The following is a 56736-nucleotide window of genomic DNA, read 5'->3' as shown; positions in this document are numbered from 1 at the left end:
GCGTTGGCGCACAGAACGTGGCCAAGGTTTCCGCGCCGCCGACCTGGTGGCGTTCGGCGCCGTCGTGGTGGCCGGTGCGCATGCTGTGGCAGCATCACGAGATCAGCTCGCAGGATTTCCGCACGCGTTTCGAGCAGGAGCGCATGCGTGAGCGCCAGCAGCAGGGCGACAACTTCGACCCGCGCGCGTTCGAGAGCACCGAGAACAAGATGGCCGTGCTCGACCAGCTGATCGACGAGCAGGTCGTGCGCCTGGTCGGTGAGCAGGCCGGCGTGGTGATCGGCGACGGTGCGGTGCGCGAGTACATCGCGACCATGCCGGCGTTCCTCGATTCGAACGGCAAGTTCAACGAGAACAACTATCGCCTGGCGCTGGCCGGCAGCAACCCGCCGCGTACGCCGACCCAGTTCCAGGAACTGGTGCGTGAGAGCCTGCAGCAGTCGGTGATCCCGTCGGGCCTGCAGAGCTCCGGCTTCGTCACCCAGGCCGAGACCGAGCGCCTGTTGAAGCTGCTGGGTGAAACCCGCGACGTCGAGCTGGCCGCGTTGCCGCCCGTGCCGGCCGATACCGCGCCGGTCACCGATGAGCAGATCAAGAAGTGGTACGACAGCCACGGCAAGGATTTCCGCCAGGCCGAGAGCGTGTCGCTGGAGTACGTCGAGATCAACGGCGCGAACCTGCCGGCACCGACCGCGGCCGATGAAGCGACCCTGCGCAAGCGCTATGAAGACGAGAAGGCGAAGTTCACCTCGCCGGAGCAGCGCCAGGCCTCACACATCCTGATCACCGGTGATGGCGCCGAAGCCAAGGCGAACAAGATTGCTGCCGAAGCCAAGGCCGCCGGTGCCGATTTCGGAGCGCTGGCCAAGGCCAATTCGGAAGATCCGGGCTCCAAGGACCAGGGCGGTGACCTGGGCTGGGTCGAGCGCGGTGCGATGGTGAAGCCGTTCGAGGACGCACTGTTTGCGGCCAAGGCCGGTGACGTGATCGGCCCGGTGAAAACCGAGTTCGGCTACCACATCATCAAGGTGGCCGCTGTGCGCGGTGGCCAGGGCAAGTCGTTCGAGGAAGTGCGTGACACGCTGGCCGCCGAGCAGCTGAAGGCGGACGGTGAGCGTGGCTTCAACGAGCTGGCCGGTCACCTGGTCGATGCCATCAACAAGAGCCCGAGCGACCTGGCCGCTGCGGCCAAGGAAGTGAACCTGCCGCTGCAGACGCTGGGCCCGATCACCCGCGCGACCGCCAGTGGCATTGCCGCTGACCCGGCGGTGCTGCGTGCAGCGTTCTCCGACGTGCTGGTGCAGGACGGTACCGCCAGCGACCCGATCGCCCTGGGTGGCGCGACCAACCACAGCGTGGTCATCCGCGTGGCTGCGCACACTCCGGAACAGGCGCTGCCGCTGGACAAGGCCCGTGAGCAGGTGATCGCCGCGATCCGTGCTGACCGCCAGCGCCAGGCCAGCGACAAGGCCGCCGATGCCATTCTGGCCAAGCTGAAGGCGGGCGCCACCCTGCAGTCGCTGGCTGCCAGCGAGAAGCTGCAGCTGAGCCCGATGCCGGGCCTGCCGCGCAGCCAGCCGGTGCCGACCCCGGAAATCAACCGCGCGATCTTCAGTGCGCCAGTGCCGGCCGAAGGCAAGCCGAGCTATGGCAAGGTCGACGTCAATGGCCACGCGCTGCTGTTCGCGGTGAACAAGGTCAATCCGGGCGACATCAAGGAAGTGACTGCAGAGCAGCAGAAGCAGCTGAAGGAACAGCTGAGCCAGATCGACGGCATGGCCGCGGCCAAGGCCTACATCGAGGCGATGCGCAAGAAGTTCGTGGTCCAGACCACCGAAGCGAACCTGTAAGCCTCGCCGGCAGCAGGTACGAAAAGGCCCGGCAATGCCGGGCCTTTTTTGTGCCTTCGCCTTGCTTGTGGCGCGCTTGAGCTTTGGTAGTGGTCGAGCTTGCTCGACCGCCTTTTGTAGCGTCGAGCCATGCTCGACTGCGTCTGCTGGGCGCAGGCATGAAAAAGCCGAGCATGGGCTCGGCTCTACAGGAAACAGGGCAGGGCGCGGTGGTGCCGCGCCTGACTCAGTCTTCGACGCGCAGCACGGCGCCCGGCTTCAGCACGCTGCTGCCGCTCAGGCCGTTCAGCGACAGCAGGGCCTTGACCGGCATGCCGTAGCGGCGGGCAATGGTCCAGGCCGACTCGCCATCACGCACGGTGTGGCGGCGGCTGCGCGGACGATCAGCAATCGCGGCGACGGTCTTGGCGACCTGCGGCGTTGGCGTGGCGGCGGCAGCCGGTGCGGCGCTGGCGACCAGCGCAGTGGCTGCTTCCGCGACAGTCGCATTGGCGGCCGAGACCGGTGCCAGCACGCGGGTGGTGCCCGACGAGGCGCGACCCCCCCCAGCCAGGGCAGGGTTCAGGCGGGCGATCCTGGCCGGGTCCAGGGCGCGCTGTGCGGCCCACTGCTGGACGCTGGTGCCAGCCGGCAGGGTGTGGTCCTTCAGCACCGGCACGGTGCGGTCCAGCGAGGCCATCACGCCCGGCTGGTCTTCCACGTCTTCCAGCACGCAGGCCAGGGCATGCAGCTTCTCGACGTAGGCGTAGGTGACCGGCGACAGGCCGGGCAGCGCCGACGGCTTGGCGTTCTGCGCATTCATGCCGGCCTTGCGCAGCGACTGCAGCACGCGGTACTCACCAGCGTTGTAGGCCATGGTGGCCAGGCGCCAGTCGCCGCCGAACATCCCGTGCAGGGTCTTCAGGTAGCGCACTGCAGCCTGGGTCGAATCGACCGCCGACAGGCGGCCGTCGTAGCCGTTGGCCATGGGCACGCGGTGGTTGCGCGCGGTGGTGGCGATGAACTGCCACAGGCCGGTCGGGCCGCTGCCGTTGCGGGCGTTGGGCCGATAGCCGCTTTCCACGAACGGAATCAGTGCGAATTCGGTAGGCAGGTTGGCCTTGCGCAGCTCTTCGACCACGTAGCCGAACAGCACCAGCGCATCGTCATCCTGGTTGGCCAGGCGCGACGGGGCGTGGGCGAACTGCTTCTGCCAGCGCGGGCTGGTGGCGTCGGCGTTGCAGGTAGGCTCGGCCAGGCCGTCGCGGAAGCTGGAGAAGATCTCCTGGCCATTGCGGACCGACGCGGCCGGCAACGCGGCCGGATCCAGCGGCAGGGCCGCGGCGGCGGTCAGGTTCTGGCTGATGCCGGCGCCCAGCGACTGGGCACCGGCGGTTCCGGCCAGCCCCAGGACCAGGCCCAGGGCCAGCGGCAGACTTCGGCGCATCATGCGCGGAAGCCGTCTTTCCAGTGCCGGAGGCCGGCCATGACGTCGACGTCGTCAACGACGTCGCGGCCCAGGTGCGCCGACACTGCCGCGCGGATCGGCGCAGTGTGCACACGCAGGAACGGATTGCAGTCGAATTCGTTGGCCAGGGTTACCGGCAGGGTGGAACGGTCATCGCGGCGCATGGCCAAAGCCTCCTCTTGGCGCTGCCACAAGGCAGCGTTGGCGGGGTCGACATGCCGCGCGAAGACGGCATTTGACACGGTGTACTCATGGGCGCAACAAAGCAGCAGTTGCGCGGGCAAGGTACCCAGCTTGCGCATCGATGCCAGAAGCTGGGACGGCGTACCTTCGAACAGGCGTCCACAGCCCAGGCTGAACAACGAATCTCCGCTGAAAAGATGTTCAGCAGTGTGAAACGCGATGTGGCTGCGGGTATGCCCGGGCACGGATAGTACGTGGAACGTCCGGCCCAGTGCCTGAACGCGTTCACCTTCGCCGACCCGCTCGGTTGCCGTGGGGATGCGCTCTTCGACCGGCGCGATGACCCGTACACCGGGAAAACGTGCCTGCAGCGCGGGCACGCCACCGATGTGGTCATCGTGGTGGTGGGTGAGCAGGATCGTGTCCACGCGCAGGCCCTGATCGGCCAGCGCAAGCACCGGCGCGGCATCGCCGGGATCGACGACCACGGCGGCGCCAGCGTCGTCGATCAACGTCCAGATGTAGTTGTCCGCAAATGCGGGCAGGGCAGTCAGTCGCATAGAATTGGACCATGCCCGCGCTGCAGAGCACCCGTCAAGCGAGCCAGACCCCGTGGTTCGACAGTGAACCGGCGGAGTCCTTGCGCGTGCTGGAGCGGCAGTTGCTGCTGCCGCAGCTGTCGGTGCTGCCGACGCAGCCCTGGCTGTGGATCGCGCCGAGTGCTGCCTGGCTGGACGATGCGCAGCTGGGCGGGCGTGGCCTTCGCCTGTTCCGGCAGGGGCAGGGCTATGCCGGTGACACCCGCTGTGCGCTGCCGCTGCCGCTGGCGAACGAGAGCGTCAACGCGGTCGTGCTGCAGCATGTCACCACGGGTGATGCCGACCAGCTGCTGGACGAGTGCGAACGCGTACTGATGCCGGGTGGCCACCTGTGGCTGAGCAGCCTCAACCCGTTCAGCCCTTACCGCACGCACTGGCGCCAGCACGGACTGGTGGTGCGCACGCCACAGCGGATCCGCCTGCTGCTCGGCCGCCACGGGCTGGAGTGCGACGATATGCGTTACCTCGGCCCGCTCTGGCGCGGCGCCGGCAGCCGCCGCCCGGGCGGTTGGGCGCCGCTGCGTGCGGCCTGCCTGTTCCATGCTGAAAAGCGCACGCTGGCCCTGCCCGGGCCGAAACCGTTGCCGGTGCGTTGGCACGGCACCGTTGCTACCTGATCTGGAGTTGTATTGAAAACCATCGAAATCCACACCGACGGTTCCTGCCTTGGCAATCCCGGCCCCGGCGGCTGGGCTGCGCTGCTGCGCTACAAGGGCCACGAACGTGAACTGAGCGGCGGCGAAGCGCACACCACCAACAACCGGATGGAGCTGATGGCGGCCATTTCCGGGCTGGAGACGCTCACCGAGCCGTGCAACATCGTGCTCTATACCGATTCGCAGTATGTGCGGCAGGGCCTGACGCAGTGGATGCCCGGCTGGATCCGCAAGAACTGGAAGACCGCCGGCGGCGACCCGGTGAAGAACCGCGAACTGTGGGAGCGCCTGCATGCCGCGACGCTGCGGCACCAGATCGACTGGCGCTGGGTGAAGGGCCACTCCGGTGACCCGGACAACGAGCGGGTGGATACCCTGGCGCGCAACGCAGCCATCCAGATCCGCGACTCGAGCCCGGTAAACTGAGCCCATGCGTCAGATCATCCTCGATACCGAAACCACCGGCCTGGAATGGAAGAAGGGCAACCGCATCGTTGAAATCGGCTGCGTGGAGCTGTTCAAGCGCCGCCCGACCGGCAACAACTACCACCAGTACATCAAGCCGGACTGCGAGTTCGAACAGGGCGCGCAGGAAGTCACCGGCCTGACCCTGGAGTTCCTGGCTGACAAGCCGGACTTCGCGCAGATCGCCGATGAGTTCCTGGCGTTCATCGATGGCGCCGAGCTGATCATCCACAACGCGGCATTCGACCTCGGCTTCCTCGACAACGAGCTGTCGCTGCTGGGCCCGCAGTACGGGAAGATCACTGACCGCTGCACGGTGATCGATACCCTGGTGATGGCGCGCGAGCGCTTCCCGGGCCAGCGCAATTCGCTGGATGCGCTGTGCAAGCGGCTGGGTGTGGACAACTCGCACCGTGCACTGCATGGCGGCCTGCTTGATGCGCAGATCCTGGGCGACGTCTATATCGCGCTGACCTCGGGCCAGGAGGAAATCGGCTTCGGTCTGGGCGATGACGATGGCGGTGGCGCCGGTGCGGCGCTGCAGGCCTTCGATACCAGCAAGCTGCTGCCGCGCCCGCGCGTGGTGGCGACGCCGTCGGAGCTGGAAGCGCATACCGCGCGGCTGGAGCGGCTGCGCAAGAAGGCCGGCCACGCATTGTGGGATGGCCCGAAGGCGGAAGAAGCCGCCAGCGCGTAATACACCGGGGTAGTGCCGGCCGCTGGCCGGCATCTGCGTGATACGCGGGTTCCCGGTGAGCCGGCCAGCGGCCGGCACTGCCGCATCCACGCATGGCGTGGATCTACGGGTTAATGGCAGCGCACCAGGATCACGCTGATGTTGTCGCGGCCACCGCCGTCGAGCGCGGCGGCGACAAGGGTGTCCACGCATTCCTGCGCGCTTGCATCCTCGAACGCCAGGGTGCGGGCGATGCCGCGGTCGTCCACTTCCTCGGTCAGGCCGTCACTGCACAGCAGCAGCTGCATGCCGGGGCGCAGTTCACCGCTGGTGGTGGCCACGTTCAGGTGTGCCGGATCGGTCACGCCCAGCGCCTGGGTGACCACGTTGCGATGCGGATGCGCGCGTGCCTGCTCGGCAGTCAGGTTGCCCTGCGCGACCAGCTCCTGCACCACGCTGTGGTCCTGGCTGAGCTGGGCCAGCTGGCCGTCACGCCACAGATAGGCACGGCTGTCGCCGACCCATGCCACTTCATAGCGATTGCCCTGCACGCGTGCGGCGACCACGGTGGTGCCCATCGGCAGGGTGTCGTTGCGCCGCCGCGAGGCGCGGATGATCTCTTCGTCGGCGGTACGGATGGCGTGGGCCAGCGGCGCGCCACGGCGGATCTCGCGCACGATGGTTTCGCGGGCCAGCGCGCTGGCCACCTCGCCGCAGGCGTGGCCGCCCATGCCATCGGCCACCAGCCACAGGGCCAGCTCGCTGTCACCGTAATAGGTGTCTTCGTTGAGCTCGCGGCGCAGGCCGGGGTGGGTGAGGTGTCCGAATTCGATCATGGTGTGCGGGGGCGGGGTATTGCTGGGGAGACAGGCATCATCGGGGGGCTGCAGGCATCCGGCAAGGCATGCACTCAGGAAATTTTCACTTCGTTGACCGGAATGACTTGTCGTCGGCCTCACTTCCTCGTATGATGCGCGTCCCCGGTCCGCCGGGGACCACCCGGAGAGGTGGCAGAGTGGTTGAATGTACCTGACTCGAAATCAGGCAGGCGTTTATAGCGCCTCGGGGGTTCGAATCCCCCCCTCTCCGCCAGATAAAGAAAAAGGGCTGCCGAAAGGCAGCCCTTTTTCTTTATCTGGCGCGGGACGCGCCGCGCTTTGCGCGTCGCCCCACACGTTGCTGCGCAACGCGTGGGCCCCTCCCTTTGCCGGCCTCTCCCCGCCCCTGTCGGGGCAGGTGCATCAGTAGATCCACGCCATGCGTGGATGCTGTTCCTGCCGAGCTGAACCATCCACGCATGGCGTGGATCTACCCATTCCATCGCGAGCTGCGGGTTAAACTGCCTGCATCACCTGCTGGAGCTTTCCCCATGACCGCTGAAATCCTCGTCCCCGTTTCTTTCGGCGAGCTGCTGGACAAGATCTCGATCCTGCAGATCAAGTCCGAGCGCATCAGCGACGAGGGCAAGTTGGCCAACGTGCGCAGGGAGCTGTCGGCGCTGGAGCAGACCTGGATGGCGCACCCGGCGGCGGTGAAGGACATCGCCAAGCTGCGTGCCGAGCTGAAGGCGGTCAACGAGCAGCTGTGGGATATCGAGGACGACATCCGACTGAAGGAGAAGGCGCAGGCGTTCGACCAGGGCTTCATCGACCTGGCGCGCAGCGTCTACCTGCGCAATGACGAACGCGCGCGCATCAAGAAGGCGATCAACCTGGCGCTGGGTTCGGCGTACGTGGAAGAGAAGTCGTATCAGGATTACGCGCAGCGCGCGTAATCCCGGGGATGCCGATGCAGTAGATCCACGCCATGCGTGGATGGAGCCCGCTGCTCACCCCAGATGGTCGGCGACGTAGCGTTCGAAGGCAGCGATACCGTCTTCAACGGTGATCAGTTCCATCACATCGTCGAACTCGATCTTGGTGCCCCACTTCAGATCGGTGGCCTGCTTGGCGAGGTACTTGCGTGCAGCATCGTCGTAGCGGTCCACGCAGTAGCGACGGTCCGAGTAGGGACCGCTGCGGTTCGGATTGCTGGCCGCATGCAGGCCCAGCACCTTGGCGCCCATCGCGTTGGCGATGTGCATCGGGCCCGAGTCCGGTGTCATCACCAGGTTGGCGCGGGCCAGCAGGGCAGGCAGCTGCTTGAGCGTGTCCTTGCCGACCAGGTCCAGTGCCGGTGTGTGCAGCTGTGCCTGGATGGCGTCGGCCATGCTGCGTTCCAGTTCGCTGCGGCCACCGCACAGCACCACCTGCCAGCCGCGCGTGACCGCGTGGTTGGCCACTGCGGCGTAGCGGTCGGCATACCAGTTACGGCGCACGTGGCTGGAGCAGGGCGAGATCATCAGCACCGGGCGACCATCGTCCTGCCACTGCGCGGCGGCCCACTCATATGCGGACTGCGGCACGGCCAGGTCCCAGCTGACCTCGGCCTGGCGCAGGCCCAGCGGTTCGCAGAAGCTGCCGATGGCATCGAGCACGTGGATGCCGGGACGGTCGGGAATGCGTTCGTTGATGAAAAGCCCATGCAGGTCCTTCGAGCGGCTGCGGTCGTAGCCGATGCGGCGCTCGGCCGGAATGAAGGCCGACAGCAGGTTGGCGCGGAACGCGACCTGCATCTGCAGCAGCGCTTCGAAGCGCCCCGGCGGCAGCTGCCTGCGCAGTTCCTTGACCCCGGCCATGCCGCTCTTCTTGTCGTAGGCATGGAAGGTGACGCCGGGCAGGCCGTCGAGCAGCTTGTGGCCGACCTTGTCGATGATCCAGTGGATCGGCGTGTCCGGGCGCGCGGCCTGCAGGGTACGCACCAGGGGCACCACGTGGGTGACATCGCCAAGTGCGGACAGGCGCAGGAGGCACAAGGAGGAGGACGCTGATGCCATGTGTTGTTAGACTCAATGAAATGGTCGCATTCGACGCCAATGAAGCGCTGACGCCATGCCGCGAGGGTCGCGGCATCGGGGCCATTCTGTTCGACCGCGAGCGGCTGCGGCAAGCCGAGATCGGCCTGTTCTCGCCCCAGCACTGGGGCAGCAGGGCCCGGCCGGTGGGCGAGGGCGGCCGTGGCAGTGCCTGGTTCGTCGATGCGCCGTTCGGTGCCAGCGTGCTGCGCCACTACCTGCGCGGCGGCATGGCGGCCCGTATCAGCCATGACCAGTACCTCTGGCGCGGTGCGGACCGGACCCGCAGCTTCGCCGAATTCCGGCTGATGCGCGCGCTGCGCGAGAAGAAGCTGCCGGTGCCCCGACCATTGGCGGCCTTCTACATGCGCGAGGGCCTGCGCTACCGGGCGGCGATCCTGATGGAGCGGATCGAGGGCGTGCGCTCGCTGGCCGACCGCGCACTGGTGGCCGGCCGGGGTGCTCCCTGGGAGGAGACCGGGCGCCTGATCGCCCGCTTCCACCGTGCCGGGCTGGACCATGCCGACCTCAACGCGCACAACATCCTGTTCGATGGCAGCGGCCATGGCTGGCTGATCGATTTCGATCGCGGCGTGATCCGCATCCCGGCCACCGCCTGGCGCGAGCGCAACCTCAAGCGCCTGCTGCGCTCGCTGATCAAGCTGCGCGGCGAGCGCAGCGTGGAAGACGTGCAGAAGGACTACGCGCGGCTGCGCCGCGCCTATGACATGGCCTGGAACCGGGGCACCTGATGGACTGGTCGTTGCGTTTCCTCGGCGTCGGCAATGCGTCGGCGGTCGAGCTGGGGTCGCCGATGTCGGTGATCGAGCGGGAGGGGCGCCCGTGGCTGACCATCGATTGTGGTGGTGAAGGCCTGACCGCGTTCAAGGCGCACTACGGGCACATGCCGCAGGCGCTGTTCGTCACCCATGTGCACCTGGACCACGTGGCCGGCTTCGAGCGCCTGTTCGTGGATACCTTCTTCAATGCGCACCGGCGCGGCAAGGTGCGCCTGTACGTGCCTGCCACGGTGGTGCCGCTGCTGCACAAGCGCATCGGGGATTACCCGAACGTGCTGGCCGAGGGCGGTGCGAACTTCTGGGATGCCTTCCAGTTGATCGTGGTCGGTGAGGCGTTCTGGCACGAGGGCGTGCGCCTGGAAGTGTTTCCGGTGCGCCATCACTGGCCGGAGACGGCCTATGGCCTGCGCCTGCAGGGCGCGTTGACCTGGAGCGGCGATACCCGGCCGATTCCGGAGATGCTGGCCCGCTTCGCCAACGACAACGAACTGATCGCCCACGACTGCGGCCTGCACGGCAATCCGTCGCATACCGGCGTGGACGACCTGGAGCGTGAGTACAGCGCCGAACTGCAGGCGCGAATGATGCTGTACCACTACGCCAGCGCGGCCGATGGCCTGGCATTGGCCGCGCGTGGGCACCGCGTGGCGCAGCCGGGGCAGTGCGTGCCGCTGGCGAGCCCGACCGCGCCGCACGTGCTGGCCCAGGATCCGCCGTGAGTGGTACCGGCCAGCCCGCAGACGCGGCGCTGGCTGCCGAACTGGAGGCGCTGGAGCGTGCACTGCATGCGCCAACCGTGCGGGCCGGCCGCGAGCAACTGGCGGCATTGCTGGATGAGGAATTCAGCGAGATCGGCAGCTCCGGCCGGTGCTATGACCGCGCGGCCGCGCTGGAGGAGATTCCGCTGGAGCGTGCGCAGGTGCAGATCGAATCGGAGCAGTACGCGATCTGGCTGCTGTCGCAGGACCTGGCCCAGGTGCGCTATCGCAGTCGCTATCACCTCGATGGCCAGGCGCAACGCTGGGTGCTGCGCAGTTCGCTGTGGCGCCGGCACGGGGAGGGATGGCGCATGGTGTTCCACCAGGGCACGCCAGAGGCAGGGTAGCGGCGGGTGTTGCCTGGTACGAACGGCTTAAGGGTCAGAGCCCTTTGCCGGGCAAAGGGATCTGACCCCAGTGCAGAAAAGGCGGTGGCCCCGCCGGCTGACCTCGGCGCCCGCGTCGATCGATACCGTTGCTGCCTTCCGGCCCTGGCGGGGTTTTCGACCTAGCGTCGCGAGGGGCCGACGGGGCCACCATAGAGACGTCGGCCGCCCATTGGGCGGCCAGTTCACGGATCAGGGGAAGCAGCGCGCGTCGCGCCGGAGACCACAGCCGGACTGCACATCGGCTGGCCGATGGCAGACGCGCATTCTAGCGCAGGCAGGCCCATCGACGCCAGCTTCGCGCACTGAATCGGCTGTAACCCGTTGCCGGCGGCGGCGGCCGGGGGCTGCCCCCGTTGCTAGAATGCCGGCCAGGAGGAACGACCTCCCCCACATCGGGAATCAAAGACCAGGACGGCCTGGCCCTACCAAGAGGAGGGCCGTCATGGCCTGGATCTATCTGTTGTTCGCCGGCCTGCTGGAAATCGTCTGGGCCGTGTCCATGAAGCAGTCCGAAGGCTTCACCAAGCTCACTCCCACCGTGGTCACCATCATCGGCATGATCGCCAGCTTCTGGTTGCTGGCGGTGGCCATGCGCAGTCTGCCGCTGGGCACCGCCTATACGATCTGGACCGGCATCGGCGCGGTCGGGGCGTTCGTGGTTGGCATCGTGTTTCTCGGCGAGCAGGTCAGCCCGATGCGGATCGGTGCAGCGGTATTGATCGTTTCCGGCCTGGTGCTGATGAAACTCTCGAGCAGCTGAATCCATTTACTTATGGCGGGGAAGGGAATCTCCGCTTGCTGCAGGTATATGCATTTTCGGCAAAACCATTTTGTCCGCCGGTTTTATTTGACGTACGTCATAAAAATAACGAGCGTGATTCACATGCCGCTGGCGCCGCCGGTCGCACAGTGCCGCCATTCGTCAGGCGAAACCGGGGAGTTTTCGCCTTGACGGACACGCCGGCGCGCCCTTTCCAAGGGGCGTCGCGTGAAGATGTGAAGATTTTCAGGAGTTAATGCCGCCAGGCCTTGTTTCCGTGTCGGGAGCCGGGATGGGCCGCATCGTCTTCAAAAAAACTGCCCGCAGTGCCATCCGGTCTTTTCAGGGAGATTTACCGATGAACCGCATTTACCGTCTGGTTTTCAATCGCGCCCTCGGCGTAATGCAGGTTGCTTCGGAGGTCGCCCAGAATCCTGGCGGAAGTGCGGCTACCGCGAAGCGGCCACCGCGACTGCGGGCGCATCAGCTGGCGGTGGCACTGGCGGCCACGCTGGCCAGTGGATCGGCATTCGCGGCGTGCACGACACCGGGCCCGACCATCACCTGCACCGGAACCACCAACAATTTCGTCGACGCCACCAATGGTGTCCAGGTGACCGTGGCAGCTGGCGCGAACGTAGGAAGTACCGCTGGCCTGGGGAATTCGATGACGTTGAGCGGCAATGGCATCCAGCTCACCAACAACGGCACGATCGGCACCAATGTCGGCCTCTTTGCTGCCTCCGGCGCGGTGCTGGGCAATGCCAGTGGCCAGGCGATCAGCGTTACCAACAGCGCGACCGGCACGCTTCAGGGCTTCATTGATATTGGCTCCCTGCTGGGCGCGAATGGCCGCGCGCTGTCCGTGCAGAATGGCGCAGGCGGTGTCACCACGATCAACAATGCCGGCACCGTCAACATGAATTTCCTGCTGGGCGGGCTCGGCACGGCCGACGCGCCGGCCATCGTCAGCTACGGTGGCGCACAGACGGTCCTGAGCAACAGCGGCGGGATTACCGGGCGGGTCGGATTGGCCGGCTCGACGCTGGGCAACTCGGTCAACAACAGTGGCACGATCACCGGCAGTGTCTACCTCGGTGATTCAGCGCAGGGGAATACCTTTACCGCCGTGTCCGGGTCCAGTGTGGCGAACGGGGCCGGGGCCTCGGCGGGAATTGATGTACTGGGTGGTATTTCGGTTTCGCTCGCCGCCGCAGGCACGGTCAATGCCGGCGTGGGCGCCGGCGCCGCCAGCAACACGCTGGTGCTGCAGAACGTCGTCAGCGGTCCGGGGGCCGGTACCGGCGGTGCAGTGACCACGCTGGGCTGGAACCAGTACCTCAATTTCCAGAGGCTGACCGTCAACAGCGGCACGTGGAACCTGCAGGGCGCATGGGGCGGAACCGGGCCGACGACGCTCAACGATGGCCTGGTCAACTTCAACAATGCCGCTTCCTTCGGCACAGGGCTGTTCACCGCCAACGGCGGTGCCATCGCATCTTCCACGGCCGGTCTGAACCTGGCCAACGCTTTCAGCCTCGGTGGCAATCTGTCTCTGTCCGGAACCAATGCATTCGGTCTGGGCGGAGTGCTTTCAGGCGCTGGCGGGCTGACGGTCAACAACACCGGCATCGTTACTCTCGGCGGCGCAAACCTGTTCTCCGGCGGCGTCAACCTCAATGCCGGCGGGCTGGTACTGGGCAATGCCGGTGCACTGGGTAGCGGCAACCTGACCGTCGGTGGCAGCGCTTCGCTGGATACGACGGCGGGCTTCAGCCTGGGCAACAATCTGGTGATCAATGGCGGGGGCTCGTTGAACCTGCTGGGCAGCAATGCGTTGTCATTGAACGGTTCGATCTCCGGTGCCGGCAACCTGACCAAGAACGGTGCCGGCACGCTGACCTTGAACGGCGCCAATTCGCTGACCGGCAACTTCAACCTGGCCGGGGGCGCGTTGGCGCTGGGCGCGGGCGGCAGCCTGTCGCCCACCGGTGCGATCACGGTCGGCGTCGGCACCACCCTGGACCTGTCGGCAGCCGCCAACCAGACCATCGGTTCGCTGGCGGGCCTCGGCGGTTCGGTCAACCTGGGCAGCCACACGCTCACCCTCGCCGGGCTGGGCAATACCAGCTACAGCGGCACGTTCGCCGCAGGCACGGGTGGCCTGGTCAAGCTGGGCACCGGCGTGCAGACCTTGTCGGGCGTGAACAACCTCAGTGGCGGCGTAGCACTCAACGCCGGTGGCCTGCTGCTGGGCAATGCTGCCGCGCTGGGCAGCGGTGCGCTCTCGGTTGGCGGCAACACTACACTCGACGGCACTACGGCGCTGACGCTGACCAATGCAGTCAACCTCGGTTCGGGTGCCAGCCTGAATCTGCTCGGTAACCAGGCGCTGACGTTCAACGGCGTGATCGGTGGCACCGGCAGCCTGGTGAAGAGTGGGGCGAGCACGCTGACACTCAACGGTGCAAATACCTTTGGTGGTGGGCTGGCGCTCAATGCCGGTGGCCTGGTCCTGGGCAATGCCGGCGCGCTCGGAACCGGCGCGCTGAATGTCGGCGGTGCGACAACGCTCGATGCCAGCGCGGCGCTGAGCGTGGGCAATGGCATCAACCTCGGTGCAGGTGGCCTGCTGAATGTACTGGGCAGCAATGCGCTGACGCTGGGCGGCGCCATCGGTGGCACCGGCAGCCTGGTCAAGAACGGTGCCGCCACGCTGACGCTGGGGGGGGCGAATACCTTCACCGGCGGCCTGGCGATCAATGCCGGCAAGGTTGCGGTGGGCAGCGGCGGAAGCCTGGCGGCCGGGGGTGCGGTCAGCCTGGCCGGCGTTGGCGCGGACCTGGACATCTCGCTCGGCGGCAACCAGACCATCGGCGCGCTGTCCGGTATCGCCGGCAGCACGGTGACGCTGGGCAGCAGCACGCTCACCTTCGGTGATGCCACCAACCAGACGTTCGCGGGCGTGATCGGTGGTACCGGCGGCCTGGTCAAGCAGGGGACGGGCATCCAGACCCTGAGCGGGGCCAACACCTTCAGTGGGGGCGTGAATCTGACGGCGGGCGGCCTGCTGCTGGGCAACAACAGTGCGATCGGCAGCGGGGCGTTGACGGTCAGCGGCAACAGTTCGCTCGATGGCAGCGCGGCATTGAACCTGGCCAATGCCATCAATCTGGGCGCGGCGTTGACCTTGCCGGGCAGCCAGAACCTCACCTTGGGCGGCAACATCACCGGCACTGGCAGCCTGACCAAGAACGGTGCCTCGCTGCTGACCTTGAGTGGCACCAACACCTTCAGCGGGGGAGTGAATCTCAACGCGGGCGGGTTGCTGCTTGGCAATGGCGGCGCGCTTGGCACGGGTGCCCTGAACGTGAGCGGCAGTGCGTCGCTTGATGGCAGCGCGGCGCTGAGCCTGGCCAACAATGTGACCCTGGGTAGTGGGGCCGTGTTGTCGCTGCCGGGTTCGCAGGCGATCACGCTCGGCGGGGTGGTTTCCGGTGCGGGCGGCCTGGTCAAGAACGGTGCCAGCACGCTCACGCTCAACGGTGCCAATGCATTCACCGGCGGCCTGGTGCTCAATGGCGGCGGCCTGACGCTGGGCAATGCCGGCGCGCTGGGAACCGGACTGCTTGCAGTCGGTGCAAACGCCACCCTCGACAGTTCGGTGGCGTTGAACCTGGGCAACGCCATCGATCTCGACACCGGTGCGCAGCTGAGCCTGGTGAGCAACCAGAACGTCGCGCTGGGCGGACTGGTCACCGGCACCGGTGGCCTGATCAAGACCGGTAGCGGCATTCTGTCATTGAACAACAGCAATACCTTCAGTGGTGGCCTTGCGTTGAACGCGGGCAGCGTGTCGGTCGGCGCCAACGGTGCGCTCGGCACGGGGGCGCTGAACATCGGCGGCAATGTTTCGCTGGATGCGGGAGCCGCGGTTTCGCTGGCCAATGCGGTGAACCTGGGCGCCAACACGCTGACCCTGCCGGGCAGCAACAACCTCACTCTGACCGGCGTGGTGGGAGGAGCCGGTGGCCTGATCAAGAACGGCGCCTCGACGCTGACGCTGTCCGGTGCGAATACCTTCCTGGGCGGTGCCACGGTCAATGCCGGCACGCTCGCGCTTGGCGCCGGTGGCAGCCTGGCCGCAACCGGTGCGGTGGACCTCGCCGGTGCCGGAGCGACGCTGGACATCTCCGCGGCCGGGGCCGGGCAGACGATCGGCGCGTTGAACGGCATCGCCGGCAGCCATGTGGCACTGGGCACGCAGACCCTCACTTTCGGTGGCGCCAGCAATGGCAGCTTTGCCGGTGTCATCGATGGCAGCGGTGGGCTGATCAAGGTCGGTACTGGCGTGCAGACGCTGTCCGGTGCCAATACCTTCAGTGGCGGTGTCGCGCTTGATGCCGGTGGCCTGATCCTCGGGAATTCGGGGGCGCTGGGCACGGGCACGCTGGGCATCGGCGGCAACGTCAGCCTGGACGGAACGACGGCACTGACTCTGGCCAACGCCGTGAACTTCGGCGGGGGTACGCAGCTGACGCTGGGCGGCAGCAACGATCTCACCCTTGCAGGCGTGGTGGCCGGCAGCGGCAGCCTGATCAAGAACGGTACGGGCCTGCTGACGCTCAACAACACCAATACCTTCGGTGGCGGCCTGACCTTGAACGGTGGTGGCCTGGTGGTCGGCGCCGACGGAGCGCTGGGTTCCGGCACGCTGGCGGTGACGGCCAGCACCACGCTGGACGCGAGTGCTGCAGCGACGCTCGGCAATGCGGTCACGTTGGGCTCGGGTGTCGCACTGACATTGCCGGGCAGCAATGCGCTGACGTTGTCGGGTGTGATCGGTGGCAACGGCAGCCTGATCAAGAACGGCGCTACCACGCTGACGTTGTCCGGTGCCAACACCTACACCGGCGGTACCACCATCAATGCCGGCACGCTGGCGCTGGGCACGGGCGGCAGCCTGGCCGCGGCGGGTGATGTCACGCTGGGCGCAGGCGCTGGCTTCGATATCTCCGGTGCCAGTGGCAGCCAGACCATCGGTGCACTCAATGGCGTGGGCGGAAGCACGCTGGCGCTGGGCGGAAATTCATTGACGTTCGGAACCGCCAGCAACGCCGCGTTCGATGGCGTGATCAGTGGTGGCGGCGGCCTGGTGAAAGTGGGCGCAGGCGTGCAGACGTTGTCAGGTGCCAACACGTTTGGCGGCGGCGTGACGCTCAACGCAGGCGGGCTGGTGCTCGGCAATGACGCGGCGCTGGGTACGGGTGCGTTGACCGTCGGCGGTGCCGCCACGCTGGACACCACCGGCCAGGCAACGCTGGCCAACAACATCGCCCTCAATGCCGGGCTGACCGTGCTCGGCAGCAATGCGCTGACACTCAACGGCGTCCTTTCCGGGGCTGGCAGCCTGACCAAGAATGGCGTCGCGACGCTGACCTTGAACGGGATCAATACCTACACCGGTGGCACCAACATCAACGCCGGCACGCTGGCGCTGGGTGCCGGTGCGAGCCTGGCGGCAAGCGGTACCGTGAACCTCGCCACCGGCGCCACGCTGGATCTGTCTGCCGGCAGCGGCACGCAGGTGTTCGGCACCCTGGTCGGCAACGGTACGGTGAACCTCGGTGCCAACTCGATCGAAGTCGGCGGTGCCACCAATGGCACGTTCAGTGGCTCGATCGCAGGCACCGGTGGCCTGACCAAGGTCGGTTCGGGCATCGAAACGCTGACCGGTACCAATACCTATACCGGCGGCACCTTCATCAACGCCGGCACGCTGGCGATTGGCCCGGGTGGCAGCCTGGCTGCGGACGGGGCGGTGACGCTCACTGCGGCGGGAACCGGCTTCGACATCTCGTCGTCCGGCGCCAGCCAGACGATTGGTTCGCTGGCCGGCGTGAGCGGCTCCACGGTCAGCCTGGGCGCGCAGTCGCTGATTCTCGGCGGCATCACCAACAGCGTGTTCGACGGTGCGATTTCCGGCACCGGTGGCCTGGTCAAGAATGGCGCCGGCATCCTCACGCTGGGTGGCGCCAATCTGTTCAGTGGTGGCGTTGCACTCAACGGCGGTGGCCTGGTGGTCGGCAACAACGCTGCGCTCGGCACCGGTACGCTGACGGTGGGCGGCAACGCGACGCTGGATGCATCGACAGGCGTCAATCTGGCCAACAACATCGGGCTTGCAGCGGGCGCCAACCTCGACCTGCTCGGCAGCCAGGCGCTGACACTGGGCGGTGTGATTTCCGGTACCGGCGGCCTGATCAAGGACGGTGCGGCCACCGTCACGCTGAGCGGTGCCAACACCTACACCGGTGGTACCACCATCAACAACGGCACGCTGGCGATCAGCGCCGGCGGCAGCCTGGCGTCGACCGGTGCGGTGAACCTGGCAGGTGCCGGTACCCTCGATATCTCTGCGGGCAACCAGACCATCGGTTCGCTGGCCGGCGTGGCCGGCAGCACGGTGGCACTCGGTGGCAGCACGCTGAGCCTGGGCGGCACGGTGGACAGCACCTTCAACGGCGCGATCAGCGGCAACGGTGGCCTGATCAAGAACGGCGCCGGCGTGCAGACGCTCAATGGCGCGAGCACCTTCAGTGGTGGGGTAACGCTCAATGCCGGTGGCCTGGTGGTCGGCAACAATGCTGCGCTGGGCACCGGCGCGGTCACGGTGGGGGGCAATGCCACGCTCGATTCGAACACGGCGGTGACGCTCGCCAACAACTTCATCCTCAACAATGGGTTGACTGTACTCGGCAGCAACAACCTCACCCTCAACGGCAGCCTGAGTGGCACCGGCAGCTTGACCAAGGAAGGTGCCGCAACGCTGACCTTGAACGGCATCAACACCTACACCGGTGGCACCAACATCAACGCCGGTACGTTGGCATTGGGCGCGGGCGCGAGCCTGCACGCCAGCGGCGTCGTCAACCTGGCTTCGGGGGCGACCTTCGACCTGTCGGCGGGCAGCGGCACGCAGCAGTTCGGCACCCTGATCGGAAACGGTACGGTGAACCTGGGCGCCAACACGCTGACGATCGGAGACGCCACCAACGGCACGTTCAGTGGTTCGGTGGCCGGCTCCGGCGGCCTGATCAAGGAAGGTTCGGGGACCCAGACGCTGACCGGCACCAACACCTTCACCGGGGGTACCACCATCAACGCCGGCACGCTGGCGATCGGCGCAGGCGGCAGCCTGGCGGCAACCGGCGCGGTGAACCTGGCCAATGCTGGTACCGCCTTCGACATCAGCGCGGGCGGCGCGCAGACGATCGGTTCACTGGCCGGCGTGGCTGGCTCGGCCGTGGCGCTGGGCACCAGCACGCTCACCCTCGGCGGCGTCGGCAATACGACGTTCGCCGGCACCATTGGTGGCACGGGTGGCCTGGTGAAGAACGGCGCGGGTGTGCAGACCCTGAGTGGCAGCAATACGTTCAGCGGCGGCGTGGCACTCAACGCCGGCGGCCTTGCCCTGGGCGACAACGCTGCACTGGGCACCGGCACGCTGACCGTGGGCGGCGACGCCAGCCTGGACGCCACCAGCGCGCTGACGCTGGCCAACACCGTGCAGTTGAGCAGCGGCACGCTGACCCTGGCGGGCAGCAATCCGCTGACGTTGAATGGTGCAATCAGCGGTGCCGGCGGCCTGCTCAAGGATGGCGCGGCAACGGTCACCCTGGGCGGTGCCAGCACCTACACCGGCACCACCACCATCAACAGCGGCACATTGGCGGTGGCGGCCGGTGGCAGCCTGTCCGGTGCCAGCACGGTCAACCTGACCGGTGCCGGTACGCTGGATATCAGCGCAGGTGGCAGCCAGAGCATCGGCGGCCTGGCGGGTGTGACCGGATCCAGCGTGGTGCTGGGCGGTGCAACCCTGACCACCGGCGGCAACAATGGCAGCACCGTCTTCGGCGGCGTGCTCAGTGGCACCGGCGGCCTGGTTCAGAGCGGTACCGGCACGCTGACCCTGAGCGGCGCCAACACCTATACCGGCGGCACCACCATCAATGGTGGCAGTACGCTGCAGATCGGCAACGGCGGCAGCACCGGTTCGGTGCTGGGCGACATCACCAACAATGGCAGCCTGGTCTACAACCTGGGCACGACGGCAACCGTGGGTGCGGTGGTCAGTGGCAGCGGCGGCCTGACCCAGGCCGGCAGCGGCACGCTGGTGCTGACCGGCAACAACACCTACACCGGCGGCACCACCATCAATGCCGGCGGCACGTTGCAGGTGGGCAACGGTGGTGCGACCGGTGCGATCGTTGGCGACATCACCAACAACGGCGCGCTGGTATCCAACGTGGCCGGCAACACCACGCTGGGCGGCACCATCAGCGGCGGTGGTGGCCTGACCCAGGCCGGCAGTGGCACGCTGACCCTGACCGGCAACAACACCTATACCGGTGGTACCACCATCAATGCCGGTGGCACGCTGCAGGTGGGCAATGGCGGTGCGACCGGCGCGATCACCGGCAATGTCGCCAACAACGGCAGCCTGGTCTTCGACGTCGCGGGCAACACCACCGTCGGCGGCGCGATCAGTGGCAGTGGTGGCCTGACCCAGGCCGGCAGCGGCGTGCTGACCCTGGTTGGCAACAACACCTACACGGGCGGCACCACCATCAATGCCGGCGGCACGCTGCAGGTGGGCAACGGCGGTGCGACCGGCTCCATTGCCGGTGACATCACCAACAATGGTGCGTTGATTTCCAACGTGGCCGGCAACACCGCGCTGGGCGGCACCATCAGCGGCAGTGGCGGCCTGACCCAGGCCGGCAGCGGTACGCTGCTGCTGACCGGCAACAACACCTACACCGGCGGTACCACCATCAATGCCGGCGGCACGCTGCAGCTGGGCAATGGCGGTGCGACGGGCTCGATCGTCGGCGATGTGACCAACAATGGCACGCTGCTGTCCAACGTGGCCGGCAACACCACGCTGGGCGGCACCATCAGCGGCAGTGGCGGCCTGACCCAGGCTGGCAGCGGCACGCTGACCCTGACCGGCAACAACACCTATACCGGCCCGACCACCATCAACGCCGGTGGCACCCTGCAGGTCGGCAATGGCGGCGCCAGCGGTGCGATCGGCGGCAGTGTGACCAACAACGGCAGTCTGGTGTTCAACGTGGGTGGCAACACCACCGTCGGTGGCGCCATCAGCGGCAGCGGCGGCCTGACCCAGGCCGGCGCAGGTACCGTGACCCTGACCGGCAACAACACCTATACCGGCGGTACCACCATCAACGCCGGTGGCACGCTGCAGGTCGGCAATGGTGGCGCGAGCGGTGCGATCACCGGCAACGTCAGCAACAACGGCAGCCTGGTGTTCAACGTGGGTGGCAACACCACGGTGGGTGGCACCATCAGCGGCAGCGGCGGCCTGACCCAGGCCGGCACCGGCACCGTGACCCTGACGGGCAACAACACCTACACCGGCGGCACCACCATCAATGCCGGTGGCACCGTGCAGGTCGGAAACGGCGGGGCCAGCGGCTCGATCACCGGCAACATCACCAACAACGGTGGCCTGGTGATCAACACCGGCGGCACCACCACACTGGGCGGCAGCATCAGCGGCGGCGGCAGCATCGTGCAGGCCGGCCCGGGTGGCCTGAATCTCGGCGGCAACAGTGGTGGTTTCAGCGGCACCGGCCAGGTCACCGGTGGTGGCCTGAATGTCACCGGCACCATCGGCGGCCAGTGGACCATCGGCAGCGGTACCACGCTGTCCGGCACCGGCACCATTGGTGGCACCGGCGGCGGCGTGATGGTGTCCAGCGGCGGCGTGCTGTCGCCGGGCAATGGCCCGGGCAACGGCAGCGGCGCAGGCAATGGCACCGGCACGATCACGGTGGGTGGCAACCTGACCCTGTCGCCGGGCAGCACGCTGGGCATTGATCTGGGCGCCAGCGGCAGCGACACGGTGCAGGTGGGCGGCAGCGCCAACGTGGGAGGCAGCACGGTGCAGGTGAATACCATTTCGCCCAGCACCAGCTACCAGCAGGGCCAGCAGTACACGGTGGTCAATGCAGGCGGTGGCGTGAGTGGGCAGTTCGCCTCGGCGACCTCGCCGTCGGCCTTCCTGACCATCACCCCGGTCTACACCGCCAACACGGCCAACCTGCAGATCGACGTGGCGCAGACGGCGGCGTTCACCACCGTGGCCAACACGCGCAACCAGTACAACACCGCCGCAGCGCTGGACAGCCTGCCGCAGAGTGGTGCGGCGCTGGGCCTGTACAACACGGTGCTGATGTATGACGCCGGCACTGCGCGCAGCGCATTCGACCAGCTTTCCGGTGAAGTGCACGCGGCCAGTCGCGCGGTGCTGCTGTACGACAACTACCTGGAAGAGGGCATCCGCCAGCGCCTGGGCAGTGAGCTGCCGACCGTGCGTGGCGAGCGCGCCTCGGCCTGGTTGGCCGGCAGCGGCAAGGTGTTCAAGCAGGATGGGGATGGCAACGGTGATGAGATCCGTTCCAACCGCAATGCGGTAATGGCGGGCGTGGACTGGCAGCTGGGTGAACACGTGGTGCTGGGTGCAGCGGCCGGCAACGAACGGCTGGATACGCGCCTGTACGATCGCAGTTCGCGGGCCCGCCTGCGTGGCAACACGTTCGGCCTGTATGCACAGGGACAATGGAACAACGGCTTCGCGGTCGGTGGCAGCGTGTCGCGCGGTGACTACCGCACGCGCACCACGCGTGAGGTGCCGCTGCTGAGCCAGACCTTGTACAGCCGCCAGGATTCGGACGTGACCATCGCGCAGGTGGAGAGCAGCTGGACCTGGACCCACGGCAGGACCCAGCTGCAGCCGTACGTGCAGTTCACCAGGCACTGGGTCGACAGTGATCGTGCGGTGGAGCAGGGCGGCAGTGCCGCACTGGTGCTGGAAGGCGGCAAGGACACGCTCAACGTCAGCACGGTGGGCGTGCGCGGCCGCTGGGACGTGGGCAGCGGCGAGCGCTTCCCGGCGCAGCTGACCGTCGGCCTGGGCTGGCAGCATGCATCGGGTGACACCGATGTGGCCAGCCGCAACCGCTTCGCGGTCGGTGGTGATGCCTTCGATGTCTACAGCGCGGTGATGGCACGCAACGCACTGGTCAGCCAGGTGGGTGTGGCGGTCGGCCTGGGTCGCAGCAGCCAGCTGTCGATGTTCGTGCAGGGCCAGCATGGTGATGGCCGTCGCGATGTGGGTGGGCAGATCAACCTGCGGGTAGGCTTCTAAGGGGAGCGGGCCAACGGTAGATCCACGCGCTGCGTGGATCTACTTGTTGCGGCGCGACGGTGCCGCCGCGTCGCGCAGGCCGCTCAGTTCGCCGCATCCTGAGTGCGTCGGCGCAACCCGGCGGGCGGGTCGAACAGGCTCGAAGGCACCTCATCGAAAGTGACCTCGGTAACCCGCAGGCCGCGCTCGGTACGCTGGTTGCCGGTGCGTCCGCGGTAGCCCAGCAGCAGGCCGGTGCGGGTATCGATCCACAATGTGCCGGAGGTGGTGCCATCAGGGCCATGCGCGTTGTCATAGCGCCAGCCGGCAGCGAGACGGCCCAGGATGAACTCGCCGGGTGCGGGTGAGCAGCGCCCGCCGATCGTCTGGCATGGTGCGGCGGGATCGTACCAGTAGGGACCACTGGCGTCGGCGACCGGCAGCGTGTAGTTGCCACGTTCGCTTACCAACCATGCCCGGCCGCGTTGGCCCTGGGTGGTCAGCCATGCATCAGGCGCATTGCTGCCGCGGAAGTCGATGCGGATGGCCGGCCCGCGCAAGCGGATCTCGACCTCTACTTCACCGCCAGGCGCATTGGGACCGAGCGGGCCCAGGCCATAGGCGCGCGCGAGCAGTCGTGCCTGTGGAGGTTCGCTTTCGGCATCGTCCGTGGATTGCGCGGCGACGGCCCAGGTTGCTGCCATCAGCAGGCTGGCCAGCAGCACCCGCATGTCAGCGCGCCAGGTTGTTGCTGTCATGTACGGGGCTCTGCATGCGGACGATCGCATAGGACTCGATCGGCATGCGGCGATGGCCGGTGATCGGGTCCTCGATCAGCATCGAGGCCGGGCGGAAACTGTCGCCTTCGCTGACCAGATCTGAAAGGCCGGCGATCACCCGGTCGGCAAAGGGAACGATCAGGGGCATCGGATAGGTGACCTTGATCTTGAGGATGTTGGCGTCCTGCACGCTGACACGGCTGCTGCCGACGCGCGCATCGCGGAAGGCAAGGTTGTCGTTCGGCAATGCATAGCGCCCATCGAACTGGCGCTCGCGGAATTCGTTGTACGCCGCGCGGCTGGGCGAGATGACCTCGATCTTCGGCGACAGCAACGGGTTCTTCCACAGCAGGGCGACCTTGGCGCGGGCGGCGACGGCACCGGCGGCGTCCGGCGAGGTTGCGTACAACGGAGCCATTGCCATTTCCAGTGCGCTGCGCATCTCTGAATGACTGACGCCACTGACCGCGCCGGCACGTGCGGCCTGCAGCGTTGCGAAATCCAGCAGCGACTTTGCGCGATAGATCAGGACGAACTGGAAGATGACCAGGACGAGGAAGATGAAGGCCGGAACCACGATGCAGAATTCAAGCAGCGACTGGCCACGCTGACGGCCGATGGATGTGCGGATGTGCTTCATTGCAACGCCCTCGTGGATGGCGGTGCCGCAGGCGGAGAAGGGCACCATTGGAACGTTTCGCCCAGCACTGGAGCGATATGCCTGAGGCTGTCCGCCGGCATTTCCAGGGTGGAGTAGGCGCCGCGACACCAGGCGCCGCGCCAGGGGCGCACGGCCTCGCGCCAGCCAACAGCGCGCTGATCGCGGTCCAGGAACAACAGGTCGAGCGGATACCCCATCGCCAGCGTGTGCACGCTCGAGCAGGGGGTTATCAGCAGGCCCTGCCCGGGCTGGAGTGGCGCGCGCAACAGCAGGCCGCGCAGCCGCTGGTGCCAGCGATCGGCGTGCCAGACGCAGCTGAGCAGTTGCTGGTGGTCGCGGATCAGGGCGCCGGTTCTCATGTACGGAGCCTCACAGGATTCCCTGCTGCTTCATCTGCAGGAAGATGAAGTAGGCCAGGACGACGAAGATCAGGGGGAAGAAGAACAGCACCAGCGGTAGCATCATCTTCACCGGTGCTTCCAGGGCCAGCTTCTCGGCACGAAGGAAGCGCTCTTCGCGGCGCTGCATGGCCTGCGAGCGCAGCGTGTCGCTGAGGCTGGCACCCACCCGGTCGGCCTGGATCAAGGCGCTGGTGAAGCTGGTCAACTGGGAGATGTCGGCGCGATCGGACATGCGTCGCAGTGCTTCGGCGCGCGGAAGGCCCGCGCGCAGGTCACGCAGCATGCGCGAGAACTCCTGTGACAGCGGTCCGGGCGGCCCCTTGTCGACGGACTGCTCGATCGCACCGGTGATGTTCAGGCCCGCTTCGACGGCCATGGTGATGAAGTCGAGGAAGATGGGCAGGTCGCGGATCACGTGCTTGGAGCGCGCTTTCCGCCGTTCGCCCAGCCACAGCGTGGGATACATCCAGCCGAACGGTGCGCCGAATGCCAGGGCCATCAGCACGGAGCCGACTCCGAACCGGCCCAGCAGGATGATGGTGAGCAGCAGGAAGGTACTGGCCACGGCGGCGGAAACGATGCGTGCGCCATACAGTTCTTCCGGTGACAGCACGAAGTCCTGGCCGGCCGACTGCAGGCTGCGGTGCGCGCGCTCCAGCTGCGCCGAGGACAGGCGCGGCCCGGCCAGGCGCGTAGCGACCGTGATCAAGGGCCACAGGATGCGCAGCAGCAGTGGCAGCGGATCCTGGTAGTTGCGCTGGTCCACCTCGACCGACTGCACCAGTCCGCGCAGCGCGAATGCAAGCAGCCCAACAGCGGCAGCGGCAAGCAGTGCGACCAGGATGAGCAGGGCGTTCATATATCGATCGTCATGATTTTGCGGCACATGCGGTAGCCGAGGTATTCCAGTACCCCGATCAGGCCCATGACGCACCAGCCGATGAAGGTATGGAACATGGGATTCATCGTTTCCGGATAGAACAGCACGAGGAAGCCGACAAGACCGGCCGGGAGCATTGCCATGACGATGCCCTGCAGGCGCCCCTGCGCGGTGAGTGCCTTGACCTTGCCTTCCATGATGAGCTTGCGCCGCAGCGTTTCGGCGAGCGTGGACAGGCTTTCGGCGAGATTGCCACCGACCTCGCGCGAAATGCTGACGGCGGCCACGAACAGCTTCACGTCGGCGATGGGTACGCGGGCGGCGAAGTTGTCCAGCGCCTCCTCCGTGCGCACGCCCATGTGCTGCTCGCGCAGCACCAGTGCCAGCTCCTGGGCCAGCGGAGGCAGGCCATCATGGGCCAGTGCTTCCAGCGCAGGATTGAAGCCGACGCCGGCCTTGAGGCTGCCGGCCAGCATCAGCAGGCCATCAGGCAACTGCTGCTGGATCTGGTCGAGGCGGCGCTGCTTCAGCCACAGGTAGATCTTGCGGGGCGCTACGGCCAGCAGGATCAGGGCCAGGATCGGCAGCAGCAGGTTGCCACCGGTGATGATCCACAGCAGCACGGGGATCGCCAGCAGCATCAGGACATTGGTCCTGAACAGCACGCGCGGGTCGACGAACAGGAACATGTCGGCCAGATTGACCCGCGCCTGGTCCATGAAGTTGGCGCGGTAGCGGTCCATGAAGCCGGAGCTGGCACGCGCCAGCAGCAGTACCGAGCCTGTCACGCAGGCAAAACACAGCAGGGCGATCAGCAGGATGTCACTCATTCCGCCGTCCCCCGGCGCGGAAGATGTCCAGGTCGACCGCGACGCCGCGCTCGGCAAGCTCTTCATAGAACTCCGGCACTGCACCGGTCGCGACGAATTCGCCCACCACCTTGCCATCGCGTCCAGCACTGGAACGTGCCTTGAACAGGAACACATCCTGCAGCTGGATGGTTCCGCTTTCCATGCCGGTCAGTTCGGTGATGTGGCTGACCTTGCGCGAACCGCAGGGGAAGCGCTTCTGGTGCACGATCAGGTCCACCGCCGACGAGATCTGCTCGCGCACCACCGTCATCGGCAGTTCCATGCCGGACATCATGACCATCACTTCCAGGCGCGACAGCGCCTCGCGTGGATTGTTGGCATGGGCGGTGGTCAGCGATCCTTCGTGGCCGGTGTTCATGGCCTGCAGCATGTCCAGTGCTTCGCCGCCGCGGCACTCGCCGACCACGATGCGGTCCGGGCGCATGCGCAGCGCGTTGCGCACCAGGTCGCGGATGGAAATGTGGCCCTTGCCTTCCATGTTGGGAGGACGCGCTTCCAGGGCGACCAGGTTGGGCTGGACGAGCTTCAGTTCGGCCGCGTCCTCGATGGTGACGATGCGATCGGTATCGGGAATGAAGTTGGAAAGGATGTTGAGCAGGGTGGTCTTGCCGGAGCCGGTGCCGCCGGTAACGACGATGTTGCGCCGTTCGCGCACCGCAACGATCAGGAATTCCAGCATCGGCTGGCTGAGCGAGCCGAACGTGAGCAGGTCCTTTCCTTCCAGCTTGCGCTTGGCGAACTTTCGGATGCTGATGCTCGGGCCGCGCAGCGCCACCGGCGGAATGATGGCGTTGACGCGGGAGCCATCCTTCAGCCGCGCGTCGACCATCGGCGAGCTTTCGTCGATGCGACGACCGAGGGGCGTCACGATGCGTTCGATGGCCGACAACACCGCGCGGTCACTGGTGAAAACAATGGGGGACCGCTCGATCCTGCCGGCACGTTCAATGAAGATCTGGTCGTGCGCGTTGACCATGATTTCCGTCACCGTCGCATCGTCGATCAGGTCTTCCAGCGGGCCCAGGCCGATGGCCTCATCGAGCACTTCCTTGGCCAGCCTGCGCGGGTTGATCGTCTTGGGCAGCTCGGAGAACTCCCGTTGCATCACTTCATCGATCAGCTTGATGGTGGCGTTGCGCAGTGACTCATCATCCATGCTGCGCACATCGAGCCGGCGCAGGTCCATCTGCTTGACCAGCGAGGCATGCAGCTTTGCACGATAGACGGCCATGTCCGGCGGCAGCTGCTCCGGTCGTGCCAACTGGCGTTCGCTGGATGGCTGCGCCGGCGCGGGCGTCGGTGCAGGCGTGGAGTCCACCGGCGCATCGTTGGCCGCGCCCGCATTGAAGCTGCCGGCATCGGCGGTGGGTTCGGCTGGAGGGTCGTCGTCCACCACCTGCAGCAGGTAGTCGCCGATCTGCACGCGGTCACGGCTGGTGAGTGGGCCACGGCTGCCTTTGACCTGTTCGCCATTCACCAGTACCGGCGAGCGGCCTCCCAGGCTCTCGATGAAGATGCCCTGGTCCTCGCGCTTCAGCGCCGCATGGCGTTGGGCGATGCTCCAACCCTGCAGCACCACCAGGTTGCCATCGCCACGGCCGATCCCGCATTCACGGTGCAGGCAGCGGACACGTCGCTGGTCGCGATTGGGTGTGTCGATGAGGATGTTGAACATGCGACGGCTCCGGTTACTGCACGAAATCTTTGTTCCGGCGAGGCATGGCCTGCTGGCCGCGCTCCTGGATCTGTCGCGCACGCTCCAGGCCATCGAGGTTTTCCTGCGAGCCCGGCGTCACCACGCGCGGAGTAACGAACATCACCAGCTCGGTACGGTTGCCACGGAAGCCATCGGAGCGGAACAGCTTTCCCAGGATCGGGATATCGCCCAGCAGCGGCAGGCGCTTGGCATCCTGCTGCGCGCTGGAGTCGATCAGTCCGGAAATGACGATGGTTTCCCCGGCGTGGACGTTGATTTCCGACTCGGTGCGGCGGGTGGTGAAGCCCGGAACGCCCTGCACGGTCACCGTCGGATCGACACGGCTGACCTCGGCCAGGATGCGGGTGGAGATGTCCTCGTTGAAGTTGACCAGTGGCTCGATGTCGAGCTTGATGCCGTATTCCTTGTAGTCGACGGTGACCTGGCCAAAGCCCTGCGGAACCGGGATCGGCACTTCGCCGCCAGCCAGGAACTTCGCCTGCCCGCCACTGCGCGCACTGAGTTGAGGCGAGGCCAGCAGGAACGCCTTGCCCTTGTTCATCATCAGGTTGATCGCCGAGCCGATCTGCGTGGCGATGCCAAAGAAGGCCTGGGTTCCCTGCAGCTTGTTCGGCAATAGCACGCCGTTGGCCGGGCTCTGTTCGGGGTTGATGCGGTAGTAGTTGTTGTTGGTGAAATCCTTGACGATGCCGGCCACCGGGCCGCGGATCACGTTGTCCCACTGGATGCCGAGTTCTTCCAGCGCATTGGTGTCGAACTCCATGATCTTCACGTCCATCTGCACCATCGGGCGCATGCCCACCGGGTCGGCGGTAGTGAAGTTCAACACCGTCGGGTAGATCTTCTGGATCGCATCGATGCGGCTGCCGATCCCCGGATTGATGTCCTGGCCGGTGATGACCACGCGGTCGGCGACGGCATGCACGTTTATCTTTTCCACATCGGCCAGCAGGGTGCGGATGGTTTCGGCCAGGCTGACCGCATCGTTCTCGGAGATGTCCACCTGCACCTGCAACTGCTTGCCGTTCTGCAGCCACAGGTGAACCGTGGTGGAGCCGGCCTTCATGCCCATCATGATCAGGTCGCGTGGGCCGACGTTGGTGACTTCGAGCATCTCGCCACTACCGACGGCCACGCGCTTGAGCCCGCTGGGCAGCGTGTAGACCGCAGCCTGGCCGGCATAGATCCGGGCGCGGGTGGGCAGCGGCACCGCAGGCATGGCCGATGCGCTGGTGCGATAGGCGGGATCGGCAACCGGCGCCGGGAAGGCGCTCTGCCCGCCCGGTACCGGTGCATGGTTGGTGCTTGCCTGCGGCTGTGCCTGGACGGCGGGGCGCGGTGCGACCGTAATCGGCACCGGGGTCAGCTGGGTGCCAGTGGTCTGTGCCACGGCCAGCAGTGGTGCGGTGGCAACAGCGATGGCCGCGGTGGCGGCGATGAGGCTGCGGATTCCATTATTGCTGCGCATTCGTCGACCCTTTGCCCCCAATGATGAATTGCACGCCAGCACGACCCTGCGTGCCGTTGCCGAGCAGTTCCCTCTGCGTCATGCCACTGAGGCCGAACGCACCACGATCCTCCACCTGGCGAAGCATCACCCGCATCGAACCCGCCTTGGCAGCGACCGTGAGTCGCTGCGCCTGCGCCGGTGTCAGTTCCAGAGTGATGTTCGAATAGCCCTGCTGGTCTTCCGAGGCCGGCGTTTCACCGACGCGGTTGCCGGTTGCCAGTACGTTGATGTCCTCAAGCAGCGGCAGCACCCGGGCACCGGTTTGTTCCTGCTCGACGGTCAGCAGGATGTCGACGTGATCCCCGGGGGCGATCATGCCGGAGATCGAGTTCGTCTCGTCCACCTGAAGGGTATAGCCCACGTTGCCCTTGGCGATCACGCGTGAGAACTGGTCGTACAGCGGTACCAGTGCACTGGCACCCAGCGGTGCACCTTCGCGGATCGGCGCGCGCAGCATGCGGCCGCTGTACTCGGACACATTGTCCGGCGTGATCGCATCGGCAGGCGGCAGGTCGGCGGGGACTTCGCGCACTGCAAGGTCGGCAACGGTGACGATGCCGCCCGGTTCCATGTCGGTCTTGGGCACGGCCACCGGCACCATTTCCACCGGCGGTGCGGCACGTTCGTTCACCGCCTTCTGCACGTAGCGCACGGCGACCAGGGCCGCGAACAGGCCAAGGGCGAGGGCGATGATGATGAAGACGACGTTGCGGTTGGCTTTCAGCGGGAGCGCCTTCATACGACTCCCATCGACAGCATGTAGGTGAACCCCTGGTACGCCTTGCGCAGTGAATCGATCAGCTCGAGCACGATGTTCGGCTCGGCGACCAGGACCAGGACACCGACGGAAGCGACCACGGCGTACTCGATCAATGCGGCCCCGCGCTGGCGGCGTAGGGACGGTGGAATGCGTTTTCTCATGGCGGTGGTCTCAGTGCTGCGACTGGTTGACGACAATCGAGGTTCCCTGCTCGTGCCGGTTGAAGGTCATGGTCATTTCCTGGTTGCCCTTGCTGTAGCGGACAACGCACTGCAGCGCGATCATCGAACACCCGGCAGGGCCGGAACTGCGGCTCCAGCCATCCGCGGGAAGGCGGCTGGCGTAGAAGGCATCGGTCTGGAAGGGAGACAGCGTGCTTTCCATGGACAGGCTGCGCCCGGGCGTATCCAGGTAGGAGATGTCATTGATCACCTGGGTGCCGGACGGTTTCGGGAAATCGGCGCCGGCCGCCGCATCGGGCTTGCGCTTGAGCAGGCGTGTAATGCCGATCTGTGACTGGCTGCCACTGCCCTTGGCCGATACCTCGATGGTCACGTAGTACTCGCCGTGTGCATGGCCGATCACGGTCTTGCCGCCGACCTCGTTGATCACGGTCTGCCCAGGCCATTCGCGGTTGTAGTAGCTGACGATGGACGACACCGGCAATGTGGACGTGAAGCGCGAGATGCGCATGGGCAGGCCGTTGTAGAGCATGTCCTTGGCCACCCACTCGCTCTGCGCACCCTCGGGCTCGGGAATGTCGGGCCAGGACGCGGCCAGCGCAGGCCAGGCGAACAGCAGCGCGGCCAGTGCCGCCAGGAGGTCAACGCGACGGCGCATAGGCAGGCAACTTGTCGACAGGCACCACGTCGGGTGCGATGTAACCGGGATCAAGCCTGCTCAGCGTCCCGATCATCGGGATGCCGGAGAGGCCGTCAAACGCCTTGGCGATGCCCGCCATGTGCTGGGACGGCACCAACGGCTTGACCTGCGCGATCACCGAGCGTGACGAGTTGACCTTGAGCCCGGAACCGGCGGCATTCCAGGGGTCGGCCAGCACCACATGGGTGGCCTGCAGCTTCAGGCCCAGCGAATCGAAGGGTTCCAGGTAGGCCGCAGCACTGCCATTGGCACTTTTCAGATCCTGCACATCCAACCGCAGCTGGGCCTGGGTCAGGCCGTTGCGGTTGGGCGGGAACGAACCGAACATCGAGGTCACGTCACCGATCTTCTTCATCATGCCGCCTGCCGACGTGCTGGTGTAGGAGACCAGGGCGAGGTCACCGCGCCGTACCAGCGGCTGGTTGGAGAAGGTGTTCATCAGAACATCGCCGACGGCTGCATCGCGTGCGCCGGTCTGCGCCTGGCTGACGATGGGGTCGTTGGCGCGCCCGAAGTAGCGGTCGACGGCGAGATCGCGCTGGCGGCCGCTGGCCGGCAGTTTGTAGTCCGGTGATACGGTGGCTTCCCAGGCGATCGCGCGCGCGGCCTGCTGGGTGGCCTGGCGGGCGTGGATGTACTTGGCGAGGATCGGGATCAGCAGGAAGATCGGCACCAGCACGGCGCAGAGCACGGCGACTTCGGTGAGACTCTGGCCGCGCTGGCGACGCGCGCCGCGGAATGGGCGTTCCCTGTCCATGGCTACCTCAGCAGGTCATCGTTGGGAGGACGGTTCGCGCGGTACCTCGAGGTCGCCGCGTTCAAAGGGTTGGCCCACCGTCATGCGCTGCGTGGTCAGGCGGGTGCCATTGCCGTCCAGGGGTTCCTGTTCCAGGACAATGGCGTAGCGGCTTGGCCGGTAGTCGTTCAGCGCACCGGGAGTGAAGCCCCAGCTGGCACCGGCCGACCACACGCACTGGCTGAACCGTCCGTTCTCGTCCTTCCACGCGTTGCACGGCTGGCCAGCGACTCTGCGGTTGCCCGCGCGCTGGAAGCCCGGCGAGGCGCTGCCTTCGTCGGCTTCGGCGGCAAAGCGGGTGAGCCCGTCGCTGTCGGCAGGTGTCTGGCTGCGCTCTCCGGTTGCCAGGTCGACCTGCTCCACGCCGGAGGCGCTCTGGGTCTCCTGCAGGCCGGTGGTCTCCAGGCGGAACTGGCAACTGGTCGCCGGGCCATCGTTGAGCAGGCGCCACTCGCGGGTACGGAACACTTCTTCTTTGCTGGAAAGCCAGGCTTCGTAACGGACGGTCCCCAGGCGGGCGACATCGGCGTCATCCAGTGCGCGGGTCGGCAGCCCGGCCGCCTGGCAGTCGCTCAGTGCCTGCTGGTAGCTGGTGCGTGCCGCATTGCGGCCATCCACCAGGGTCTCGGCGATCTGGTCAAGATGGATGCCGGGCATGTTCCTGGCAGCGGCCGGCTCGCCGTTGTCCGCCGCGCTGCCACAGCCGCTGATCAGCAGTGTGGCGATCGACAGGTGCAGGCGATTGAATACAGCAAACGTCATGGCATCAGGGCTCCGGCTGCCGCCAGGGCAGCCTTGGTGGTGGCATCGGTCTTGACCAGTCGTGCCTGCCAGTAAGGACTGAACAGGTTTCCGGTTTCACGCTTGCGGTCATCGCGGCTGAACATGCGCAGCTGCACCGGACGGTCGAAGAACACCTGCGCGGAGGAGAGCGCCGCGATCTTGTTGTTGGCCATCTTGTCCGGCAGTTCCATCTGCGAGCCGGCCGGGGCGCCGATGCCGGCGCCTGACGTGGTGCGCGCGCTGGTGCCGGCGGTCTCGGCATAGATGGTGAAGACCGGGCCGACCTTGTCGCGGTCACGATCATTCTCGGCGTAGGGCTGCAGTGCCTGCCCGGCCTTGACGTCGTGATAGTCGCGCAGGCCGTTGTAGCCGGTGAAGAAGGCCTTGCGATGCTGGCCGTTGGCGAAGCGCACGTTGGCATCCTGGCTGCGGTCGACAATCCACGCCGCGCCACGATTGCGGCGCACCGCTTCGCCATACGGGCGGTAGCGGCGGCGGTCCCAGTCCGAGTACCAGCCGTTGCCGTTGCCGAAGCCATTGAGGAAGCGCTGGTTGCGATAGCTTTCCACGGCCTGCGCACCGCCCCAGCCGACCGGAATGTCGATATCGGGAAGCGGCCATGGCAGCGGAAGCTCGACGGCCATGGTGTCCAGCGCCGCCCATCGGTTGTAGTCGACCATGTCGGTGCCGCCGGACTGCACCAGGAAGCCGAGGAAATCATCGCTGCGGCTCTTGCTGAAGCCATCACGCGACTGCATCACCACATTGCGGAAGCGGTCGGCACCCTGGCGCTGCGTGGCCGAGCCACCGTTGGCGGTGCGGGGAATGCTGTAGCGCTGCAGCAGCCGGTTCTCGGCCGTGGCCAGTTGCGTGCCGAGCACCGCGGTTCCAATGGTGCCCAGCTGTGCCTGCGGTGAGTTCCGCTGCAGCACATCCTTGGCGATGGTGTAGCTGTCCAGCCGTGATACGCCTTCGATGACGAGCTGCACCGAGGCAGCGAACATCATGTTGAGCTTGTCGATGGCGATGATGGCCGCCTGCGCGACAGGCTGGAACGCCTGGCGGGTGGCCTTGAGGATGCGTTCGGCGACCTTGAAGGCGGTTGCCAGTGCCTTGAACACCACGCCGATGTAGGGAATGGCGGAGAGCACATCCAGCGTGGTGCGGATGACGATCGACGTGGTGTGCATCTGGTTCAGCCACGAATAGAGGCTGATCGTCTGCGCCACGGCCACTTCGTTGGCAACGCGGGCACGGTTCATGTAGGCCGCGTAGTTCAGTGCACGTGCCTGCTGGATCGCAACGCTGTAGGCGGCGGCGTCGGCCGCATTGACCAGCTCCACCTTCTTGTTCACCACCTGCCCCGTGTTGAACAGCAGGACAATCCCGATGCACAGAACCAGAATGAGTGCCAGCCCGAGAACCATTGCTTGGCCGGCGACCGTTCGGTGGCTGGAAACGCCCCGGGCCGCACGGCTTCGTGCCAAAGCCAATGCGCTGCGCATAACGAATTCCTGGGCCGGAGGCCATGGCTGCCCGTCGCGCGCCGCGTTCGGTGCACGCAGGGAGATTATGCTGGGAGGGCCCTGGCGGCTTCATGCCGCCAGGGCTGGGGTATTACTTGTTCTTGTACGCGTCCATGCCCTTGGTCTTGTCAGCTTCCTGCTGGGCGCTGTTGGCCTGGTTCTTGGCGCGGTTGATCGACTGCGTCGCGCTCTGGCCGGAAAGCTCTTTCGACATGCCTGCCACCTGGCTGCGAACCGTGCCTCCGAAGAAGGTGACGGCTCCGATCGCGGCAATGGCGATCAGCGCGGTGATGATGATGTACTCGGTCATGCCCTGACCGGCCTGCTTACGGGAAAAACGGATGTGACGACGGCTGCGTTCCATGTATTTCCTCCTTGATGGCAGGAATCCTCCCGGGTGTGCGGGATATTCGGCGTGTCCGCTGGGGGATCCTGATTAATGGCAGGGCGAGGTAAAGACAGGAAGCTCACACCCTGGTTCGTCGAAAATTTGTCGCTTGTTCGAGAACGGGGCCAAGCCTATCGACAGAAAATTGACGATACAAGTCAGGTTTTTCCGATATGCAATGAAATATTTGAAAATGTGATGCGCATTGCAGATTAACAATTGCCTGCACATAATCACGTCAAATTTGAGCTAGATGCACCCATTTTCGGTTAAGAAATTAACATTCAACTGACACATTTATGTCACGCGGGTGGCCGGGCGTGTCGGAATTCTGGCGCGTTCCGGTGGCGCGTGGAGAGCCTCGTTCGTATTGAATTCGAACGATGGATTCGAATGTATTTACTTCGCCGGATCTGCAATGAAACGAATGGCCGCGCGGCGCGGAAAAGAAAAAAGCACATGCAGGGCATGTGCTTTTTCCGGAGTGCTTCAGCGCAGTAACGTCGTGGTGATATCAGCGCTTGACCAGCTCCACGCGACGATTGGCGCGACGCCCTTCTTCGGTTGAATTGTCGGCGACCGGCTGGCTCTGGCCATAGCCTTTGGCCGTCAAGCGATCAGTGGCGACTCCGCTGCCGACAAGACGCGCGCGTACCGACTCCGCACGCGCTTGCGAGAGCGTCTGGTTGTGCGATTGGCTGCCACTGTTGTCGGTGTGCCCTTCCACAGAAAGACGAAGCTGTGGGGCGGCCTTCAACAGCTGGGTGATCTGTGCGATCTGTGGTTCCGAATCGGGCAGGATCTCGGCGGCGTCGGTTGCGAAGTTCACCTGGATGGACACCTTTCCACTGCTGTCCAGTGCCTGTTTCAGGGTGTCCGCTTCAATGACCTTGGCCGTGATCTGCACCGGCTTTGTCTCTGCGACGAGCAGGCCACCGGAGTTTCCACCCGAGCCCAGGTGAATCCAGATATCGCGATCTTCGCGATGGATGACATAGGTTTCTGCGGGTTCGTTGTAGATGTCGCCGATGCCGCCGACATAGGTGGTGGCGGCCTTGCTGTTGCCGATGTCACGCGATGCATCGGCGGGAATGGTGCCGGAGAAAATACGCTTGCCACCCAGGGCCTCGACCAGGCTCTGCACATTGCGGCTGAGTTCCAGCTGCGAATACGGGTGATCGCTGCTGCTCTGCAGTACCGACGAATGAACCTTGCCTTCAATCCATTCCACGCGATCTCCGGTCCAGAACGGTACGCGATCGAATTCGCTGTCCACGACGTCCTGGCTGGTGTAGCCCTGCGGCAGACCGAGATAGGGGAAGCTGCCGATCGTTGCCTGCGATACGGGCAGCTCGGCAACATTGAAGGCTGCGGCCTTCTGGCTTCCACCCCCGGCCGAGGCAGCCTGCGGTGATGGTTCGGCTGCGGCGCCGGAAGGTGCGGCCGGGGAAGCGCCACCCTCTGCGGGCGCTTCGCCAGCGCGCTTGCAGGCGCCCAGTGCCAGCACCAGGCTGGCGGCCAACAGGCTCGCGCGAACTGCGGACATCGTCGATCCGTGCTTCTGCATCATGAACGCACCTGCTTCATCAATTCGTTGCAGACTTCGTTGGTGGGCTTGTATTGGCCCTTCTTCCAGGCATCGGTGATCTTCTTCTGCGTCTGCGCTTCGGCCGCGTCATAGGCCTGGTCGAAGCCCGCTTCTGAGCCGAATACGGTTTTTGCCTGCGCCTTGTGGCTCGCGCGCAGCTTGGCCGCCTGTTCCGGGGTTGCACCACACGCCAGGGCGTTGCCTGCATGCGTGCCGCCCAATGCGCCGAACTGCGCCGCGCCGCCGCCTTGTGCGACTGCGGTGCCGCTGCCGATCAGCAAGGCGGAGGTGATCACTAGCTTCGTCATGAAATACCGCATGTTGATGTTCCTCATCCGGCCCGTTGGCGGGCATCAATCCCCTGTGGCCCGAGCATAGCAACAGGCAGTGAGTGCCAGCGTGTCGTTGCATCGCGACGGCACGGTCAGTGGTCAGGGCGTGGACAGGAAGGGCGGGGTGTCGCGACGTAGGGCAGATCCTGTGTTGGACGGCCGTCAAACGTGGAAGCGGGGTGGCCGGCCCGGCATCCACGCATGGCGTGGATCTACTGGTGGGTCTGACGTCCCTGCATGGCGGAGATCCATTGATGGATCTGGAGCAACAAGCCCCTCTGTTGAGGGGCTGCCCCGACAGGGGCGGGGAGAGGCCGGCAAGGGGAGGGGCCCAAACGTTGCGCAGCAACGTTTGGGGCGAAGCGCGCGTAGCGCACTTCGCGTCCCCAGCCAGCGGCTTCTGCGAGGTACAACCGATCAGATGTCCCCGCATGGCGGAGATCCATTGATGGATCTGGAGCAACAAGCCCCTCTGTTGAGGGGCTGCCCCGACAGGGGCGGGGAGAGGCCGGCAAGGGGAGGGGCCCGAACGTTGCGCAGCAACGTTTGGGGCGAAGCGCGCGCAGCGCACTTCGCGTCCCCAGCCAGCGCCTTCTGCGAGGTACAACCGATCAGGCATCCCCGTATGGCGGAGATCCACTGATGGATCTGGAGCAACAAGCCCCTCTGTTGAGGGGCTGCCCCGACAGGGGCGGGGAGAGGCCGGCAAGGGGAGGGGCCCGAACGTTGCGCAGCAACGTTTGGGGCGAAGCGCGTGCAGCGCACTTCGCGTCCCCAGCCGGATAACTGAAAAAGGCTGCCCGAAGGCAGCCTTTTTCAGTTATCCGGCGGAGAGAGGGGGATTGTCGGGTGCATCCATGCACCCGATCCCGGTGCGCGCTGCGCCCCGGGACCCGCCTTCGGCGGTCCGGTTCTGCTCCTGCAGAACCGTCGAACCCCGGCAGGGCTTCTCTCGCCCGATGCTCTCCGCCAGCCAAATAAAAAAGCCGCCCAGAGGGCGGCTTCTTCATTTGTCTGGCGGAGAGAGGGGGATTCGAACCCCCGAAGCGCGGTTTAGACGCTTACACACTTTCCAGGCGTGCTCCTTCAACCACTCGGACACCTCTCCGGATCCCTGCCATCGGCAAACGCCTCAGCAGGGGCGCAGATTCTAGCGGGCGGCGCGGCCGGACACAAGCACCCAGTTCCGGGTCGCATCCAGGGGCATTGTTGGCGAGGGGGCTGGACAGGCATGGCACAATGGAACATCCGATGGAAAACGGTGGCCTGATGTCCTATCTCGTCCTTGCCCGCAAGTGGCGTCCGAAGCGTTTCGCCGAGCTGGTGGGCCAGGAACACGTGGTCCGTGCGCTCAGCAATGCGCTGGACAGCGGCCGGGTCCACCACGCGTTCCTGTTCACCGGCACCCGCGGCGTGGGCAAGACCACCATCGCGCGCATCTTCGCCAAGTCGCTGAACTGCGAGCAGGGCACCAGCGCCGATCCGTGCGGCCAGTGCGCGGCCTGCCTGGACATCGACGCCGGCCGCTACATCGACCTGCTGGAAATCGACGCCGCGTCCAACACCGGCGTGGATGACGTGCGCGAGGTGATCGAGAACGCGCAGTACATGCCCTCGCGCGGCAAGTACAAGGTCTACCTGATCGACGAAGTGCACATGCTGTCCAAGGCGGCGTTCAACGCGCTGCTGAAGACGCTGGAAGAACCGCCGGAACATGTGAAGTTCCTGCTGGCCACCACCGATCCGCAGAAGCTGCCGGTCACCGTGCTCAGCCGCTGCCTGCAGTTCAACCTCAAGCGCCTGGATGAAGACCAGATCCAGGGCCAGATGACCCGCATCCTGGCGGCGGAAGAGATCGAGGCCGACGGCAGCGCCATCGTGCAGCTGGCCAAGGCCGCCGATGGCAGCCTGCGCGATGGCCTGTCGCTGCTGGACCAGGCGATCGCCTATGCCGGCGGCGCGCTGCGCGAGGACGTGGTGCGCACCATGCTGGGTACCGTGGACCGCACCCAGGTGGCGGCGATGCTGGATGCGCTGGCCGAGGGCGATGGCCCGCGCCTGCTGCAGGTGGTGGCCGCGCTGGCTGAGTTCTCGCCGGACTGGAGTGGTGTGCTGGAAGCGCTGGCCGAAGGGCTGCACCGCATCCAGGTGCAGCAACTGGTGCCGGGCGCCGCCGCCGCGGAAGGCCTGGATGTCGCGGCATTCGCCGAGCGCCTGCGCCCGGAAGTGGTGCAGCTCTGGTACCAGATGGCCCTGAATGGCCGCCGCGACCTGCCGCTGGCACCGAGCCCGCGCGCCGGCTTTGAAATGGCGGTGCTGCGCATGCTGGCGTTCCGTCCGGCCGCAGCGGTACCGCCGGTGCCGAAGGCCGTCGACGGTGCGGTGGGCGGCGCGCCGGGCGGCAACGCTGGCGGTGGTGGCGCCGGTACCGGTAGCCACGACACGACGCCGGCCGCTGCCGCCGCTTCGGCCAGCCCGGCCGTGGCGGCGCAGGTCGCCGCGCCGGTGCAGGCTGCGCCGCGAGAACCTGAACCCGAACCCGAGCCGGCCCCGCAACCGGAACCGGATCCGACGCCTGAGCCCAAGCCGGTTCCGGTGGAAGAGCCCGTGTCGCCGCCGCCAGTGAAGGCCGCGGCAGAGACGCCGGCGCCTGCCGTCACTGCAGAGGCAAGCGACGACCTGCCGCCGTGGGCCACTGACGAAGCCGAGGCGCGTGACGAGGCGTTGGCGGCCGAGATGTCCGGCCCGGACGCCGCCATGGTCGCGCCCTGGCACGAACCGCCGGCTCCCGTCGCGGCTCCCAGCGAGCCTGCGCCGCCCGAGCGCCCGTTCCGCGCCGAAGGCATTGCCATTGCGCCGGCCGAACATGCTGAACTGGCCCCGGCGCGTGCTGCCGCGCCGCAGGAAGGTGTCAGCGAGCTGGCCACTGCCGAAGACTGGCTGGATCTGGTCGCCAACAGCGGCCTGAGCGGCCCCTCGCGGCAACTGGCCGCCAATGCCGCGTTCATCAGCTGCCAGCACGGGACCTTGAAACTGGGCCTTTCGCCCGGATTTGAATACCTGCGCTCGGAGCGCGCGCTGGCTGCCCTGGGCGAGATGCTGCAGAAGGCCCTCGGCCAGGCGCCGAAGATCGTGGTCGAGACCGTGGAAACCGAGCACGTTCCGGCCGAGACCCTGCATCAGCGGGCCGACCGCCAGCGTGGCGAGCGGCAGCAGGTGGCAGAGGCTGTTTTCATGGACGACCCGGAAGTGCAGGTGCTGATCCAACAGCACGGCGCACGGGTTGTTTCCGATTCCATCCGTTCTTTTGACGAGTAAGACACTATGCGCGGCAATATCGCCCAACTGATGCAGCAGGCCCAGAAGATGCAGGAAAACCTGCAGAAGGCCCAGGAAGAAATCGCCAAGATCGAAGTGACCGGCAGTGCCGGTGGCGGCATGGTCAGCGTGACCCTGACCGGCGCCAAGGAATGCCGCAAGGTGCGTATCGACCCGTCGCTGGCCAGTGACCCGGAAATGCTGGAAGACCTGATCGCGGCCGCCTTCAACGATGCCTCGAACAAGATCGATGCCGAGTCGAAGTCGAAGATGGGTTCGGCCACCGCCGGCATGCAGCTGCCGCCGGGCATGAAACTGCCGTTCTGATTCGTGGCGGGGCGCCTGTCGCTGCAGGTGCCCGCTGCAACCCTCAGTCGAGCATGGCTCGGCTCTACACGTAGCTGTCGAGCCTGCTCGACGCCATGAAAGCATGAAGCCGTGTCCGCACCCCTGCTTGAACAATTGATCGACGCACTGCGGGTGCTGCCTGGCGTCGGCCAGAAGACCGCACAGCGCATGGCCTACCACCTGCTCGAGCGCGAGCGCGAAGGTGGCCAGCGACTGTCCGAAGCCCTGGCGTTGGCGGTGGAGCGCATCGGCCACTGTGCGCAATGCCGCGACTTCAGCGAAACCGAGCTGTGCCCGACCTGTGCCAACAGCAGCCGCGAGCGCAGCCAGCTGTGCGTGGTCGAATCGCCGGCCGACCGCCTGGCCATCGAGAACGCCACCGGCTTCCGCGGTGTCTACTTCGTGCTGCAGGGCCGGCTGTCGCCGCTCGATGGCATCGGCCCGCGCGAGCTGGGCCTGGAGCAGCTGGAGCAACGGCTGGCCGAAGGCGAGGTGCAGGAGCTGATCATCGCCACCAGTGCCACCGTCGAAGGCGAAGCCACCGCGCACTACCTGGCGCAGCTGGCGCGCGCGCGCAAGGTGCAGCCCAGCCGGCTGGCGCAGGGCCTGCCGCTCGGTGGCGAACTCGAATACGTTGACCGCGGCACGCTGTCACACGCGTTCGGCACGCGCAGCGAATTCCGCGACTGAGCGCTGTCCGGGCAGCGCCCGGCGTGTCCGGCCTACAATGCGCAAGACATCCCGCCGAGGCCGACCATGAGCAACGAAACCCTCTTCAGCAAGATCATCCGTCGCGAGATCCCGGCCACCATCGTCTACGAGGACGACGAGGTGCTGGGCTTCAAGGACATCGCACCGCAGGCGCCGGTGCACGTACTGTTCATTCCGAAGAACGAGATCATCCCGACCCTGGACGACCTGCAGCCATCGCAGGCGCACCTGATCGGCAAGCTGGCCCTGGCCGCCGCCGAGTATGCGCGCCGCGAAGGCTTCGCGCAGGATGGCTACCGCATCGTGATGAACTGCCGCGAGCATGCCGGGCAGACCGTGTTCCACATCCACATGCACCTGCTGGCGGGTGCGCCGCTGGGGCATTTCGGTACGCCGGGGCGCTGAGCGCCCGGCATCCATCATTGCCCGCAGTGGATCCACGCGATGCGTGGATGAAAAAAGGCCGCCCGAAGGCGGCCTTTTTCGATCACGCATGGCGGATGGCGATCACCACCAGCCCCAACGGCCGTAACCACCCCAGTACGGGCCATACGGGCCCGGGCCCCACGGGCCATAGGGGTAGGGCACCACATCGACCTGGCGCTGTTCCGGCCACAGGTAGATCACATCGGCCGACAGCTTCGGCAGGCGGTAGTCGTACTCACCGATGCGGGTGTTCTGGTAGCCGTCGATCTTGCCGATGAAGGTCACGTCGCGGCCGGCTTCAAACACGGCCGGGTCGTAGAAACCGGCGCGGCAGGCGATGAAGCGGCCGTCGCTGGCGTCGGACGAGGTAGTGTTCGGGCGGCCGCTGGCGTTGAGCGGGCGCGAGATCATCTGGAAGCAGGTCTCGCCCTGGCCGGGCTTGGTTTCGATGATGCGACCGCCCCAACGGACCGGCGTGCCGACCTGCTGGGTGGCGACCGAGTCGCGCGGGGAGACCAGGCTGAACTGTCCCTGCAGCGGCTTGGGGGCCGTGGCGCAGGCCGACAGGGCCAGCGTGGCCACAGCGGTGAGGAGGAACTTGGTGTTCATGGGGAGGCTCCGGAAGTCGGGCGATGCCTGCGCAGGTCCCGCAATAATGAAGCGAGGTCGGTGCAAGTTCCAGCGTAACGCGCGTCGGCGAAACGCTGGCTGAGTGCCAGCAGGGCGGGGTCGGGGCGCTGGGCGTGTACCCGCCGTGACCAGTCGCATGCTGTCTCGTTGGGTTCGCGGGCCAGGCCAAGGCGTGCATAGCGCTGCCCCAGCCGGTGCCAGGCGCGCAGCAGCGGGTCGCGCTCGCGCTCGCCGCGGGCCAGCAGCCAGGCCATCCACGCCAGTGCCAGCAGCGCCGCGACCACGAAGCCGGTCACCAGCTGCGCCGGCCCGAGATCATCCAGCCCGAACGGCTTGAGCAGTTGCTGCTGGCGGCGTGCGTCGAAGGACAGCACCAGGTCGTTCCAGCCGCGGCGCAGCCAGTCACCCATCTGCCCCAGCTGCAGCCAGCGCTGTTGCAGCGGGGTCTCCGTGCCGGCCTGCAGGCGGTCGTCCAGCGTGTCCAGGATGCGTTCCGGTGCCACGGCCGCAGTCGGGTCGACCCGGACCCAGCCGCGCTGCGGCAGCCAGACTTCGGCCCAGGCGTGGGCATCCATGCGCCGCACCACCCAGTAGTCGCCGATGCGGTTGCGGGTGCCGCCCGCGAAGCCGGTCACCACCCGGGCCGGAATGCCGGCGTTGCGCATCAGCACCACGAAGGCCGAGCTGAAGTGCTGGCAGAAGCCTGCCTTGTAGTTGAACAGGAAATCGTCGACCGGATCCCGTCCCGCCACCGGCGTTTCCAGCGTGTAGGAGAAGTCGCGGGTGATCCATTGCAGCGCACGGCGGACGATGGCCTCGTCATCATTGCCGGCCTCCTGCCGCCATTGCTGTGCCAGTTGGGCGGTGCGCGGATTGAAGCCGGGCGGAAGCTGCAACGCGGCGCGGCGCAGGTAGGGCGACAGATCGGTGTCGAACCGTTGCGGAGGTGCCGAATGCAACCGCCAGCGGCTGAGCGCGGACAGCGTGCGGTCGCTGCGCAGGCTCATGTCCGCATCGAAGCTGCTGCCCTCCGGTGCGCGGCTGGGCAGGTCCAGGGCCACCAGCAGGCGACGGTCGGTGGGCTCGTAGTCGATCTGGTAGTCCCATCCCTGTGCGGCGGCTTCGACCACCGGGGCCGGGCGCCGGGCCGTCGCGCGATCGCGGCTCCAGCGGTGGCCATCGAAGGACGTCAGCACCGGACCGCGCCAGTAGCGCTGTGCGGGCTCGGGCACCGCGCCGAAGAACTGCACGCGCAGCGCCGGGGTGTCGTCGGCCATCAGGTCCAGCCATTGGTCAGGCGCCATGCTGTCAGCCAGGCCGGGTGTACCCACCGCTCGTTCGGGTACGCCCCACAGCGGCGCGGACAAGCGCGGGAACAGCCAGAAGCAGGCCAGAGCCAGCGGCAGGCCGATGCCCAGCAGTCGGCCGACACCACGCAGTTGCCCGCGCAGCGGCAGGCGAGGGCTGTGGCCCTCGTCCTGGGCCAGGCGTTGCAGCGCCAGCAGTGCGGCAACCGCGGCCAGCGCCGCCAGTCCGGTGGTCAGTGGTCCCTGGTCGAGCAGGAAGGCCGCGAACGGCGAGAACAGCGCGAATCCCAGCAGGCTGCGCGCGTCGCGCAGGTTGCGCAGTTCGCTGGATTTGATTGCCAGCATCGCCGCCAGCAGCGCACAACCGGTATCACGGCCCGGCCGCACCATGCCCATCTGCCAGACGATGGTGGCGAGCATGGCCAGCACCAGCAGCAGGCGCACCGGCATCGGCAGCACGCGCCGCCGGGAAAGCGCAGCGGTCAGCACGGCGGCGATCGCGATCACGATGGCCAGCACCGGCGGCAGCTGCAGCAGGAGTGGCAGCAGCGCCAGCGCTGCGCTGGCCAGGGTCCAGCTGCGTGCGTTGCGATCGAGCAGGACGGCAGGCTCAGTCATGGGGCATCAGCGCCAGTGCGCGCAGGCACAGGTGGTGGTGGCTGGCGCCCTGGCCGGGCCCGAACGGTGGATGGGCCGGAAGCTGCAGTGTGTAGCGTCGGCCTTCGCGCTCGGCCATGTCGACCCAGCGTGCCAGCCGCGCGATGCGCGCTTCATGGCCCAGCGGTGCCAGCGCGCGCCAGTCCAGCACCACTTCGATGCCGATCGGTTTTTCGTACTCGCGTACCAGCAGGCTGTCGCGGCGTGCCGAGTGTTTCCAGGCAATGCTGCGCGGGGCGTCGCCGGCACGATAGGGGCGCAGCTGGTGCAGCTCCTCGCCACTGGCGTGGGCGCGGGTGTGCAGTGGATCGCTGCCACTTTCCGGAAGCGGAGGTGCCAGTGCCTCGGCCAGTGGATAGACCAGCAGCGGCTGCTCCGGCCACACCCACGACCATGCCCGCACCAGCCCCAGCGGCTGCGTGCTCGACAGGCGGATGCGGGGCAGTTCCAGCCAGCCGCGGCGCTCGCTGGGGACATCCAGCTCCACTTCGCCGCGGCCGTGTGCAGGCAGTGCGACCCAGGCCTCGCTTGCGCCCAGCTGCAGGTGCAGCCCATGGCGCGCGCGCGGGTCGCGCAGCGACAGGTCCACGCGCAGGCGCAGGGGATGCCCCGCTGGAACCGGTTCGGCGGAGATTGCATCGATCTGTATGCCGGACAGCTGCAGGTGCGCAGCGATGGCGCTGGCGATCGCCGCTGCGGCCAGCAACAGGGCCAGCAGCAGGGCCGGGTTGTTGTTGTAGTTCAATGCGCCCAGCAGCATCGCCGACAGCAGCGTGGCGACGAACAGGCCGAAGCGGGTCGGCAGTACATAGATGCGATGGCGGTCCAGCCGCTGCGGCAAGGCTTCGGGCCTGCGTGGGCGTGCCAGCAGCTGCATGCGTGCCCAGCGTGTGGCCACCTTCAGTCCACCGCGACGGTCTGCAGGATCGCCCGCGCCAGTGCAGGCCCGGAGCTGGATTCGGCCTCCGCCACCAGGCGATGACCGGCCACCGCCACGAACAGGGTCTGCACGTCTTCGGGCACCACATGCCCGCGGCCGAGCAGCAGCGCATGCGCCTTGGCCGCGCGCAGCAGGGCCAGCCCGGCACGCGGCGACAGGCCCACGCGTACGCCGGCATGCTGGCGGCTGCGGGTCAACAGTGCCTGCACGTAGTCGATCAGCGCGTCGCTGGCATGCACCTGGCCAACTGCTTCACGCAGCGTACGCACCTGGGTGTCGTCCAGCTTCGGCACCGCGCGCGCGATCAGGTCGCGGCGATCACTGCCACGCAGCAGCTCGCGCTCGGCCTGCGCGCTCGGGTAGCCCATCGCCAGCCGCAGCAGGAAACGATCCAGCTGAGAATCCGGCAACGGGAAGGTGCCGGACAGATCGACCGGGTTCTGCGTGGCGATCACGAAGAACGGGTCGGGCAGCGGATGCGTCTGTCCATCCAGGGTGACCTGCTGCTCGGCCATCGCTTCCAGCAACGCGCTCTGCGTGCGCGGTGGCGCGCGGTTGATCTCATCGGCCAGCAGCACATGGGTGAACACCGGGCCGGGGTGGAACTGGAACTGGCGGCTGCCGGCCTCGTACACCGACACGCCGAGCACATCGGCCGGCAACAGGTCGGAGGTGAACTGCACGCGCTGGAAGCTGAGGCCGAGGCTGCTGGCCAGTGCATGCGCCAGCGTGGTCTTGCCCAGGCCGGGCAGATCCTCGATGAGCAGGTGGCCGCCGGAAAGCAGGGCGACAAAGGCCAGCCTGACTTCCGGCACCTTGCCCAGCACCAGTGCGTTCACCTGATCCTGTGCCTCCCGCAGGGCCTGGCGCAGTTGATCGGTTAGCATGCTGGGATTGGGGGACGAGGCTGGCATGATCGTCTCAGGTCTGGAATCCATTCGATTATCCATAGAGCAATGCAAGGCGAACAGCGCGCGCGGACAATATTTCTCTGGTTATGGACGCTGATCACAGCGGCCAAGCTGGTGGTGGCTGCGCGCCTGCCGCTGTTCGTCGATGAGGCGTTCTATTGGCAGGAAGGCCAGCACCTGGCCGCTGCCTATTCCGACCTGCCGGGGCTGACGGCGTGGCTCGCACGCCTGGGCGTGGAGATCGGTGGCCATCATGTGCTGGCATTGCGCCTGCCGTTCCTGGCCATCGGTGCGCTGCTGCCGTTGCTGGTGGTGCGCATCGCCACACGCTGGTTTGGCAACGTCGCAGGGTGGCAGGCGGGCAGCCTGACCCTGCTGATGCCGCTGTCGGCCACGCTGGGCCTGCTGGCCGTGCCGGATGTGCCGATGGCACTGGCCGCAGTGATCTGCCTGCATGCAGGTGCGCGCCTGCTGCACAACGTGGATGCGTCGTCGGCGATGAAGCTGGCGCTGGGCCTGCTGATCGGTGCGCTCAGCCACTACCGTTTCATTGGCGTCATCGGTGTCGGCTTCATTGCGCTGCTGGCGCTGCCGCAGGGCCGCCGCATGCTGGCCGACCCGCGCGTGTGGGTGGCGCTGGCGGTGGGTGTACTGGCCTGGCTGCCGTTGCTGGCCTGGAATGCGGACAACCATGATGCCGGCCTGAAGTTCCAGGTGGTCGAGCGCCACCCGTGGACGTTCGAATGGGACGGACTGTGGTTCCTGGTGATCCAGCCGATGCTGGTGACGCCGATCCTGTGCATCGCGATGTGGAAGGTCGCCCTGGCAGGTACCCGCAGCGGTGGTGGTGCGCGGGTGCAGTGGCGCTATTTCGGCCTGGTGGGCGGCGTGTCGACGCTGGGCATCTTCCTGCTGGGCTTCTTCACCGATGTCGAGCGGATCAGTTTCCACTGGCCATTGCCGGGCTACCTGGCGCTGCTGGTGGCCGTGCCGGTGGTCCTCAATGGCTGGCCGCGCTGGCTGCGCCGTACCGGCTGGTGGCTGGCGGCTGCAGGCACCGTGCTGGCCTTCGGCTACTACCTGATGGCGTCCACGCCGGCGCTGCGCGAGCAGATGGCCGGCAGCAAGTACTACCCGCGCAACTTTGCCGGCTGGCAGCCGCTGGCCGTGGCGGTGCGTGACGAACTGCGGCAGATGCTGCCGGGCACGCGTGTGCTGGCCGGCAACTTCAAGGTCGGTGCCGAACTGGGCTTCCAGCTGGGCAACGGTGATATCGAGGTATTGCCACATCCGCTCAACGACAAGCATGGGCGGACCGCACAGCTGGCGCAGTGGGACCTGCTGCACGAAGGCCCGCGCAGTGCGCCGATGCTGCTGGTGCTGTCACCCAGCGACCAGCGCTACCGCGATCTGCTGGCGCGCTATCACGCCATCTGCGAGCAGGTGGGGCCGCTGCCGGCGCCACGCGTGGTCAACAGCGATCATGGTTTCCAGCGCTTCCTGCTGTTCCGGCTGCCGGTGCAGCGCGCGCAGGGGCCCTGCGTGACGCCGGCAATGGCCTGGCTGGATGCGCCGTCCAACGGTGAGAAGGTCTCCGGAACGCTCGCCATCAAGGGCTGGGCGTTCAAGGATGGCGTCGGATTGGCGCGCATCGAAGTGCTGGTCGATGGCCGTTCGATCGGTGATGCGCGCTACGGGCGCGTGTTCGACATCCGCCAGGCCTGGCCGGACAGCACCGATCCGCAGCATCCGGCGGTGGGCTTCGACGCATCGCTGGATACCACCACGCTGGCGCCGGGCCGGCATTGGCTTGGCCTGCGCCTGCACGGGCGCGACGGCAGTGTGGAGGCGTGGCAGGAGCAGCCGTTCGAGGTTCGTTGAGGCTTCTGCTTTCGTAGCGTCGAGCCATGCTCGACTGCTTCTCCAAAGACGGTCGAGCATGGCTCGACGCTACAAAAAGGACAGCCGAGCATGGGCCTCGGCTCTACAGTTCAGGGCACTGCGAACCCCGCCTGGCGCAGCAGGCCGCACAGCGCGATCAGTGGCAGGCCGACCAGCGCGGTCGGGTCGCGGTTGTCGATTGCCTCGAACAGGCTGATGCCCAGGCCCTCGCACTTGAAGCTGCCGGCGCAGTCCAGTGGCTGCTCGGCGGCGACATAGCGCGTGATCTCCTGCGGGTCCAGCTCGCGGAAGCGCACTTCGGTCAGGTCCAGGGCGGCGAGGGATTCTCCATCCCGCCTGAGACTGATCGCCGTGTGAAAGCGCACCGTCTGCCCGGACATCGCCGCCAGCTGCGCACAGGCCGCCTCGAACGTGCCCGGCTTGCCCAGCGGCTGGCCGTTCAGATCGGCCACCTGGTCCGAGCCGATCACCCAGGCGCCGGGGTAGCGGGCGGCCACCTCGGCGGACTTGGCGGCGGCCAGGCGCGTGGCCAGGGCCAGCGGAGCTTCCCCATTCAGGGGAGTCTCATCCACGTCCGGGCGTGCGCATTCGAAGGGCAGGCCCAGCCGTTCCAGCAGTTCACGACGGTAGCGGGAGGTGGAGGCCAGGACCAGTGACATGTGACAATACCGGGGCAGGGCGCGGCAGTCTGGCCCCTCCACGGCGGCAGCGGCAAGTCCTGTAGGGCGGGCATTTGACAGCGGGCGGCGCGATCCTTAGTATTCAGCGGCTTATGTCCGCGAACGTGCCCGAAACGCTGGATGCCTGGCGGATGGTTGTAGCGCGAAGGCGCTTCGACGGTCAGGTCTCCCTGGCTGAATTGACCCGCCTGCAGGGGTTGGTCGCAGATACCGACGGCGAGTGTGTCTACTCGCTTGAATTCGGTCGCGACGACGTCTTGCGGGTATCCTATGTGGAACTGACCATCGACACCGCGTTGCCGCTGACCTGTCAGCGCAGCATGCAGCGATTCCTGTTGCCGGTGAAGGTGACCCAGAGGCTTGGCCTGATCCGCGACGAGGACGAGGAATCGTCCCTGCCGGAGGAATACGAGGCGTTGCTGGTGCCGGAAGACGGCCAGCTGCGTCCGTTGGACCTGGTCGAGGACGAGTTGGTGCTGGCAGTGCCGGTTGTGCCGCTGTCGCCCGACGGTGAGGCAGTCGACAAGGACTGGGCACCGAGCGAAGAAGAAACGAAGAAGGCCAATCCGTTTGCGGCGTTGGCAGCACTGAAGAAACAATAGCAGCCGGATTGTCGTCGGCGGCTGCGGCGAAAGCGAAAGTGTGCTGGGCGCTGGCGTCCTGCGCGACGATACGACGAAGCAAATCGAACCGAGTTTGGAGCAATCCCATGGCTGTGCAGAAATCCCGTGTCACCCCGTCCCGCCGCGGCATGCGTCGTGCCCACGACGCCCTGAGCGCCAAGCAGCTGTCGACCGACCCGACCACCGGCGAAGTGCACCTGCGTCACCACATCACTGCCGACGGTTTCTACCGCGGCAAGAAGGTCATCCAGACCAAGACCTCGGCCGTCGAAGAAGATTGATGTGCCGGGAAGGCCGCTGCCTCCGGGCAGCGGCCTTTGCCTTCTTTCCCGGGCGTGCCGGTGATCGGCGGCCCGCGCAACAGGAAACATGATGAGCAAGCGGATCTATTCGAGGATCGCGGGCACCGGTAGCTATTTGCCGGAAAAAGTCCTGACCAACGCCGACCTGGAAAAAATGGTCGAAACCTCGGATGAGTGGATCCAGTCGCGCACCGGAATTCGTGAACGGCACATCGCGGCCGAAGGCGAAACCACCAGCGACCTTGGCTACAACGCCGCCCTGCGCGCGCTTGAAGCCGCAGGCATCGATGCCTCGCAGCTCGACATGATCGTGGTCGGCACGACCACGCCTGATCTCATTTTCCCGTCCACCGCGTGCCTGATCCAGGCCAAGCTCGGTGTGGCCGGGTGCCCCGCCTTCGACGTCAACGCGGCCTGTTCGGGCTTCGTGTTCGCGCTGGGCGTGGCCGACAAGTTCATCCGCTCCGGCGACTGCAAGCACGTGCTGGTGATCGGCACCGAAACGCTGACCCGCATGGTCGACTGGAACGATCGCACCACCTGCGTTCTGTTCGGCGATGGCGCCGGCGCTGTCGTGCTCAAGGCCGACGAAGACACCGGCATCCTCAGCACCCACCTGCATGCCGATGGCAGCAAGAAGGAGCTGCTGTGGAACCCGGTTGGCGTTTCGACCGGCTTCAAGGACGGCGCCAACGGTGGCGGCACCATCAACATGAAGGGCAACGACGTGTTCAAGTACGCCGTCAAGGCGCTGGACTCGGTCGTGGACGAGACCCTGGCCGCCAACGGCCTGGATAAGTCCGACCTGGATTGGCTGATCCCGCACCAGGCCAACCTGCGCATCATCGAAGCCACCGCCAAGCGCCTGGACATGTCGATGGACCAGGTCGTGGTGACCGTCGACAAGCACGGCAACACCTCGTCCGGCTCGGTGCCGCTGGCGCTGGACGCCGCCGTGCGTTCGGGCAAGGTCGAGCGCGGCCAGCTGCTCCTGCTGGAAGCCTTTGGCGGCGGCTTCACCTGGGGTTCGGCCCTGTTGCGCTATTGATAGTGCAAGTTACGACAATGTGAAGCTTTGTCGTTGCGGCCCCTCTGGGGCCGTAACGCGTTTAAGGAGGACCTGTCATGGTTGAGCCCATCGTCATCGAAGGGCAACGTGCCTGGCTGAAGCAGTACGGCAAGGGAAGCCGAGCAATGGCCCTGGGCCTGCTCAATTTTGTTGCCCGCCGTTTCCATCTCGATGCCCTGCGCCCGCCACCGCACCGCGGTGGCGACGCCGCACGCGAAACCGAAGCCCGCCGCCTCGCGGAACTGCAGGCGCAGGGTGTGAACGTGCCTGACGTCCTGGGCACCGGCCATGCCGCCCTGGTGATCGGTGACAACGGCAGCTCGTTCAATACCTGTCTGCGCGAAGCCGACGAGACCGGTCGCGATCGGCTGGTGATGGCGGCGATGCAGGCCATTGCCGAAGCGCATGCCCGTGGTGCCTATTTTGGCCAGCCGTTGCCGCGCAACCTCACCTGGGATGGCGAGAAGGTCGGCTTCATCGACTTCGAGGAAGATCCGCTGGAAGTGATGGACCTGTCCGAAGCGCAGGCCCGCGACTGGCTGATGTTCGGCTATGGCGTGGCCAAGTACTACGCCGACCGCCCCGAGCACCTGCAGGCGATGATGGCCGAAGCGATGGGCGACGTTCAGGAGCCTGTGCGCGAGCACGTGCATGCGGTCAGTGGCCGCCTGCGCAGCCTGGCCCGGGTCTGCATGAAGCTGGGTCGCTCGGCGCGCGCGCTGGCCCATTCGATCTTCATTGCCCACGGCGCCAGCACTGCCGGCGTGCTGATGCTGGTGGGCCTGTGCGTGGATTTCCTCGCCGACGGCGATCTGGACGTCCTGCAGCTGTTCTGCTGATGGCTGATAGGGGTCAGATCCCTTTTCCTGCGGAAAAGGGATCTGACCCCGTTGCGCTTGCCCGGCCGCCCACCATACGCGTGCATACGCGCACGTACAGACGACACGGCATGTTCCCCCTTATCATGGCCCGCTTCGATTGCAACAAGCGGATGACCGCGTGACCGTATCCACCCTCGCTTTTGTCTTCCCCGGCCAGGGCTCGCAGTCTGTGGGCATGGTGGCCGAGCTGGCCGAACTGCACCCGCAGGTGCGTGAAGCCTTCACCGAGGCATCCGATGGTGCCGGCGTCGACCTGTGGGCGCTGTCCCAGGGCGGCCCGGAGGAAATGCTCAACCGTACCGAATATACCCAGCCGGCCCTGCTGGCCGCGAGCATCGGCGTGTGGCGCGCCTGGAACGCCGTGGGCGGTCCGCGCCCGTCGGTGCTGGCCGGCCACAGCCTGGGCGAGTACACCACCCTGGTCGCGGCGGGCGCGCTGAGCCTGCATGACGGTGCGCACCTGGTGCGCCTGCGCGGCCAGCTGATGCAGGAAGCCGCACCGGCCGGTGTCGGCGCCATGGCCGCCGTGCTCGGCGCCGAAGACCAGCTGGTGCTGGACGTCTGCGCCGAAGCCGCAGGCAGCCAGGTGGTGGTGCCGGCCAACTTCAATTCGCCGGGCCAGATCGTGATCGGTGGCGACGCCGATGCGGTTGACCGTGCGCTGGCGCTGCTGGCCGAAAAGGGCGTGCGAAAGGCCGTGAAGCTGGCCGTCAGCGTGCCCTCGCACACCCCGCTCATGCGCGAAGCCGCCAACCGCCTGGCCGAAGTGATGGCCGGCCTGTCCTGGCAGGCGCCGCAGCTGCCGGTGGTGCAGAACGTCGACGCCCAGGTTCATGACGGCATTGACGCGATCCGTACCGCGCTGGTCCAGCAGCTGTACCAGCCGGTGCAGTGGACCGGGTGCGTGCAGGCGCTGGCCGCCCGTGGCATCACCCAGATCGCCGAGTGCGGCCCGGGCAAGGTGCTGACCGGCCTGGTCAAGCGCATCGACAAGGCCATCGATGGCCGTTCGCTGGCCACGCCGGGCGACTTCGAAGCCGCCCGTGAGGCATGGTCGGCCTGATTTCCCTGTTCCTGCCGACTGTACCGGTGGCCGCTGCAAGCGGCACGGGTGCGGCGGCCGTCCCAGCCTGAGGAAAACATCATGAGCAAGCCCCTGCAGGGTGAAATCGCACTGGTCACCGGCGCCAGCCGTGGCATTGGTGCCGCCATCGCCGATCTGCTGGCCGCCCAGGGCGCCACCGTCATCGGCACCGCCACCACTGAATCCGGCGCTGCCGCGATCGGTGAGCGCCTGGCCGCCCACGGCGGTCACGGCCGCGCGCTGAACGTCACCGACGCTGCCGCGTTGGATGCCGTGCTGGCGGACATCGCCAAGGAATTCGGCCCGATCTCGATCCTGGTCAACAACGCTGGCATCACCCGCGACAACCTGCTGATGCGCATGAAGGACGAGGACTGGGCGTCGATCATCGACACCAACCTGACCAGCGTGTTCCGCACCAGCAAGGCGGTGATGCGCGGCATGATGAAGGCGCGCAAGGGGCGCATCATCAACATCGCATCGGTGGTGGGCGTGACCGGCAATGCCGGCCAGGCCAACTACGCCGCGGCCAAGGCCGGCATCATCGGCTTCAGCAAGTCGCTGGCCAAGGAAATCGGTTCGCGCGGTGTCACCGTCAATGTTGTCGCACCTGGCTTCATCGACACCGACATGACCAAGGCGTTGCCGGAAGAAGCGCGTACCGCGCTGATCAACGACATCGCCCTCGAACGCCTGGGTTCGCCGGAAGACATCGCCCATGCGGTGGCCTTCCTGGCCGGCCCGGCTGCCGGTTACATCACCGGCGAAACCCTCCATGTGAACGGCGGCATGTACATGCCGTAAGCAAGGGGCGCAGGGATTGCGCCGCAAGTGGTTGATCTGCGAAGGTTTTTGCTGCAATGCAAGGCCGCGCCGGTTTCCACTACACTATCCCACGGCCATCGCCTTTGATGGCGACCACTTTTGAACCACAACTCCATCTGGAGCGAGATCCCATGAGCACCATCGAAGAACGCGTCAAGAAAATCGTCGTCGAACAGCTTGGCGTCAAGGAAGAAGAAGTCACCAACAGCGCATCGTTCGTCGATGACCTGGGCGCTGACTCGCTGGACACCGTTGAGCTGGTGATGGCCCTGGAAGAAGAATTCGAGTGCGAGATCCCGGACGAAGAAGCCGAGAAGATCAGCACCGTGCAGGCCGCCATCGACTACATCAAGGCCCACGTCAAGGCCTGATGTCAGACGGCAGTGCGCGCGCGGGCCCATGCTCGCCGCGCACCGCACCCCATGGGGCCGCAGTTGCGGCCCCGTGTGTTTGAGCATCACACCGAAGCAAACCGAGTTGCCCGTTGAAATCAGCCGGGTCAGGAGAATCAGCAATGAAGCGTCGCGTCGTCGTAACCGGCCTGGGTATCGTCTCGCCGTTGGGCAATGATCTGGCCAGCAGCTGGGAAGGCATCACCCAGGGTCGTTCGGGCATCGGTCCGCTGACCAACGTTGCGGATGCCTACCTGGATCGGTTCACCACCAAGATTGCAGGTGAGGTCAAGGGATTCGACATCACCGCCGACAATGAACTGTTCGGCAAATTCCGGGTCAGCGGCAAGGATGCCAAGAAGATGGACCCGTTCATCCATTACGGCCTCGGTGCCTCGTTCATGGCCCTGCATGACTCGGGCCTGGACATCACCGACGCCAATGCCGAGCGCATCGGCGCCATCGTCGGCGCCGGCATCGGCGGCCTGCTCGGCATCGAAGAGCAGACCATCGAGTTCCACGAGGGCAAGAAGATCTCGCCCTTCTACGTGCCCAAGACCATCATCAACATGCTGCCGGGCCAGCTGAGCATCATCACCGGCCTGAAGGGCCCGTCGTTCTCGGCGGTGTCGGCATGCGCGACCTCGAACCATTCGATCGGTACCGCGATGCGCATGATCCAGTACGGCGATGCCGACGTGATGGTGGTCGGTGGTGCCGAGCGTGGCTCGTCGCCGACCGCACTGGGCGGCTTCTGCGCGATGAAGGCCATGAGCACCCGCAACGACGCCCCGGAACAGGCTTCGCGCCCGTGGGACAAGGACCGCGACGGCTTCGTGCTGGGCGACGGCGCCGGCATCCTGATCCTGGAAGAGTACGAGCACGCCAAGGCACGTGGCGCGAAGATCTATTGTGAACTGGCCGGCTTCGGCGCCAGCTCCGACGCGTACCACATGACCGCACCGAGCGAGAACGGCGAAGGCGCCGCCCGCTGCATGGTCATGGCCATGAAGGACGCTGGCGTGACCCCGGAACAGGTCGGTTACCTCAACGCGCACGGCACCTCCACGCCGCTGGGCGACCTGGGCGAGACCATGGCGATGAAGACCGCCTTCGGCGACCACGCCTACAAGATGATGGTCAGCTCCACCAAGTCGATGACCGGCCACCTGCTGGGCGCTGCCGGCGGCGTGGAAGCGATCTTCTCGGTGATGGCGCTGCAGGACAACGTCATTCCGCCGACCATCAACCTGCAGCAGCCGGGCGAAGGCTGCGACCTGGACTACGTGCCCAACGAAGCACGCCAGGCCAAGGTCGACGTGGTGATGTCGAATGGCTTCGGCTTCGGTGGCACCAACGGCACGCTGATCTTCAAGCGCGTCTGACCGAGGTGTAGCGTCGGGCCATGCTCGACTCCGCGTTCTACGGAGCCGCCGCAAGGCGGCTTCCGTGCATCTGAACTCCCGAACTGGCTGCCATGACCCACGCACCTCTGATCCACCCGCTGCCGCACCCGATCGATCTGCTGGCCCTGCAGCAGCACGACCCGGCGCGCTTTCCGCTGCTGATGGAATCCACCGCCTCGGGCACCGCCCAGGGCCGCTGGAGCCTGCTGCTGGCCGCGCAGGGCGATAGCCTGCGGCTGGATGCCGATGGCCAGGTGCGCGACCAGCACGACGCGGTACACGCCGGCAGCTTCCTGCAGGTGCTGGATCGCGCCTGGCAGCGCGAACGCCTGCCGCACGACGGCAGCCACAGCCTGCCGTTCCGCGGCGGCTGGGCGTTGATGCTGGATTACGAAGTGGCCAGCCAGATCGAGCCGGTGCTGCCGGCGCGCGCGCGCGAGGACGGCCGCCCGACCGCGCTGGCACTGCGCTGCCCGGCCGCGGTGCTGCACGACCACCACAACGATGCCAGCTTCGTCATCGCTGAAGCCGGCGAGCAGGCGTTGCTGGATGCGCTGGTGGCACTGGCCTCGGCCGCGCTGCCCGAAGCCGGGCAGGGCTGGCAGCCGCCGCAGTCGGTGGGCGAGGATGCGCCGCAGCGCTTCACCGACGGCGTACGCCGGGTGATCGAGTACCTGCGTGCCGGCGATGTGTTCCAGGTGAACCTGTCGCGGCGCTGGAGCGCGCGGTTCGCCGCGCCGGTCAGTCCGCAGGCGCTGTACGCGCAGCTGCGCCGTGCCAACCCGGCGCCGTTCGCTGGCCTGTTCAGCGCACACGGCCGCCATGTGGTCAGTTCCTCGCCGGAGCGGCTGGTGTCGGTGCATGCCGGCCATGCGCAGACCCGCCCGATTGCCGGCACGCGACCGCGCTTCGAGGGGGACGATGATGCCGCGCGCATCCAGGAGCTGGTCGGCCACCCGAAGGAGCGTGCCGAGCACGTGATGCTGATCGACCTGGAACGCAACGACCTGGGCCGCATCTGCCAGCCCGGCACCGTGGTGGTCGATGAGCTGATGACGGTGGAGAGCTACGCCCATGTGCACCACATCGTCAGCAATGTCAGCGGCCACCTGCGCCCGGAAATCACCCCCGGCGAGGTGATCGCCGCCACGTTCCCGGGGGGCACCATCACCGGCTGCCCCAAGGTGCGCTGCATGCAGATCATCAGGGAGCTGGAGCAGGTGCCGCGCGGTGCCTATACCGGCGCCTTCGGTTGGCTGAACCGCGATGGCGACCTGGACCTGAACATCCTGATCCGTACCGCCGAAGTGGATGGCTACGAGGTGAGCTTCCGCACCGGCGCCGGCATCGTGGTTGATTCGGACCCGGACAAGGAACTGGACGAGACCCGCGCCAAGGCCCGCGGCCTGCTGCGCGCGCTGGGCCAGCAGGGGTGATCGACCGGCCGGGCAGGAATGTTGGTGGGTGCCGACCGTTGGTCGGCACCGAGGCCTCCATGGCCGTTCATCCACGCATGGCGTGGATCTACTGATCGCCGCGCCAGGCATGGATTGTGGTGGGTGCCGACCGTTGGTCGGCACGCAGGCGCCACCCCGGTCATGACCCCAATCCACCGGCACGGTATCCTGCACGACGGAATCGAGTTCAGAGGTAGTCCATGGCGGGAGCCAAGCGCGGGTGTCTGTTCGTGGTAACGCTGGTGGTGGTGCTGGCCGCCGTCGTGGCCGGCGCGGGCGCGTGGTTCTTCTACCAGCA

Annotated in this window: 50 protein-coding genes, 2 tRNA genes and 1 other RNA gene (2 of these 53 cut by a window edge); 26 read left to right on the top strand and 27 right to left on the bottom strand. The window is 66.5% G+C overall.

All coding sequences use genetic code 11. The features are described from left to right. Positions 1-1850 carry the 3' portion of a peptidyl-prolyl cis-trans isomerase gene (locus DFO63_RS14235; protein ID WP_049446681.1) on the top strand. Its footprint begins 106 nt before the window's first position, so 1850 of the gene's 1956 nt are visible here — the last part of the coding sequence; the start codon falls outside the window, past its left edge; it ends in the stop codon at positions 1848-1850. A gap of 226 nt (positions 1851-2076) precedes the next feature. On the opposite strand, the gene DFO63_RS14230 is transcribed toward DFO63_RS14235, so the two are convergent. Both DFO63_RS14230 and gloB read right to left on the bottom strand, forming a co-directional pair. Then, positions 2077-3279, bottom strand: a complete 1203-nt coding sequence (locus DFO63_RS14230; RefSeq protein WP_101765001.1) for a lytic transglycosylase domain-containing protein — start codon at positions 3277-3279, stop codon at positions 2077-2079. Continuing rightward, positions 3276-4040, bottom strand: coding sequence for a hydroxyacylglutathione hydrolase (gloB, locus tag DFO63_RS14225; protein ID WP_049446674.1), 765 nt, complete (start codon positions 4038-4040; stop codon positions 3276-3278). Before gloB ends, DFO63_RS14230 begins: the two co-directional genes overlap by 4 nt. 11 nt (positions 4041-4051) lie before the next feature. Here gloB and DFO63_RS14220 point away from each other — a divergent pair, with 11 nt between their 5' ends. The 3 genes from DFO63_RS14220 to dnaQ are packed head-to-tail and all read left to right on the top strand — an operon-like array spanning position 4052 to position 5897. Further along, positions 4052-4696, top strand: a complete 645-nt coding sequence (locus tag DFO63_RS14220) for a methyltransferase domain-containing protein (protein ID WP_049446672.1) — start codon at positions 4052-4054, stop codon at positions 4694-4696. 12 nt (positions 4697-4708) lie between these two features. Beyond that, on the top strand, positions 4709-5161 hold the full coding sequence (gene rnhA / locus DFO63_RS14215) for a ribonuclease HI (protein WP_014036151.1): 453 nt from the start codon (positions 4709-4711) through the stop codon (positions 5159-5161). A 4-nt stretch (positions 5162-5165) separates the two neighbouring features. Beyond that, a complete protein-coding gene (gene dnaQ, locus DFO63_RS14210; RefSeq protein WP_049446670.1) occupies positions 5166-5897 on the top strand; it encodes a DNA polymerase III subunit epsilon in 732 nt (243 codons plus the stop codon). Between the two features lie 110 nt (positions 5898-6007). Here dnaQ and DFO63_RS14205 read toward each other — a convergent pair whose 3' ends face one another. Beyond that, positions 6008-6712: a PP2C family serine/threonine-protein phosphatase gene (locus DFO63_RS14205; RefSeq protein WP_049446668.1), complete on the bottom strand. Its 705-nt coding sequence runs from the start codon at positions 6710-6712 to the stop codon at positions 6008-6010. A gap of 165 nt (positions 6713-6877) precedes the next feature. Here DFO63_RS14205 and DFO63_RS14200 point away from each other — a divergent pair. After that, a tRNA-Ser gene (locus tag DFO63_RS14200) sits at positions 6878-6968 on the top strand. Between the two features lie 277 nt (positions 6969-7245). Further along, positions 7246-7650 (top strand): DUF6165 family protein, encoded by a 405-nt coding sequence (locus DFO63_RS14195; protein WP_049446667.1) that lies wholly within the window; start codon positions 7246-7248, stop codon positions 7648-7650. Between the two features lie 54 nt (positions 7651-7704). Here the strand turns inward: DFO63_RS14195 and DFO63_RS14190 are convergent, their stop codons facing one another. After that, the gene (locus DFO63_RS14190; protein WP_049446665.1) at positions 7705-8751 is read right to left on the bottom strand and encodes a glycosyltransferase family 9 protein; all 1047 of its coding nucleotides are present in this window, start codon (positions 8749-8751) and stop codon (positions 7705-7707) included. 20 nt (positions 8752-8771) lie between these two features. On the opposite strand from DFO63_RS14190, the gene DFO63_RS14185 reads away from it, so the two are divergent. From DFO63_RS14185 to DFO63_RS14175, 3 genes are read left to right on the top strand one after another with little or no spacing between them, the layout of a single operon-like run. Further along, the gene (locus DFO63_RS14185; RefSeq protein ID WP_049446664.1) at positions 8772-9521 is read left to right on the top strand and encodes a 3-deoxy-D-manno-octulosonic acid kinase; all 750 of its coding nucleotides are present in this window, start codon (positions 8772-8774) and stop codon (positions 9519-9521) included. Continuing rightward, a complete protein-coding gene (locus DFO63_RS14180; protein ID WP_049446661.1) occupies positions 9521-10288 on the top strand; it encodes an MBL fold metallo-hydrolase in 768 nt (255 codons plus the stop codon). The genes DFO63_RS14185 and DFO63_RS14180 overlap by 1 nt, the downstream gene beginning before the upstream one ends. Continuing rightward, positions 10285-10674, top strand: coding sequence for a DUF4440 domain-containing protein (locus DFO63_RS14175; protein ID WP_049446659.1), 390 nt, complete (start codon positions 10285-10287; stop codon positions 10672-10674). Before DFO63_RS14180 ends, DFO63_RS14175 begins: the two co-directional genes overlap by 4 nt. A gap of 87 nt (positions 10675-10761) precedes the next feature. On the opposite strand, the gene ffs is transcribed toward DFO63_RS14175, so the two are convergent. Then, positions 10762-10858: signal recognition particle sRNA small type (gene ffs / locus DFO63_RS14170), an RNA gene on the bottom strand. Between the two features lie 300 nt (positions 10859-11158). Here ffs and sugE point away from each other — a divergent pair. Together sugE and DFO63_RS14160 are read left to right on the top strand one after the other, a co-directional pair. Then, the gene (sugE, locus tag DFO63_RS14165) at positions 11159-11476 is read left to right on the top strand and encodes a quaternary ammonium compound efflux SMR transporter SugE (RefSeq protein WP_010483859.1); all 318 of its coding nucleotides are present in this window, start codon (positions 11159-11161) and stop codon (positions 11474-11476) included. A 358-nt stretch (positions 11477-11834) separates the two neighbouring features. Beyond that, positions 11835-22715: an autotransporter-associated beta strand repeat-containing protein gene (locus tag DFO63_RS14160; protein ID WP_119007234.1), complete on the top strand. Its 10881-nt coding sequence runs from the start codon at positions 11835-11837 to the stop codon at positions 22713-22715. 83 nt (positions 22716-22798) lie between these two features. Here DFO63_RS14160 and DFO63_RS14155 read toward each other — a convergent pair whose 3' ends face one another. The 17 genes from DFO63_RS14155 to DFO63_RS14075 all read right to left on the bottom strand — a co-directional run bounded on the left by DFO63_RS14155 (position 22799) and on the right by DFO63_RS14075 (position 37677). Continuing rightward, positions 22799-23452, bottom strand: coding sequence for a hypothetical protein (locus DFO63_RS14155; protein WP_259337433.1), 654 nt, complete (start codon positions 23450-23452; stop codon positions 22799-22801). Then, complete coding sequence (locus tag DFO63_RS14150) at positions 23427-24113, bottom strand: TadE family protein (protein WP_182474426.1); 687 nt, start codon at positions 24111-24113, stop codon at positions 23427-23429. Before DFO63_RS14150 ends, DFO63_RS14155 begins: the two co-directional genes overlap by 26 nt. After that, complete coding sequence (locus DFO63_RS14145; RefSeq protein WP_119007231.1) at positions 24110-24493, bottom strand: DUF192 domain-containing protein; 384 nt, start codon at positions 24491-24493, stop codon at positions 24110-24112. The genes DFO63_RS14150 and DFO63_RS14145 overlap by 4 nt, the downstream gene beginning before the upstream one ends. Positions 24494-24503: 10 nt before the next feature. Beyond that, positions 24504-25394 (bottom strand): type II secretion system F family protein, encoded by an 891-nt coding sequence (locus DFO63_RS14140; RefSeq protein WP_014036166.1) that lies wholly within the window; start codon positions 25392-25394, stop codon positions 24504-24506. Further along, positions 25391-26245, bottom strand: a complete 855-nt coding sequence (locus tag DFO63_RS14135; protein WP_119007230.1) for a type II secretion system F family protein — start codon at positions 26243-26245, stop codon at positions 25391-25393. The genes DFO63_RS14140 and DFO63_RS14135 overlap by 4 nt, the downstream gene beginning before the upstream one ends. Next, on the bottom strand, positions 26238-27962 hold the full coding sequence (locus DFO63_RS14130; RefSeq protein WP_119007229.1) for an ATPase, T2SS/T4P/T4SS family: 1725 nt from the start codon (positions 27960-27962) through the stop codon (positions 26238-26240). Before DFO63_RS14130 ends, DFO63_RS14135 begins: the two co-directional genes overlap by 8 nt. 13 nt (positions 27963-27975) lie before the next feature. Beyond that, positions 27976-29472, bottom strand: coding sequence for a pilus assembly protein N-terminal domain-containing protein (locus DFO63_RS14125; RefSeq protein WP_049446648.1), 1497 nt, complete (start codon positions 29470-29472; stop codon positions 27976-27978). Beyond that, on the bottom strand, positions 29459-30253 hold the full coding sequence (cpaB, locus tag DFO63_RS14120; RefSeq protein WP_119007228.1) for a Flp pilus assembly protein CpaB: 795 nt from the start codon (positions 30251-30253) through the stop codon (positions 29459-29461). The genes DFO63_RS14125 and cpaB overlap by 14 nt, the downstream gene beginning before the upstream one ends. Beyond that, a complete protein-coding gene (locus tag DFO63_RS14115; RefSeq protein ID WP_014646171.1) occupies positions 30250-30435 on the bottom strand; it encodes a hypothetical protein in 186 nt (61 codons plus the stop codon). The genes cpaB and DFO63_RS14115 overlap by 4 nt, the downstream gene beginning before the upstream one ends. Before the next feature lie 10 nt (positions 30436-30445). After that, positions 30446-31114, bottom strand: a complete 669-nt coding sequence (locus DFO63_RS14110) for a hypothetical protein (RefSeq protein ID WP_119007227.1) — start codon at positions 31112-31114, stop codon at positions 30446-30448. After that, a complete protein-coding gene (locus DFO63_RS14105) occupies positions 31098-31913 on the bottom strand; it encodes a hypothetical protein (protein WP_014036173.1) in 816 nt (271 codons plus the stop codon). The genes DFO63_RS14110 and DFO63_RS14105 overlap by 17 nt, the downstream gene beginning before the upstream one ends. 15 nt (positions 31914-31928) lie before the next feature. Beyond that, positions 31929-32714 (bottom strand): hypothetical protein, encoded by a 786-nt coding sequence (locus tag DFO63_RS14100; protein ID WP_119007226.1) that lies wholly within the window; start codon positions 32712-32714, stop codon positions 31929-31931. Then, positions 32711-34162 carry a pilus assembly protein TadG-related protein gene (locus tag DFO63_RS14095; protein ID WP_119007225.1) on the bottom strand — a complete coding sequence of 484 codons (1452 nt, stop codon included), beginning with the start codon at positions 34160-34162 and terminating at the stop codon, positions 32711-32713. Before DFO63_RS14095 ends, DFO63_RS14100 begins: the two co-directional genes overlap by 4 nt. A 190-nt stretch (positions 34163-34352) precedes the next feature. Beyond that, positions 34353-34625 (bottom strand): hypothetical protein, encoded by a 273-nt coding sequence (locus DFO63_RS14090; protein WP_014036176.1) that lies wholly within the window; start codon positions 34623-34625, stop codon positions 34353-34355. 538 nt (positions 34626-35163) lie between these two features. Beyond that, positions 35164-36195, bottom strand: a complete 1032-nt coding sequence (locus tag DFO63_RS14085) for an OmpA family protein (RefSeq protein WP_259337432.1) — start codon at positions 36193-36195, stop codon at positions 35164-35166. A gap of 20 nt (positions 36196-36215) precedes the next feature. Beyond that, on the bottom strand, positions 36216-36572 hold the full coding sequence (locus DFO63_RS14080) for a hypothetical protein (RefSeq protein WP_101765008.1): 357 nt from the start codon (positions 36570-36572) through the stop codon (positions 36216-36218). Positions 36573-37584: 1012 nt separating this feature from the next. Beyond that, positions 37585-37677, bottom strand: a tRNA-Ser gene (locus DFO63_RS14075). Positions 37678-37820: 143 nt separating this feature from the next. Here DFO63_RS14075 and dnaX point away from each other — a divergent pair. The 4 genes from dnaX to DFO63_RS14055 all read left to right on the top strand — a co-directional run bounded on the left by dnaX (position 37821) and on the right by DFO63_RS14055 (position 41351). Then, positions 37821-39887: a DNA polymerase III subunit gamma/tau gene (gene dnaX, locus DFO63_RS14070; RefSeq protein WP_119007223.1), complete on the top strand. Its 2067-nt coding sequence runs from the start codon at positions 37821-37823 to the stop codon at positions 39885-39887. Positions 39888-39893: 6 nt separating this feature from the next. Continuing rightward, complete coding sequence (locus DFO63_RS14065) at positions 39894-40214, top strand: YbaB/EbfC family nucleoid-associated protein (RefSeq protein WP_004154630.1); 321 nt, start codon at positions 39894-39896, stop codon at positions 40212-40214. Positions 40215-40325: 111 nt separating this feature from the next. After that, positions 40326-40925, top strand: a complete 600-nt coding sequence (gene recR, locus DFO63_RS14060; protein WP_049443379.1) for a recombination mediator RecR — start codon at positions 40326-40328, stop codon at positions 40923-40925. Positions 40926-40991: 66 nt separating this feature from the next. Further along, positions 40992-41351, top strand: coding sequence for a histidine triad nucleotide-binding protein (locus tag DFO63_RS14055; protein WP_014036181.1), 360 nt, complete (start codon positions 40992-40994; stop codon positions 41349-41351). Between the two features lie 102 nt (positions 41352-41453). Here the strand turns inward: DFO63_RS14055 and DFO63_RS14050 are convergent, their stop codons facing one another. Genes DFO63_RS14050 through DFO63_RS14035 form a run of 4 tightly spaced genes read right to left on the bottom strand, consistent with a single transcriptional unit; the run spans position 41454 to position 45820 of the window. Continuing rightward, positions 41454-41981 carry a Slp family lipoprotein gene (locus DFO63_RS14050; protein ID WP_014036182.1) on the bottom strand — a complete coding sequence of 176 codons (528 nt, stop codon included), beginning with the start codon at positions 41979-41981 and terminating at the stop codon, positions 41454-41456. Then, entirely contained in the window at positions 41978-43927 is a 1950-nt protein-coding gene (locus DFO63_RS14045; protein WP_119007222.1) for a DUF3488 and transglutaminase-like domain-containing protein, read from the bottom strand. Before DFO63_RS14045 ends, DFO63_RS14050 begins: the two co-directional genes overlap by 4 nt. After that, a complete protein-coding gene (locus DFO63_RS14040) occupies positions 43920-44843 on the bottom strand; it encodes a DUF58 domain-containing protein (protein ID WP_049443428.1) in 924 nt (307 codons plus the stop codon). The genes DFO63_RS14045 and DFO63_RS14040 overlap by 8 nt, the downstream gene beginning before the upstream one ends. 23 nt (positions 44844-44866) lie before the next feature. Then, the gene (locus DFO63_RS14035; RefSeq protein WP_119007221.1) at positions 44867-45820 is read right to left on the bottom strand and encodes a MoxR family ATPase; all 954 of its coding nucleotides are present in this window, start codon (positions 45818-45820) and stop codon (positions 44867-44869) included. A gap of 42 nt (positions 45821-45862) precedes the next feature. Between DFO63_RS14035 and DFO63_RS14030 the strand changes: the two genes are divergently transcribed. Beyond that, positions 45863-47698 (top strand): glycosyltransferase family 39 protein, encoded by a 1836-nt coding sequence (locus tag DFO63_RS14030; protein WP_119007220.1) that lies wholly within the window; start codon positions 45863-45865, stop codon positions 47696-47698. Positions 47699-47808: 110 nt separating this feature from the next. On the opposite strand, the gene DFO63_RS14025 is transcribed toward DFO63_RS14030, so the two are convergent. Further along, positions 47809-48378 (bottom strand): Maf family nucleotide pyrophosphatase, encoded by a 570-nt coding sequence (locus DFO63_RS14025; RefSeq protein ID WP_119007219.1) that lies wholly within the window; start codon positions 48376-48378, stop codon positions 47809-47811. Positions 48379-48491: 113 nt separating this feature from the next. Between DFO63_RS14025 and DFO63_RS14020 the strand changes: the two genes are divergently transcribed. The 10 genes from DFO63_RS14020 to mltG all read left to right on the top strand — a co-directional run. After that, positions 48492-49001: a YceD family protein gene (locus tag DFO63_RS14020; RefSeq protein ID WP_049404889.1), complete on the top strand. Its 510-nt coding sequence runs from the start codon at positions 48492-48494 to the stop codon at positions 48999-49001. Positions 49002-49108: 107 nt separating this feature from the next. Beyond that, entirely contained in the window at positions 49109-49303 is a 195-nt protein-coding gene (rpmF, locus tag DFO63_RS14015; protein ID WP_004154640.1) for a 50S ribosomal protein L32, read from the top strand. A gap of 91 nt (positions 49304-49394) precedes the next feature. Further along, on the top strand, positions 49395-50372 hold the full coding sequence (locus DFO63_RS14010) for a beta-ketoacyl-ACP synthase III (RefSeq protein ID WP_049443384.1): 978 nt from the start codon (positions 49395-49397) through the stop codon (positions 50370-50372). Positions 50373-50449: 77 nt separating this feature from the next. Then, entirely contained in the window at positions 50450-51232 is a 783-nt protein-coding gene (locus DFO63_RS14005; RefSeq protein WP_119007218.1) for a serine/threonine protein phosphatase, read from the top strand. Between the two features lie 160 nt (positions 51233-51392). Next, a complete protein-coding gene (fabD, locus tag DFO63_RS14000; protein WP_119007217.1) occupies positions 51393-52337 on the top strand; it encodes an ACP S-malonyltransferase in 945 nt (314 codons plus the stop codon). An 81-nt stretch (positions 52338-52418) separates the two neighbouring features. Continuing rightward, complete coding sequence (fabG, locus tag DFO63_RS13995) at positions 52419-53162, top strand: 3-oxoacyl-ACP reductase FabG (RefSeq protein ID WP_049421577.1); 744 nt, start codon at positions 52419-52421, stop codon at positions 53160-53162. Positions 53163-53314: 152 nt separating this feature from the next. Continuing rightward, positions 53315-53554 (top strand): acyl carrier protein, encoded by a 240-nt coding sequence (gene acpP / locus DFO63_RS13990; RefSeq protein ID WP_005415509.1) that lies wholly within the window; start codon positions 53315-53317, stop codon positions 53552-53554. 143 nt (positions 53555-53697) lie between these two features. Beyond that, a complete protein-coding gene (fabF, locus tag DFO63_RS13985) occupies positions 53698-54960 on the top strand; it encodes a beta-ketoacyl-ACP synthase II (RefSeq protein ID WP_014036191.1) in 1263 nt (420 codons plus the stop codon). A gap of 92 nt (positions 54961-55052) precedes the next feature. Then, positions 55053-56417 carry an aminodeoxychorismate synthase component I gene (locus DFO63_RS13980; RefSeq protein ID WP_119007216.1) on the top strand — a complete coding sequence of 455 codons (1365 nt, stop codon included), beginning with the start codon at positions 55053-55055 and terminating at the stop codon, positions 56415-56417. Positions 56418-56638: 221 nt separating this feature from the next. Next, a protein-coding gene (mltG, locus tag DFO63_RS13975; protein ID WP_101765031.1) for an endolytic transglycosylase MltG crosses the window boundary here: on the top strand, positions 56639-56736 show its 5' portion. 964 nt of this gene lie beyond the right edge of the window; 98 of the gene's 1062 nt are visible here — the first part of the coding sequence; it begins with the start codon at positions 56639-56641; the stop codon falls past the right edge of the window.

This window comes from Stenotrophomonas sp. AG209 (genome assembly GCF_003550055.1).
GTDB lineage: Bacteria > Pseudomonadota > Gammaproteobacteria > Xanthomonadales > Xanthomonadaceae > Stenotrophomonas.
The sequence above is the reverse complement of the archived record's forward strand: the minus strand, read 5'-3'. Positions and strand labels throughout refer to the sequence as shown.

What these genes read in the sequence shown, in the direction of transcription:
- DFO63_RS14205 (WP_049446668.1), bottom strand. Translation starts at nt 6,712, where the DNA reads ATGATCGAATTCGGACACCTCACCCACCCCGGCCTGCGCCGCGAGCTC.
- DFO63_RS14230 (WP_101765001.1), bottom strand. Translation starts at nt 3,279, where the DNA reads ATGATGCGCCGAAGTCTGCCGCTGGCCCTGGGCCTGGTCCTGGGGCTG.
- DFO63_RS14140 (WP_014036166.1), bottom strand. Translation starts at nt 25,394, where the DNA reads ATGAACGCCCTGCTCATCCTGGTCGCACTGCTTGCCGCTGCCGCTGTT.
- DFO63_RS14185 (WP_049446664.1), top strand. Translation starts at nt 8,772, where the DNA reads ATGGTCGCATTCGACGCCAATGAAGCGCTGACGCCATGCCGCGAGGGT.
- DFO63_RS14095 (WP_119007225.1), bottom strand. Translation starts at nt 34,162, where the DNA reads ATGGTTCTCGGGCTGGCACTCATTCTGGTTCTGTGCATCGGGATTGTC.
- DFO63_RS14105 (WP_014036173.1), bottom strand. Translation starts at nt 31,913, where the DNA reads ATGGACAGGGAACGCCCATTCCGCGGCGCGCGTCGCCAGCGCGGCCAG.
- DFO63_RS14110 (WP_119007227.1), bottom strand. Translation starts at nt 31,114, where the DNA reads ATGCGCCGTCGCGTTGACCTCCTGGCGGCACTGGCCGCGCTGCTGTTC.
- DFO63_RS14195 (WP_049446667.1), top strand. Translation starts at nt 7,246, where the DNA reads ATGACCGCTGAAATCCTCGTCCCCGTTTCTTTCGGCGAGCTGCTGGAC.
- DFO63_RS14100 (WP_119007226.1), bottom strand. Translation starts at nt 32,714, where the DNA reads ATGACGTTTGCTGTATTCAATCGCCTGCACCTGTCGATCGCCACACTG.
- DFO63_RS14030 (WP_119007220.1), top strand. Translation starts at nt 45,863, where the DNA reads ATGCAAGGCGAACAGCGCGCGCGGACAATATTTCTCTGGTTATGGACG.
- DFO63_RS14135 (WP_119007230.1), bottom strand. Translation starts at nt 26,245, where the DNA reads ATGAGTGACATCCTGCTGATCGCCCTGCTGTGTTTTGCCTGCGTGACA.
- DFO63_RS14145 (WP_119007231.1), bottom strand. Translation starts at nt 24,493, where the DNA reads ATGAGAACCGGCGCCCTGATCCGCGACCACCAGCAACTGCTCAGCTGC.
- DFO63_RS14040 (WP_049443428.1), bottom strand. Translation starts at nt 44,843, where the DNA reads ATGCAGCTGCTGGCACGCCCACGCAGGCCCGAAGCCTTGCCGCAGCGG.
- cpaB (WP_119007228.1), bottom strand. Translation starts at nt 30,253, where the DNA reads ATGAAGGCGCTCCCGCTGAAAGCCAACCGCAACGTCGTCTTCATCATC.
- DFO63_RS14085 (WP_259337432.1), bottom strand. Translation starts at nt 36,195, where the DNA reads ATGTCCGCAGTTCGCGCGAGCCTGTTGGCCGCCAGCCTGGTGCTGGCA.
- DFO63_RS14055 (WP_014036181.1), top strand. Translation starts at nt 40,992, where the DNA reads ATGAGCAACGAAACCCTCTTCAGCAAGATCATCCGTCGCGAGATCCCG.
- DFO63_RS14035 (WP_119007221.1), bottom strand. Translation starts at nt 45,820, where the DNA reads ATGCCAGCCTCGTCCCCCAATCCCAGCATGCTAACCGATCAACTGCGC.
- dnaQ (WP_049446670.1), top strand. Translation starts at nt 5,166, where the DNA reads ATGCGTCAGATCATCCTCGATACCGAAACCACCGGCCTGGAATGGAAG.
- gloB (WP_049446674.1), bottom strand. Translation starts at nt 4,040, where the DNA reads ATGCGACTGACTGCCCTGCCCGCATTTGCGGACAACTACATCTGGACG.
- fabF (WP_014036191.1), top strand. Translation starts at nt 53,698, where the DNA reads ATGAAGCGTCGCGTCGTCGTAACCGGCCTGGGTATCGTCTCGCCGTTG.
- DFO63_RS14180 (WP_049446661.1), top strand. Translation starts at nt 9,521, where the DNA reads ATGGACTGGTCGTTGCGTTTCCTCGGCGTCGGCAATGCGTCGGCGGTC.
- rpmF (WP_004154640.1), top strand. Translation starts at nt 49,109, where the DNA reads ATGGCTGTGCAGAAATCCCGTGTCACCCCGTCCCGCCGCGGCATGCGT.
- fabG (WP_049421577.1), top strand. Translation starts at nt 52,419, where the DNA reads ATGAGCAAGCCCCTGCAGGGTGAAATCGCACTGGTCACCGGCGCCAGC.
- acpP (WP_005415509.1), top strand. Translation starts at nt 53,315, where the DNA reads ATGAGCACCATCGAAGAACGCGTCAAGAAAATCGTCGTCGAACAGCTT.
- DFO63_RS14130 (WP_119007229.1), bottom strand. Translation starts at nt 27,962, where the DNA reads ATGTTCAACATCCTCATCGACACACCCAATCGCGACCAGCGACGTGTC.
- DFO63_RS14010 (WP_049443384.1), top strand. Translation starts at nt 49,395, where the DNA reads ATGAGCAAGCGGATCTATTCGAGGATCGCGGGCACCGGTAGCTATTTG.
- DFO63_RS14125 (WP_049446648.1), bottom strand. Translation starts at nt 29,472, where the DNA reads ATGCGCAGCAATAATGGAATCCGCAGCCTCATCGCCGCCACCGCGGCC.
- DFO63_RS14005 (WP_119007218.1), top strand. Translation starts at nt 50,450, where the DNA reads ATGGTTGAGCCCATCGTCATCGAAGGGCAACGTGCCTGGCTGAAGCAG.
- dnaX (WP_119007223.1), top strand. Translation starts at nt 37,821, where the DNA reads ATGGAAAACGGTGGCCTGATGTCCTATCTCGTCCTTGCCCGCAAGTGG.
- DFO63_RS14025 (WP_119007219.1), bottom strand. Translation starts at nt 48,378, where the DNA reads ATGTCACTGGTCCTGGCCTCCACCTCCCGCTACCGTCGTGAACTGCTG.
- DFO63_RS14115 (WP_014646171.1), bottom strand. Translation starts at nt 30,435, where the DNA reads ATGAGAAAACGCATTCCACCGTCCCTACGCCGCCAGCGCGGGGCCGCA.
- DFO63_RS14065 (WP_004154630.1), top strand. Translation starts at nt 39,894, where the DNA reads ATGCGCGGCAATATCGCCCAACTGATGCAGCAGGCCCAGAAGATGCAG.
- DFO63_RS14020 (WP_049404889.1), top strand. Translation starts at nt 48,492, where the DNA reads ATGTCCGCGAACGTGCCCGAAACGCTGGATGCCTGGCGGATGGTTGTA.
- DFO63_RS14155 (WP_259337433.1), bottom strand. Translation starts at nt 23,452, where the DNA reads ATGACAGCAACAACCTGGCGCGCTGACATGCGGGTGCTGCTGGCCAGC.
- sugE (WP_010483859.1), top strand. Translation starts at nt 11,159, where the DNA reads ATGGCCTGGATCTATCTGTTGTTCGCCGGCCTGCTGGAAATCGTCTGG.
- DFO63_RS14045 (WP_119007222.1), bottom strand. Translation starts at nt 43,927, where the DNA reads ATGACTGAGCCTGCCGTCCTGCTCGATCGCAACGCACGCAGCTGGACC.
- DFO63_RS14150 (WP_182474426.1), bottom strand. Translation starts at nt 24,113, where the DNA reads ATGAAGCACATCCGCACATCCATCGGCCGTCAGCGTGGCCAGTCGCTG.
- DFO63_RS14160 (WP_119007234.1), top strand. Translation starts at nt 11,835, where the DNA reads ATGAACCGCATTTACCGTCTGGTTTTCAATCGCGCCCTCGGCGTAATG.
- DFO63_RS13980 (WP_119007216.1), top strand. Translation starts at nt 55,053, where the DNA reads ATGACCCACGCACCTCTGATCCACCCGCTGCCGCACCCGATCGATCTG.
- DFO63_RS14090 (WP_014036176.1), bottom strand. Translation starts at nt 34,625, where the DNA reads ATGGAACGCAGCCGTCGTCACATCCGTTTTTCCCGTAAGCAGGCCGGT.
- DFO63_RS14190 (WP_049446665.1), bottom strand. Translation starts at nt 8,751, where the DNA reads ATGGCATCAGCGTCCTCCTCCTTGTGCCTCCTGCGCCTGTCCGCACTT.
- DFO63_RS14080 (WP_101765008.1), bottom strand. Translation starts at nt 36,572, where the DNA reads ATGAGGAACATCAACATGCGGTATTTCATGACGAAGCTAGTGATCACC.
- DFO63_RS14050 (WP_014036182.1), bottom strand. Translation starts at nt 41,981, where the DNA reads ATGAACACCAAGTTCCTCCTCACCGCTGTGGCCACGCTGGCCCTGTCG.
- DFO63_RS14220 (WP_049446672.1), top strand. Translation starts at nt 4,052, where the DNA reads ATGCCCGCGCTGCAGAGCACCCGTCAAGCGAGCCAGACCCCGTGGTTC.